Source organism: Actinomadura montaniterrae, assembly GCF_008923365.1.
Lineage (GTDB): Bacteria > Actinomycetota > Actinomycetes > Streptosporangiales > Streptosporangiaceae > Spirillospora > Spirillospora montaniterrae.
Genome location: NZ_WBMR01000006.1, coordinates 58,618 through 111,433, shown reverse-complemented (window position 1 = coordinate 111,433; position 52,816 = coordinate 58,618). Strand labels below are relative to the sequence as shown.

At 73.7% G+C, this 52,816-nt stretch carries 44 protein-coding genes (1 of these 44 cut by a window edge); 20 read left to right on the top strand and 24 right to left on the bottom strand.

All coding sequences use genetic code 11. From position 1 onward, the window contains the following. On the top strand, positions 1–1,127 hold a 1,127-nt coding region (locus F9B16_RS50680; RefSeq protein WP_192808617.1), incomplete at its 5' end, for a hypothetical protein. Positions 1,128–1,146: 19 nt separating this feature from the next. Here F9B16_RS50680 and F9B16_RS04355 read toward each other — a convergent pair. After that, positions 1,147–2,043 (bottom strand): LysR substrate-binding domain-containing protein, encoded by an 897-nt coding sequence (locus F9B16_RS04355; protein WP_151538505.1) that lies wholly within the window; start codon positions 2,041–2,043, stop codon positions 1,147–1,149. A 72-nt stretch (positions 2,044–2,115) separates the two neighbouring features. Between F9B16_RS04355 and F9B16_RS04350 the strand changes: the two genes are divergently transcribed. The 3 genes from F9B16_RS04350 to F9B16_RS04340 are packed head-to-tail and all read left to right on the top strand — an operon-like array spanning position 2,116 to position 4,653. Continuing rightward, a complete protein-coding gene (locus F9B16_RS04350; protein ID WP_151538504.1) occupies positions 2,116–3,312 on the top strand; it encodes a thiolase family protein in 1,197 nt (398 codons plus the stop codon). Then, positions 3,309–4,004, top strand: a complete 696-nt coding sequence (locus F9B16_RS04345) for a 3-oxoacid CoA-transferase subunit A (RefSeq protein WP_151538503.1) — start codon at positions 3,309–3,311, stop codon at positions 4,002–4,004. Before F9B16_RS04350 ends, F9B16_RS04345 begins: the two co-directional genes overlap by 4 nt. A gap of 1 nt (position 4,005) precedes the next feature. After that, positions 4,006–4,653 (top strand): 3-oxoacid CoA-transferase subunit B, encoded by a 648-nt coding sequence (locus F9B16_RS04340; protein WP_151538502.1) that lies wholly within the window; start codon positions 4,006–4,008, stop codon positions 4,651–4,653. A gap of 69 nt (positions 4,654–4,722) precedes the next feature. Here the strand turns inward: F9B16_RS04340 and F9B16_RS04335 are convergent, their stop codons facing one another. The 4 genes from F9B16_RS04335 to F9B16_RS04320 are packed head-to-tail and all read right to left on the bottom strand — an operon-like array spanning position 4,723 to position 8,672. Then, the gene (locus F9B16_RS04335; RefSeq protein ID WP_192808616.1) at positions 4,723–5,976 is read right to left on the bottom strand and encodes an FAD-dependent oxidoreductase; all 1,254 of its coding nucleotides are present in this window, start codon (positions 5,974–5,976) and stop codon (positions 4,723–4,725) included. A gap of 22 nt (positions 5,977–5,998) precedes the next feature. After that, positions 5,999–6,622 (bottom strand): maleylpyruvate isomerase N-terminal domain-containing protein, encoded by a 624-nt coding sequence (locus F9B16_RS04330; protein WP_151538501.1) that lies wholly within the window; start codon positions 6,620–6,622, stop codon positions 5,999–6,001. After that, positions 6,622–7,452, bottom strand: coding sequence for a fumarylacetoacetate hydrolase family protein (locus F9B16_RS04325; RefSeq protein WP_151538500.1), 831 nt, complete (start codon positions 7,450–7,452; stop codon positions 6,622–6,624). The genes F9B16_RS04330 and F9B16_RS04325 overlap by 1 nt, the downstream gene beginning before the upstream one ends. Next, on the bottom strand, positions 7,452–8,672 hold the full coding sequence (locus tag F9B16_RS04320) for a cupin domain-containing protein (RefSeq protein ID WP_151538499.1): 1,221 nt from the start codon (positions 8,670–8,672) through the stop codon (positions 7,452–7,454). Before F9B16_RS04320 ends, F9B16_RS04325 begins: the two co-directional genes overlap by 1 nt. Before the next feature lie 66 nt (positions 8,673–8,738). Here F9B16_RS04320 and F9B16_RS04315 point away from each other — a divergent pair, with 66 nt between their 5' ends. Next, the gene (locus F9B16_RS04315) at positions 8,739–9,509 is read left to right on the top strand and encodes an IclR family transcriptional regulator (RefSeq protein WP_151538498.1); all 771 of its coding nucleotides are present in this window, start codon (positions 8,739–8,741) and stop codon (positions 9,507–9,509) included. Positions 9,510–9,524: 15 nt separating this feature from the next. On the opposite strand, the gene F9B16_RS04310 is transcribed toward F9B16_RS04315, so the two are convergent. Then, a complete protein-coding gene (locus F9B16_RS04310) occupies positions 9,525–10,139 on the bottom strand; it encodes a TetR/AcrR family transcriptional regulator (protein WP_151538497.1) in 615 nt (204 codons plus the stop codon). A gap of 139 nt (positions 10,140–10,278) precedes the next feature. Between F9B16_RS04310 and F9B16_RS04305 the strand changes: the two genes are divergently transcribed. The 7 genes from F9B16_RS04305 (at position 10,279) to F9B16_RS04275 (ending at position 18,867) form a co-directional block, all read left to right on the top strand. Continuing rightward, positions 10,279–11,913, top strand: a complete 1,635-nt coding sequence (locus F9B16_RS04305; RefSeq protein ID WP_151538496.1) for an MFS transporter — start codon at positions 10,279–10,281, stop codon at positions 11,911–11,913. Positions 11,914–12,064: 151 nt separating this feature from the next. Beyond that, on the top strand, positions 12,065–13,084 hold the full coding sequence (locus F9B16_RS04300; RefSeq protein ID WP_151538495.1) for a phosphotriesterase family protein: 1,020 nt from the start codon (positions 12,065–12,067) through the stop codon (positions 13,082–13,084). 26 nt (positions 13,085–13,110) lie between these two features. After that, on the top strand, positions 13,111–14,067 hold the full coding sequence (locus F9B16_RS04295; RefSeq protein ID WP_151538494.1) for a phosphotriesterase family protein: 957 nt from the start codon (positions 13,111–13,113) through the stop codon (positions 14,065–14,067). A gap of 14 nt (positions 14,068–14,081) precedes the next feature. Then, entirely contained in the window at positions 14,082–15,215 is a 1,134-nt protein-coding gene (locus tag F9B16_RS04290) for an FAD-dependent monooxygenase (RefSeq protein WP_151538493.1), read from the top strand. A 4-nt stretch (positions 15,216–15,219) separates the two neighbouring features. Further along, positions 15,220–16,170: an alpha/beta hydrolase gene (locus F9B16_RS04285; RefSeq protein ID WP_151538492.1), complete on the top strand. Its 951-nt coding sequence runs from the start codon at positions 15,220–15,222 to the stop codon at positions 16,168–16,170. A 7-nt stretch (positions 16,171–16,177) separates the two neighbouring features. Next, positions 16,178–17,116 carry an MBL fold metallo-hydrolase gene (locus F9B16_RS04280; RefSeq protein WP_151538491.1) on the top strand — a complete coding sequence of 313 codons (939 nt, stop codon included), beginning with the start codon at positions 16,178–16,180 and terminating at the stop codon, positions 17,114–17,116. A gap of 20 nt (positions 17,117–17,136) precedes the next feature. Then, positions 17,137–18,867, top strand: a complete 1,731-nt coding sequence (locus F9B16_RS04275) for a CocE/NonD family hydrolase (RefSeq protein WP_151538490.1) — start codon at positions 17,137–17,139, stop codon at positions 18,865–18,867. A gap of 6 nt (positions 18,868–18,873) precedes the next feature. On the opposite strand, the gene F9B16_RS04270 is transcribed toward F9B16_RS04275, so the two are convergent. Genes F9B16_RS04270 through F9B16_RS04260 form a run of 3 tightly spaced genes read right to left on the bottom strand, consistent with a single transcriptional unit; the run spans position 18,874 to position 22,166 of the window. Beyond that, positions 18,874–19,497, bottom strand: coding sequence for a TetR/AcrR family transcriptional regulator (locus F9B16_RS04270; protein ID WP_151538489.1), 624 nt, complete (start codon positions 19,495–19,497; stop codon positions 18,874–18,876). 4 nt (positions 19,498–19,501) lie between these two features. Next, positions 19,502–20,632, bottom strand: a complete 1,131-nt coding sequence (locus F9B16_RS04265; RefSeq protein ID WP_151538488.1) for a hypothetical protein — start codon at positions 20,630–20,632, stop codon at positions 19,502–19,504. A 16-nt stretch (positions 20,633–20,648) separates the two neighbouring features. Beyond that, on the bottom strand, positions 20,649–22,166 hold the full coding sequence (locus F9B16_RS04260) for an FAD-dependent oxidoreductase (protein WP_225991341.1): 1,518 nt from the start codon (positions 22,164–22,166) through the stop codon (positions 20,649–20,651). A 118-nt stretch (positions 22,167–22,284) separates the two neighbouring features. Between F9B16_RS04260 and F9B16_RS04255 the strand changes: the two genes are divergently transcribed. Next, complete coding sequence (locus F9B16_RS04255) at positions 22,285–22,716, top strand: SMI1/KNR4 family protein (protein WP_151538486.1); 432 nt, start codon at positions 22,285–22,287, stop codon at positions 22,714–22,716. A 23-nt stretch (positions 22,717–22,739) separates the two neighbouring features. On the opposite strand, the gene F9B16_RS04250 is transcribed toward F9B16_RS04255, so the two are convergent. Then, entirely contained in the window at positions 22,740–23,981 is a 1,242-nt protein-coding gene (locus F9B16_RS04250) for a PP2C family protein-serine/threonine phosphatase (protein WP_225991340.1), read from the bottom strand. Between the two features lie 225 nt (positions 23,982–24,206). On the opposite strand from F9B16_RS04250, the gene F9B16_RS04245 reads away from it, so the two are divergent. Then, positions 24,207–24,560, top strand: a complete 354-nt coding sequence (locus F9B16_RS04245; RefSeq protein WP_151538485.1) for a hypothetical protein — start codon at positions 24,207–24,209, stop codon at positions 24,558–24,560. Positions 24,561–24,590: 30 nt separating this feature from the next. Here F9B16_RS04245 and F9B16_RS04240 read toward each other — a convergent pair whose 3' ends face one another. Beyond that, on the bottom strand, positions 24,591–25,949 hold the full coding sequence (locus F9B16_RS04240) for a sensor histidine kinase (RefSeq protein WP_151538484.1): 1,359 nt from the start codon (positions 25,947–25,949) through the stop codon (positions 24,591–24,593). Between the two features lie 226 nt (positions 25,950–26,175). Between F9B16_RS04240 and F9B16_RS04235 the strand changes: the two genes are divergently transcribed. Next, positions 26,176–26,829 (top strand): class I SAM-dependent methyltransferase, encoded by a 654-nt coding sequence (locus tag F9B16_RS04235; protein WP_151538483.1) that lies wholly within the window; start codon positions 26,176–26,178, stop codon positions 26,827–26,829. A gap of 34 nt (positions 26,830–26,863) precedes the next feature. Here the strand turns inward: F9B16_RS04235 and F9B16_RS04230 are convergent, their stop codons facing one another. Next, entirely contained in the window at positions 26,864–27,262 is a 399-nt protein-coding gene (locus F9B16_RS04230; RefSeq protein ID WP_151538482.1) for a hypothetical protein, read from the bottom strand. Between the two features lie 151 nt (positions 27,263–27,413). Then, the gene (locus F9B16_RS04225; protein WP_151538481.1) at positions 27,414–32,906 is read right to left on the bottom strand and encodes an ATP-binding protein; all 5,493 of its coding nucleotides are present in this window, start codon (positions 32,904–32,906) and stop codon (positions 27,414–27,416) included. 236 nt (positions 32,907–33,142) lie between these two features. Here F9B16_RS04225 and F9B16_RS04220 point away from each other — a divergent pair, with 236 nt between their 5' ends. Both F9B16_RS04220 and F9B16_RS04215 read left to right on the top strand, forming a co-directional pair. After that, the gene (locus F9B16_RS04220; protein WP_225991342.1) at positions 33,143–34,060 is read left to right on the top strand and encodes a leucine-rich repeat domain-containing protein; all 918 of its coding nucleotides are present in this window, start codon (positions 33,143–33,145) and stop codon (positions 34,058–34,060) included. After that, on the top strand, positions 34,057–35,946 hold the full coding sequence (locus tag F9B16_RS04215; RefSeq protein ID WP_151538479.1) for a hypothetical protein: 1,890 nt from the start codon (positions 34,057–34,059) through the stop codon (positions 35,944–35,946). Before F9B16_RS04220 ends, F9B16_RS04215 begins: the two co-directional genes overlap by 4 nt. 51 nt (positions 35,947–35,997) lie before the next feature. Here the strand turns inward: F9B16_RS04215 and F9B16_RS04210 are convergent, their stop codons facing one another. The 4 genes from F9B16_RS04210 to F9B16_RS04195 form a co-directional block, all read right to left on the bottom strand. After that, a complete protein-coding gene (locus tag F9B16_RS04210; RefSeq protein ID WP_151538478.1) occupies positions 35,998–37,884 on the bottom strand; it encodes an ATP-binding protein in 1,887 nt (628 codons plus the stop codon). Then, positions 37,881–39,350, bottom strand: coding sequence for a DUF2201 family putative metallopeptidase (locus F9B16_RS04205; RefSeq protein WP_151538477.1), 1,470 nt, complete (start codon positions 39,348–39,350; stop codon positions 37,881–37,883). The genes F9B16_RS04210 and F9B16_RS04205 overlap by 4 nt, the downstream gene beginning before the upstream one ends. 142 nt (positions 39,351–39,492) lie before the next feature. After that, positions 39,493–41,535, bottom strand: coding sequence for a SpoIIE family protein phosphatase (locus F9B16_RS04200; protein WP_151538476.1), 2,043 nt, complete (start codon positions 41,533–41,535; stop codon positions 39,493–39,495). 71 nt (positions 41,536–41,606) lie between these two features. Beyond that, positions 41,607–42,251, bottom strand: a complete 645-nt coding sequence (locus F9B16_RS04195; RefSeq protein WP_151538475.1) for a TetR/AcrR family transcriptional regulator — start codon at positions 42,249–42,251, stop codon at positions 41,607–41,609. Positions 42,252–42,497: 246 nt separating this feature from the next. On the opposite strand from F9B16_RS04195, the gene F9B16_RS04190 reads away from it, so the two are divergent. Then, a complete protein-coding gene (locus F9B16_RS04190; protein ID WP_151538474.1) occupies positions 42,498–44,096 on the top strand; it encodes a GMC oxidoreductase in 1,599 nt (532 codons plus the stop codon). Between the two features lie 92 nt (positions 44,097–44,188). Here F9B16_RS04190 and F9B16_RS04185 read toward each other — a convergent pair whose 3' ends face one another. The 5 genes from F9B16_RS04185 to F9B16_RS04165 all read right to left on the bottom strand — a co-directional run bounded on the left by F9B16_RS04185 (position 44,189) and on the right by F9B16_RS04165 (position 48,351). Further along, positions 44,189–44,845: a GntR family transcriptional regulator gene (locus tag F9B16_RS04185; RefSeq protein WP_151538473.1), complete on the bottom strand. Its 657-nt coding sequence runs from the start codon at positions 44,843–44,845 to the stop codon at positions 44,189–44,191. Between the two features lie 111 nt (positions 44,846–44,956). Continuing rightward, positions 44,957–45,787: an ABC transporter ATP-binding protein gene (locus F9B16_RS04180; RefSeq protein WP_151538472.1), complete on the bottom strand. Its 831-nt coding sequence runs from the start codon at positions 45,785–45,787 to the stop codon at positions 44,957–44,959. 1 nt (position 45,788) lies between these two features. Next, entirely contained in the window at positions 45,789–46,571 is a 783-nt protein-coding gene (locus tag F9B16_RS04175) for an ABC transporter permease (RefSeq protein ID WP_225991339.1), read from the bottom strand. Further along, positions 46,568–47,398, bottom strand: coding sequence for an ABC transporter permease (locus F9B16_RS04170; protein WP_225991338.1), 831 nt, complete (start codon positions 47,396–47,398; stop codon positions 46,568–46,570). The genes F9B16_RS04175 and F9B16_RS04170 overlap by 4 nt, the downstream gene beginning before the upstream one ends. After that, positions 47,395–48,351 (bottom strand): ABC transporter substrate-binding protein, encoded by a 957-nt coding sequence (locus tag F9B16_RS04165; RefSeq protein ID WP_151538471.1) that lies wholly within the window; start codon positions 48,349–48,351, stop codon positions 47,395–47,397. Before F9B16_RS04165 ends, F9B16_RS04170 begins: the two co-directional genes overlap by 4 nt. Positions 48,352–48,963: 612 nt before the next feature. Between F9B16_RS04165 and F9B16_RS04160 the strand changes: the two genes are divergently transcribed. Both F9B16_RS04160 and F9B16_RS04155 read left to right on the top strand, forming a co-directional pair. After that, positions 48,964–50,472, top strand: a complete 1,509-nt coding sequence (locus F9B16_RS04160; RefSeq protein ID WP_225991337.1) for a tannase/feruloyl esterase family alpha/beta hydrolase — start codon at positions 48,964–48,966, stop codon at positions 50,470–50,472. 311 nt (positions 50,473–50,783) lie between these two features. After that, entirely contained in the window at positions 50,784–51,578 is a 795-nt protein-coding gene (locus tag F9B16_RS04155; protein ID WP_225991336.1) for an SAM-dependent methyltransferase, read from the top strand. Positions 51,579–51,581: 3 nt separating this feature from the next. On the opposite strand, the gene speB is transcribed toward F9B16_RS04155, so the two are convergent. Then, on the bottom strand, positions 51,582–52,607 hold the full coding sequence (gene speB / locus F9B16_RS04150) for an agmatinase (protein WP_151538469.1): 1,026 nt from the start codon (positions 52,605–52,607) through the stop codon (positions 51,582–51,584). Positions 52,608–52,633: 26 nt separating this feature from the next. Beyond that, a protein-coding gene (locus tag F9B16_RS04145) for a purine-cytosine permease family protein (protein ID WP_151538468.1) crosses the window boundary here: on the bottom strand, positions 52,634–52,816 show its final stretch. 1,248 nt of this gene lie beyond the right edge of the window; 183 of the gene's 1,431 nt are visible here — the last part of the coding sequence; its start codon lies beyond the right edge, outside the window; it ends in the stop codon at positions 52,634–52,636.

The following is a 52,816-nucleotide window of genomic DNA, read 5'->3' as shown; positions in this document are numbered from 1 at the left end:
CCCGGCGGCCCTCGCTGACCACCCCGGCGCACCTGCTGCCCGCGCACGCCGCCGCGCGACGGCGGCGGCAGCTGGCCGCCCAGCCCTGGTCGGGCCTCGGCGGCGCGCTGCTCACCGCGGCGGTCTTCTTCGCGCTGGCACTCGGCACCGGCAGCGCGGCGACCTCGCTGCTGGTCCTCGGCCCGCTGGCCACGTTCGCGCTGCCCGCCGTCGCCATGATGGCGTTCTGGTGGCACGACTGGCCGGGCTCCCGGCTGTCCACCCCGTGGACGGGCCTGCTCGACACCGTCCTGCTCGCGGCGGCCGCCGTGGTGCTGACCATCGCGGGGCAGGCCGTCGTCGAGCGGTCCGACCTGCGGGGCGTGTTCCAGGCCGAGCCGGGGCCCGCCGCCGCGGCCACGTTCCCCGCGACGCTGCCGCTGGCCGCCGCGCTGTTCACCGCCATGCTCCAGCTGACGCTGGTCTGCGAGCGCTGGCCGCTGGCCGGGATGGGCCGGCTCTCCTCCGGCGCCGCCGCGCTCGCGGCCACCTGGGCGATCGGGACGGGCGCGTACCTCCTGCTCGTCAACCACAGGGCCGTCCCGGCGGCGGAGCGGGCCGCCGCCGGGCTCCGCGACCCCGGCGGCCCCGTCCCCGCCGCCGACTTCGGCGCGGCGCTCGCCGCGGTCGGGGTCTGGCAGGGGGTGTTCTTCATCGCCCTGCGCGGCTGGCCCGTCAACACCGTCGCGCGGCGGGCGCCGCGGCTGCTCGCCGGGAACGTCCTCGTCATCGCCGCCGGAGCCGTCACCTACCTGGTGCTCCGCGAGGCCGCGGGGTGGCGGCCGGCGGCGATCAGCGCCGTCTGCGGCTGCGTGATCGGCGCCGTCCTCGTCGTGGCCGTGCTGTTCGAGGGCTGGCCCGCCGCCCGCCTGCGAGCCGTGCCCTGCCGCGTCCTCACCCTCGCCCTCATCGCCCTGGTCGCGTTCGTCCTGCACCGCGCCCTCGGCGCCTACGCGGGCGGCCGGCACTGGACGAGGGCGACCGCGGACGACTGGGTCACCACCGCCGCGCTCAGCTTCCTCGGCACCGCCGTCGTCCTGCACGTGGGCGTCGGGCTCCGCTGGCCCTTCGCCCCGAAGGACCCGTGACCAGGCGGCTCTGGCGTGCTCACGCGGGCGCGTCCCGCACGATCCGCTGGACGACGGAGACGGCTCGGGCGAGGTGGGGTTCGGTGCGGTCGGTCCGGTGGGCGATGGCGAGGTCGACGGTGATGGCGGGACGGGCCAGCGGGCGGAAGACGACGCCGTCGAGGGCCAGGGCCGTCACCGGTTCCGGGACGACGGCCGCGCCGAGACCGCCCGCCACGAGCGTGACCAGGGTCGAGGTCTCGCCGACCTCATGGCGGATCCGGGGTTCGACGGCGGCGTCCCGGAAGAGGCCGAGCACCACGTCGTACATGACGGAGCGGCGGTCCGCGGAATGCACGATGAGGTCGGCGTCCGCCAGGTCGGCGACGTCCACCTGCCGCAGCGCGGCCAGGGCGTGGTCGGCGGGGACGGCGACGACGAGCCGGTCGCGGCGCAGCGGCAGGACGGTCAGGGACAGGTCGGCGATCGGCGGGCGCAGCAAGGCGAGGTCGATCTCGCCGGTGCGGAGCGCGGCGGCCTGGTCGGGGACGAGCATCTCGCCCCGGAAGGAGAAGTCGACGCCGGACAGTTCGAGGGACAGGCCGCGGGAGATGGCGGGCAGGAGGCTGTAGGTGGCGGAGCCGACGCAGCCGATCGTGAGGTGGCCGACGGCGCCGGCCGCGATCCGGCGGGCCTCGTGCGCCGCCTCGTCCACCTCGCCGAGAATCTTGCGGGCGCGCGCGAGGTAGCCGCGGCCCGCGTCGGTGAGGTCGACCCGGCGGGTGCTGCGGTGCAGGAGCTCGACGCCGAGGTCCGCCTCCAGGCGGCGGATCGCCTGCGACAGCGGCGGCTGGGCCATGGTGAGCCGGTCGGCGGCGCGGCCGAAGTGGAGCTCCTCGGCGACGGCGACGAAGTACCGCAGCTGGCGTAGATCCATATCGATGGCATATCAATGGGTGCGAATATTGATACTTCACTGTATCAAGGGAGGCCACCTAGCCTCGATGACATGAGCACCTATCTGTACTCGGCCGTCCGGACGCCGTTCGGCCGGTTCAACGGCGCCCTGGCGGGCGTCCGGCCCGACGACCTCGCGGCGGGCGTGATCACCGCGCTGCTGGAGCGGGCGCCCGGGCTGGACCCGGCCGCGGTCGGCGAGGTCGTCTGGGGCAACGCGAACGGCGCGGGCGAGGAGAACCGCAACGTCGGCCGGATGGCGGCGCTGCTCGCCGGGCTGCCGACGAGCGTCCCCGGCACGACCGTCAACCGGCTGTGCGGCTCCAGCCTCGACGCCGCGATGATCGGGTCCCGGACGATCGAGACCGGCGACGCCGACGTGGTGCTCGCCGGCGGGGTCGAGTCGATGACCCGGGCGCCGTGGGTGCTGCCGAAGCCGGCGAAGGGCTTCCCCGCAGGGAACGTCACCGCCGTGTCGACCACGCTCGGCTGGCGGCTGGTGAACAAGCGCATGCCGGAGGAATGGACCGTCTCCCTCGGCGAGGCCAACGAGCTGCTCCAGGAGAAGTACGGCGTCAGCCGGGAGCGGCAGGACGCGTTCGCGCTGCGCTCCCACCGGCTCGCGGCCGCCGCCTGGGACGAGGGCTTCTACGACGACCTGGTCGTCCCGGCCGAAGGGCTGAAGCGCGACGAGGGCATCCGCGCCGACACCTCGCTGGAGAAGCTGTCCGCGCTCAAGCCGAGCTTCCGGCCGGACGGCACCATCACCGCCGGGAACGCGTCGCCGCTGAGCGACGGCGCGTCCGCGCTGCTGCTCGGCTCCGCCGAGGCCGCCGGCCGGATCGGCCTGGAGCCCCTCGCGCGCATCGCCGGACGCGGCGCGTTCGCCCTCGACCCGCAGGACTTCGGGTACGCGCCCGTCGAGGCGGCGAACCGCGCCCTCGCGCGCGCCGGGATCGGCTGGGACCAGGTGGGCGCGGTCGAGCTGAACGAGGCGTTCGCCGTCCAGTCGCTGGTCTGCGTCGACGCCTGGGGCATCGACCCGGAGATCGTCAACACGCGGGGCGGCGCGATCGCGATCGGCCACCCGCTCGGCGCCAGCGGCGCCCGCGTCCTCGGCACGCTCGCGAAGGTGCTCCGCGAGCGCGGCGAGCGCTGGGGCGTCGCCGCCATCTGCATCGGCGTCGGCCAGGGGCTCGCCGTCGTCCTGGAGAACACGAGCCCGGAGAACGAGGGGGCGGGGGCGTGAGCCGCGCGGAGATCGTCGAGAGCGTGGACGAGGCCGTCCGCGGGATCGCGGACGGCAGCACCGTCCTGGTCGGCGGGTTCGGCTTCGCGGGCATGCCGTTCGACCTCATCGACGGGCTGATCCGGCAGGGCGCGAAGGACCTCACCATCGTGTCCAACAACGCCGGCAACGGGGACGTCGGGCTGGCCGCGCTGCTCAAGGCCGGCCGCGTCCGCAAGGTGATCTGCTCGTTCCCCCGGCAGAGCGACTCCTACGTCTTCGACGAGCTGTACCGGGCCGGGAAGATCGAGCTGGAGATCGTCCCGCAGGGCAACCTCGCGGAGCGGATGCGGGCGGCGGGCGCGGGCATCGGCGCCTTCTACTGCCCGACCGCCGCCGGCACCCCGCTGGCCGAGGGCAAGGAGACCCGGACCATCGACGGGCGCGTCCACCTCCTGGAGTACCCGATCAAGGGCGACGTCGCGCTGATCAGCGCGCACCGCGCCGACACGATGGGCAACCTCGTCTACCGCAAGACCGCCCGCAACTTCGGGCCCGTCATGGCGACGGCCGCGGCCACCACGATCGTGCAGGTCGGCGGCGTCGTCGCCGCCGGGGAGCTCGACCCGGAGGCGGTCGTCACGCCCGGCATCTACGTCGACCGCGTGGTGCGCGTCGAGGACCGCCACTACACCGTCCAAGGAGCGCGCTGACATGTCCCCCACCACGGGGCCCCTCACCCCGGACGAGCTCGCCGCGGTCGTCGCCCGCGACATCCCGGCGGGCTCCTACGTCAACCTCGGCATCGGCCGCCCGACGAAGGTCGCCGACCACCTCCCGGACGGCTCGGGCGTCGTGCTGCACACCGAGAACGGCATGCTCAACATGGGCCCGGCCGCGACCGGCGACGGGATCGACCCGGACCTCACCAACGCCGGCAAGGTCCCGGTGACGGAGCTGCCCGGCGCGTCGTACTTCCACCACGCGGACTCGTTCGCGATGATGCGCGGCGGCCACCTCGACGTGTGCGTGCTGGGCGCGTTCCAGGTGTCGGCCACCGGCGACCTCGCGAACTGGAGCACCGGCGCCCCCGACGCCATCCCGGCCGTCGGCGGCGCGATGGACCTGGCGATCGGCGCCAAGCAGGTCTTCGTGATGATGACGCTGTTCGACAAGGAGGGCCGGTCGAAGCTGGTGCCCGCGTGCACCTACCCGCTGACGGGCGTCGGCTGCGTCAGCCGGGTCTACACCGACGTCGCCGTCATCGACGTCGGCCCGGACGGCGCGTCGGTCCGCGAGACCTTCGGCATCACGGTCGACGAGCTCCGCGACCGGGTGCCGGTCCCCCTCAAGGCCGCCTGACGCCGGGCCGCTCTCGTTCTCCAGGTGGTGCGGTGCCGGGGCGGCTCGCCCGCCGGCCCGGCACCGGGCTCAGCCGCCGGTCCCGGTGAGCGCGTCCGGCTTCGCGGACGACAGCGGGATCGGGGTGAACATCGGGGGCTCGTCGGCGGGGTCGAGCGCGGTCGGGCCGTAGAGCCAGTCCACGAACGCGTAGTCGTAGGTGTCGCGCTCCCGCAGCAGGACGTTCCGCTGCCGCCGGGCGAGCCCGTCGAGATGCCACAGCTCGCCCCAGGCGCGCGACGTGGTGACGACGCGGCGGCAGTGCTCGGGCCGGACGGCCTGGTAGGCGGCGAGGACGGCCGGCCAGCCCCCGTCGCCGAGGTGGCGGGCGACCTGCTCGCCGAGCACCCAGCCGTCCTCGATCGCCATGATCGCGCCCTGGGCGATGTACTGCAGCGGGGGGTGCGCGGCGTCGCCGAGCAGCGCGATGCTCCCGTCCACCCAGGTCATGATGGGGTCGCGGTCGTACATCCGCCACCACCGGTCGCGCCACATGTCGGGCAGGCCGCCGCGGACGAAGTCGCAGGTCCCCGCGAACGCCGCGTCCAGCTCGTCGGGCGTGCCCCAGTCCTCCTCGCCGGCGCGCGCCTTGGGCGACTCGAACACGGCGACCTGGTTGAGCAGCTCGCCGCCGCGCAGCCCGTAGTGGACGAAGTGGCAGCGCGGGCCGACGTACACCACGACCTCGGACAGGTCGACCTCCGCGGCGCGGCCGCTCGCGGTCGGCGTGGTGCCGCGGTACGCGACGTACGCCGACGACACCGGCTCGTCGTCCACGAGCAGCTTGCGCGCCACCGAGTGCAGCCCGTCGGCCGCGATGACGACCCGCGCCTCCTCGACGCGGCCGCCGGCGAGCGTCACGCTCGCGCCGCCGGCGGTGTTCGCGCAGGCGGTCACCTGCTGGGACGTCCGCAGGTCGACGCCGGCGCGCTCGCAGGCGCGCAGCAGCATGGCGTGCAGGTCGCTGCGGTGGATGACCAGGTACGGGAAGCCGTAGCGGCGCTCCAGGTCGCGCAGGTCGAGGCGGGTCAGCTCGGTGCCGTCGACGGCGTCGCGCATGATCATCGCGTCGGGCAGGACGCCGAGGCTCTTGGCCTCGTCCAGCAGGCCGTAGTCGTCGAGGATGCGCGTGCAGTTCGGGGCGAGCTGGATGCCGGCGCCGACCTCGCCGAAGGCGGCGGCGCGTTCGAGCACGCGGACGGCGAGGCCGCGGCGGGTCAGCGCGTAGGCGGCGCCCAGCCCGCCGATGCCGCCGCCGACGACGATCACATCAGGGTTGGTCATGGTCTCTTCCTTCTCGGGCGCCTCAGAGCCAGGGGCCCAGGTCCGGTGCGCCGGCGAGGGCGTGCGGCCGTCCGGCCAGCCAGGCGGCGACCTCGGGGAGCGGCCCGTCCGGGAGCGCGTCCAGCCCCCGCTTGGCGGCGATGTCGGTGACGAGGGCGTCCAGGAAGCCGCCCGGCAGGTCGGCGAAGGAGACGCCGCGGTCGAGGTCGACGGCGTGGACGAAGGTCTCGCGCGACCGCATCCAGGGCACCTCGGTCGCGGGGACGGTGCGGCCCTGCGCCGTGACGACCTCGGCCCGCCACTGGCGCTCGGTGAGCGCGTCCATCGCCGTCCGCAGCTCGGTGCAGGACCGGGCCAGCCAGCCGGTCAGCTCCGCGCCGCTCATCCGGGGGCCGCGCTCGATCCCGGCGGCCCGCTCCTCGGCCGACGCGTACATCGGGGTCTCCTCGCCGGTGGCGGCCCAGTGCACCAGGTTGCCGAGCGCGTCGGCGTTCGCCGCGACGTGCGCGACGAGGTGCTTGCGGGACCAGCCGGGCAGCAGGCATGGGGCGTCGTACTCCGCCTCGGTCAGGCCGCCGGCGGCGTCGAGGAACAACCGCGTGCCCTCCCGCGCCCAGCGGACGGCGTCGGCGAACGTGCGGGCCATCAGGCGTCCTTGACGACGCGGTTGGTGCAGGCGCCGATGCCGTCGACCTCGGTCACGACCGTCTCGCCGCCGGTGAGGTACACCTTCGGGTCGCGGGCGTGGCCCACGCCGGCAGGGGTGCCGGTGGCGATGAGGTCGCCAGGACGCAGCGTGATGATCGTGGAGATGTACTTGACCAGGAAGACCGGGTCGAACAGCAGCGTGCCGGTGTCGTCGGACTGCATCTCCGCGCCGTCGACCACCGTCCGCACGCGCAGCGCCGGGCGCACGCCGCCGACCTCGTCGGGCGTGACCAGGTACGGGCCGACGGGGGTGGAGGAGTCCCAGATCTTGCCCTGCGTCCACTCGATGGTGCGGAACTGCCAGTCGCGCACGGACACGTCGTTCATGACGGTGAACCCGGCGATCGCCGCCTCGGCCTGCGCGTCGTCGGCGCGGCGGACCTCCGCGCCGATGACGACGGCGAGCTCCACCTCCCAGTCAAGGGCGTCGGTCTCGGCGGGCTTGACGATGTCGTCGTGCGCGCCGATCAGCGAGTCGGCGAACTTGGGGAACAGCGTCGGGTACGCCGGAAGCTCCCGCCCCATCTCCTTGATGTGGTTGGAGTAGTTGTGGCCGACGCAGATCACCTTCGACGGGTTCGGTACGACCGGCGCGAAGTCGGCGCCGTCGAGGTCGTGGACCGCGCCGGAGCCGCCGACCGCCTTGTCCCGCCAGTCCGGCTCGGCGAGGAGGGCGCCCAGGTCGGGATAGCCGAGGTCGACGAGCCGGTCGCCGTCGAGGCGGACGGCGCGGGTCCCGGCGGCGGTGCGGATGGTGGAGAGCTTCATCAGACGTCGTCCTCGGCGGTTCGGTGGGTGGCGGTTCGGTGGAGCTTGAGGGCCTCGAAGACGGGCGCGTCGCCGAAGCGGAACAGGTCGAGGGCCCCGGAGTCGGAGTCGGACGGCCCGGCCTCGGACCGCACCGAGAACGGTTCCCACGACGGCACGACGAAAAGGTCCCCGCGCGTCACCGACCAGGTCCGGTCGCCGACCGAGACCGTGCCGGACCCGTCGAAGACCTGGTAGACGCTGGAGCCGGTCTCGCGGACCGGGGCCGTCTCGGCGCCCCGCGCCACCCGGTGGAACTCGGCGCGCAGGGTCGGGAGCACGTCGGTGCCGTCGGCGGGGTTGCTGTAGCGGACGGCGGCGTGGCCGGGCTCGACCGTGGCGGCGTGCCCGTCCTTCTCCAGCGCGAGCTGGTCGGCGAGCGCGCGGTCGGTGTGCTCCCACTTGTACGACAGCAGCGGCGACCCGGGCGTGGTGTGCGCGACGCCGACGGGGCGGAGCCCGGGGTGGCCCCAGAGCCGCTCGGAGCGGGACCGCTCGGGCGTGATGCGCTCGGCGTCGGAGATCTCGTCGCGCCCGAACTCGAAGAACTGCGCCTCGGTCAGGTACTGGAACGGGATGTCGAGGCCGTCGATCCAGGCCATCGGCCGGTCGGTGGCGTTGTGGTGGGCGTGCCAGTTCCAGCCGGCCTGCGGCAGGAAGTCGCCGCGGTTCATCGGCACGGGGTCGCCGCCGACGACCGTCCACACTCCGGAGCCCTCGACGACGAAGCGGAAGGCGTGCTGGGTGTGGCGGTGCTCGGGCGCGTCCTCGCCGGGCATGAGGTACTGGATCGCCGCCCACAGGGTCGGGGACGCGAACGGGCGGCCGCCGAGCCCCGGGTTGGCGAGCGCGATCGCGCGGCGCTCGCCGCCGCGGCCGACCGGCACGATCCGCCCCGCCCGGTCGGCGAGGCGGACGAGCCGGTCCCACTTCCACACGTGCGGGACGGCGCTGGAGCGCGGATGCGGCGGCATCAGGCCGCCGATCTCCGTCCACAGCGGGACGAGCAGTTCGGCCTCGAAGCCGCGGTAGAGGTCCTCGAGCTCCGGGGTGACCTCGGGCTGCCCGGGAGCGTCGACGGCCCGCAGCCGCACCGGCGAGTCCGCGGGCGCCGGCGCGGGCGAGGCCGCCGGGGAGGCCGCCGGGGAGGCCGCGAGGGGGTCGGCAGGAGTGCTGGTCATACCCGCCATCGTGGTGCCGGTACGCTGTGAAGAATAGGAAATTCTGTTCTCCAGAATCGAGCCCGCGTGGACAAGCCCTTCAAGGCGCCGCCGCCGTACGCGATCGCGAGCGTCGACAACGCGCTGCGCATCGCGACGATGCTCCAGCTCGAAGGCCCGCTGACGGTCAGCGAGGTCGCGCGGCGGCTCGGCGTCGCGAACTCGACCGCGCACCGGCTGCTCGCCATGCTCGTCTACCGCGACTTCGCGGTGCGCGAGGCCGACCGCACCTACCGCGTCGGGCCCGTCCTGGAGCTCGCCGCGCACTCGCAGTCGGCGGCGGCGCGGCTGCGGGCCGCCGCGCTGCCGCACCTGCACCGGCTGGCCGAGATGCTCGACGAGTCCGCCAACCTGACCGTCCGCACCGGCGACACGGTGCGCTTCGTCGCCAGCGTCGAGTCGCGGCAGGCGCTGCGGGTCGGCTCGCGCGAGGGCATGGTGTTCCCCGCCCACCGCACCACCGCGGGGCTGCTGCTCCTCGCCGAGCTGCCGCCGGACCGGCTGGAGGCGCTGTACGCGGCTGACCGCTACGACGAGCGTCCCGGCGACCGGCCCGACCTGGACGCCCTGCGCGCGGACCTGGCGCGGGTGCGCCGCAACGGGTTCGCGCTCAACCAGGGCCGGTCGGAGCGGGGCGTCGTCGCGGTCGGCGTCCCCGTGCGCGCCCCGGACGGCGAGGTCGTCGCCGGGCTCTCGGTGTCGATGCCGAGCGCGCGGTACGAGAAGGAGCGGCTGCCCGCGCTCGCCGGCACGCTGCGCACCGTGGCCGACGCGCTGGAGCGCGACCTGACCCGCTGACCCGCCCGCGGAACGTCAGCGGGCGCCGAGCAGGCCGAACCAGCTGTCGGTCAGCTCCTCGAGCATCTGCTCGCGGTCCAGCTTCCAGTCGGCGCCGGCCCAGTTCTGGGCCACGTAGTCGAGCTGGGCCATCGCGAGGACGCCGCGGAAGTGCCGCTGGTACGGCTCGAAGCGACCGGCGGCGGTGAGGCCGTCCTCGACGTCGCTGATCGCCTCCTCCAGCCAGCGCTCCACGAGGTTGCGCAGCTCCGGCTCCGCGGCGGCGGCGTCGCGGCCGATCCGGATGATGGGGTGGATGACCGGCCACCGCTCGGAGGTCTGAGCGAGCCACGCCGCGAGCGCCTCGCGGCTGCCGTCCTTCACGGCCTCGACCAGGGCCAGGGCCGTCGACCCGTGCTCGGGCGACCGGCTGCGGAGCAGCACCTCGTTGAGGCGCTCGGCGATGAGCGCCTTCATCAGCTCGCTCTTCGACGGGAAGTGCGCGTAGAAGGTGACCCGGGTGGTGCCGACCGCGCCGGCGATGTCCTCGACGGTCGTGGCGAGGTAGCCCTTGGCCGAGAACAGCTCGAGCCCGGCGTCCAGGATCATCCGCCGGGTCATTTCCTTCTGTGCTTCGCGCAGGCTCGCCACCCGGCAACCCTAGCGCACGCGTCAGCACTCCTGACATCGAGCCATCTCTGCTTACGTGCAGGTCATTGACTTGACGCGATGTAAATCAATATGACACTGTGCAGGCATCGACGAGTGATCCAACTCACAAGGAGTCCCCATGACACGGAGGCCGTCGTCCGGCGCGCGCACGCCGGGCCCCATCCCGACGGTGGTCGCCGGCTGCTTCGCGGTCCTGCTGGCGCAGGTGGCGTACTCGCTGCCCGGCGCCCTCAACGGCACCTTCCAGCAGGAGTTCGCGACCACCGGGTCGCAGCTCACCTGGATCACCGCCGCGTTCGCCATCCCGATGGTGGTCCTGGAGCTGACCACCGGCGTGATCGGCGACCTGTTCGGCCGCAGGCGGCTGCTCCAGCTCGGCGCCGTCCTGACCGTGATCGGCTCGCTGGTCTGCTGCCTGGCCGGCACGGTCCAGGTCATGTGGACCGGGCAGGTCGTCGCCGGCCTCGGCGCCGCGATCCTCTACCCGATCTCGCTCGCGATGATCGCGGCCGTCGCGCCGAACCAGGAGGAGCGCACCAAGGCGATCGCGCTGTGGGCCGGCTTCCTGTCCATCGGCGCCGCGATCTCCCCGCTGCTCGGCGGCGCCTTCGCCGAGCACGGCGGCTGGCGCGGCGCGTACGCCGTCGTCATCGGCGCCGCCGTGCTGTCCTTCCTGATCACCTTCGCGGCGGCCGACTCGTCCGCGCCCGAGGGCCGCAGGCTCGACCTGCCCGGGCAGGTCACGCTGGCGCTCGGCCTCATCGCCCTGCTGTTCGCCGCCACGCAGGGGTCGGAGAGCGGCTTCACCCGGCCGGAGATCCTCGGCGCGTTCGCCGCCGGCGTCGTCCTGCTGGCCGCGTTCGTCGCGATCGAGCTGCGGGCCGCGGTGCCGCTGCTGAACCTGCGGCTGTTCGCCAACCGCGCCTACGCGATCGTCGCGATCGCCACGGTCGTCGGGATGTTCGCGTTCCTCGCCACCTGCTACTCGATGAGCATCTGGCTCGGCGCCGTCCAGCACCAGAGCGCCCTCAAGATCGGTGTGCTGTTCCTGTTCATCCAGGGCCCCGCCTTCCTGTTCGTGCCGGTCGTCTCGCGCCTCATCCGCAGGGTCTCGCCGCGCTGGGTGCTGTCCGGCGGCTTCGCGCTCATGGCCGCGGCGGGCATCTGGTGCTCGACGTTCGACGTCGCCGACATGGGCTGGACGCGGTTCATCGCCCCGCTGACGCTGCTCGGCTGCGGCTTCGCGCTGACGGTCGGGTCCATCACCGCCGTCGCGATCAACACGGTCCCGGTCCGGCTCGCCGGGATGGCCAGCGCGACGACCAACCTGCTGCGCGACTTCGGGTTCGCGCTCGGCCCGGTGCTCATCGCCGCGCTCGCGATCAACAAGGCCAACGACGCGCTGCTGTCCGGCCTCGGCCGGGCGGTCGGGGCGTCCGGCCTGCAGGCGCCGTACTCCGGGGTCGCGGGCGGCATCGCGCACGACGGCGGCGCCATGGCGATCAACTCGATGCCGGTTGTGCCGGGCGCCGGCCCGGGCGCGCGGCCGGTGCCGATGCCGCGGCAGCTGCACCAGCTCGCCTTCGAGTCGCTCGGCAGCGCCTACAACACCGCCTTCCTCGTCGCGGGCCTCTGCGCGGCGGCGGCAGGCGTGCTGACGCTCGTCGGCCTGTTCGGCCACCGCGAGGCCACCGCCGGAACGGACGGCGCCGAGGCGGACGGCACCGAGTCGCCGGGCCTGGTCGCGGCCTGATTACCTGCCGGTACGATCGAGATACTTACAGAGCGATAGCTCATTTGACATCACGTAAAGTGAAGTGACACCCTTCACAGCGATCGCGTGACGGCCGTCATATCCGCGCGCCACGCCGCGCCGAACCCGACGCCGACGAAAGGAAGTGGCCATGACCGGCGCACAGACCGCCGAGAGAAGCCCCGCGCAGAACGGCACCGCCGGGAGCGGCACCGTCAACACCGTCCTCGGCCCCGTTCCGGCGGACGACCTGGGGATCGTCGCCGTCCACGAGGCGCTGCTGTCCGTGGTCCCGGGCGCCGAGCACGCCTTCGACGTGACCATCGACCGCGCCGAGGTCATCGAGGTCCTCGCGGCGAAGCTGGCGGACTTCCGCGCGCACGGCGGCGGGACGATCGTCGACGCCACGGGCATGTTCCACGGCCGCGACGTGCGGCTGTACGAGGCGCTGTCGCGGTCGACCGGGGTACACATCGTCGCGTCCACCGGCATGGGCCCCGAGGAGATGCTCGGCGGCTACTTCCTCACGCCGCAGACGAACCCGCCCACGCCGTGGCCCGCGGAGAAGTTCGCCGACCTGTTCACCAAGGAGATCACCGAGGGCATGGTGGTCCCGCGCGTGGAGCGGCGGGGCGCCGCCGGGCTCGTGGCGACCGCCGCGACCCGCGCGGGCATGACCGCGACCGACGAGAGCCTGTTCCGCGGCGCGGCCCGCACCGCCCTCGCCACCGGCGTCCCGCTCTCCGTCCGGTACGGGAACGACGCCGTGCACGACCTCGACGTCGTCCTGGACGAGGGCCTCCCGGCCGGCCGGGTCGTCGTCGGGGGCCTCGACCGCAGGGACGCGGTCGAGGCCGGCGCCCCCCTCGCGATCGCGCGCCGGGGCGCCTACGTCGCGATCGACCACGTCGGCCTGAACGACGACGCCGCCCACGTCACCGACCGCGAACGCGCCGCCCTGGTGCTCGACCTCGTCGAGGCCGGCCACGGCGACCGGATCCTGCTGTCGGGCAGCGCGATCGGCGTCGCGAAGGGCCAGCACGCCTACGACCTGCCGTACAGCCACGCCGCCGCGGTGTTCGTCCCGCTGGCGGCGTCGCTGGGGCTCGGCGGCGAGGACGCGCACCGCATCCTCGCCGGCAACCCGCGCGACCTGCTGACCGTGCGCTGATCTTCCTGAGGTTTGGAGCGAGACGAATGTCGAGGGTGAACACCGTCCTGGGGCCGATTCCCGCCGAGGAGCTGGGAGTCGTCGCCGTCCACGAGCACATCGGGTACGGCATGCCCGGCTCGGAGCTGGACACCACGTGGTGGAAGTCGCCGGAGGAGCGGTACGCCGAGACCGTCCCCAAGCTGCGGAGGTTCCACGAGTACGGCGGCGGGACGTTCGTCGACGTCACCGGCATCTGCAACGGCCGCGACGTCGACTACTACCGGTCGCTGTCGGCGAAGACCGGCGTCCACATCGTCGCCTGCACGGGCTTCGTCGGCGGCGACACCGCCCTGCCGTTCTTCGCGAGGGCGAGCGTCGACTACCTGGCGCGGCACTTCGTGCACGAGATCACCGTGGGGATCGGCGGCACCGGCGCCCGCGCCGGCGTCATCAAGGTCGGGGTGAGCCGCGGCGGCCGCATGACGGAGCTGGACAAGCGCATCTACCGCGCCGCCGCCCGCGCCTCCCTCGCCACCGGCGCCGGCATCCTGACGCACCTGGCCATCGACGCCGAGAACGCCATCGCGATCTTCGGCGAGGAGGGGCTCCCCCTCGACCGCGTGCTCTTCGGGCACGTCGACGACGGCGTCAACGCGGACAAGACCCGCGACACCTGGATCGCCGACCAGGGCGGCCGGATCGGGTTCGACACCTTCGGCTACGAGACCGAGCTTCCCGACCCGCCGTTCTGGGCCCGCCCGCGCCGGGAGCGCCTCGACCACTTCCTCCGGTTCATCGCCGGCGAGGGGCGCCTGCAGCAGGTGCTCGCCTCGGCCGACGCCAACTGCAGCCCGCTCGGCTGGCCGGGCGTCAAGGGCCACACCGTGAACTACATCTTCGAGGACCTCGTCCCGGACCTGCGCGCCGCCGGGCTCGACGACGCCGCCATCAAGACGATCTTCGTCGACAACCCCGCCGACTTCCTCTCCCTCAAGCACTGACAAGGACCCCACCCATGCAGTCCTCGGACCTGAAGAAACTGAACGTCGCCGTCGTCGGCGCGGGATACGGCGGCGCGGCCGCGGCCAAGGCGCTGAGCCTCCTCGGCGCCACCGTCACCGTCTACGAGCAGGCGAGCCGGATCCGCGAGGTCGGGGCCGGCATCGGGCTGCGCCCGTCCACCATGGACCGGTTCCGCCGGTGGGGCGTCATCGAGGCGATCCAGCGGGTCAGCTCCCCGAGCGACTACTTCGAGATCCTCACCGGCACCGGCGAGCCGATCATGCGGGAGGCCTGGCCGGAGATCGACGCCTTCGGCCTGACCACCCACCTGATCCACCGCGGCGACTTCATCGAGGCGCTGCTCTCGGTGCTGCCCGAGGGCATGGTCCGCCTCGGCCACCGGCTGGAGCGGATCGACGACAAGGGCGACGGGGGCGTCCTGACGTTCGCCAACGGCGCCACCGTCGAGGCGGACCTCGTCGTCGGGGCCGACGGCATCAAGTCGGTGGTCCGCGAGCAGCTGTTCTCCGCCGCGGAGCCGGTGTTCTCCGGCGAGCACGCCTACCGCGCCGTCATCGGCGCCGAGGACGCCTACGGCCTGGTCGTCGACGACAACCTGCGGATGTACATCGGCCGGGGCACGAAGGTCTACCTGCTGCCGCTGCGCCACCGCGGCCAGGTGTCCTTCGACATCACCGCGCTGTGCCCGGACGGCACCTGGGCACCGGACGTCACCAAGGACGACCTGCTCAGGACCGTCGAGGGCTTCGACGAGCGGATCGTGAACATCGTCCGCGACCTCGACATGGCGGCGGTCAACTGCCGCGCGGTCTACGACATCGACCCGATCGACCGCTGGCACTCGGACTCGGTCGTCCTGCTCGGCGACGCGGCGCACTCGATGCTGCACCACCACGGCCAGGGCGCGAACTCCGCGATCCTGGACGCGGGCGTCCTCGCCGACTCCCTCCGCGACGCCGGCTCGGTGAGCGAGGCGCTCGCGCTCTACCAGGCGGCCCGCAAGCCGGTGACCGACGAGCTGCAGCGCGTCTCGCGGCAGGGCTGGACCGAGGACGAGGTCGACGAGGTCTTCCCGAGCCAGAAGCCCGCGTCCCAGCGACCCGCCTCGCGGGGAGCGGGGGTCTGACGCCATGCCGCTGCACCCCGAGATCGCCAAGGCCCTCGCCGCCATGCCCGCGCCGCCGCCCGGTCCGCTGAACCCGGAGGCGATGCGCGCCGGCGAGGAGGCGGAGGTCCCGGCCGTCGCCGACCGCCTGCCGCTGCACGCCGTCGAGGACGTCACCGCGCGGACCGACGCCGGCGAGGTCCCGGTCCGGGTCTACACGCCGGACGACGCCGACGCGCACGGCCTGCTGGTCTACTTCCACGGCGGCGCGTTCTTCCTCGGCAGCCTGGAGACGCACGACCACGTCGCGCGGAACCTGGCCAAGGAGACCGGGCTCAAGGTCGTGTCCGTCGGCTACCGGCGGGCGCCCGAGCACGCCTTCCCGGCGGGGCTCGACGACTGCTACGCCGCCGTCCGGTGGGCCGCCGGGAACGGTGAGGCGCTGGGCTGGGACGGCACCACGCTGGCCCTCGCGGGCGACAGCTCCGGCGGCACCTTCGCCGCCGCGGTCGCCGCCATGGCGCACGACGACGGCTTCGACCGGATCACCCACCAGGTGCTGTTCTACCCGTCGCTCGACCTGGACTTCGACGTCGACCGGTACGCGTCGCTGCGCGAGAACGCCGTCGGCTACGGGCTCGAAACGGCCGGGCTCAAGCCGTTCAACGCCTTCTACATCGGCAGCGGCGCCGACCCGGCGGACCCCCGCGTCTCGCCGATCAAGCGGGCGGACCTCTCCGGGCTGCCGCCCGCGCTGATCATCACCGGCGAGCTCGACCCGCTGCGTGACGAGGGCGAGCTGTACGGCCGGAGGCTGGACGACGCCGGCGTGGACGCGACCGTCAGCCGGTACGCCGGCGCGGGGCACGGCTTCGTACAGCACTTCTCGTGGATCCCGGAGTACCACCGGGCCTACGCGGAGACCCGCGACTTCCTCGCCCGCCCGCCCCGCCGACCCCGCCCAGCAAGCCGGTAGGAGAGCCATGCCCGACGTGAGAATCCACCCCCTCGTCTCGCCGTGGGGCCGGTTCGGTCTCTACAGCTTCTTCATCGACGCGCCGGAGCCGGCGATCGTCGACACCGGCATCGCCTCCTCCCCCGCCGAGGGCATGGCCCCGGCGCTGGAGGCCATCGGCCGCCGGATCGAGGACGTCCGCTGGGTCCTGCTGACCCACGGCCACATCGACCACGTCGGCGGCGCCCGCGCCCTGTGGGAGCTCACCGGACGGCGCGCGCGGGTCGTCATCCACGAGGCGGACGCGCCGCTGCTGCGCTCGCGCCGTGCGCACGTGGACGAGTACCTCGCCGGACGCGGGCGGTACCTGGACGACCCCGATGGCGAGGCGAAGGTGACCGGCGCGGCCGACGCCGTCATCTCCGGCGAGATGGAGCCGGACGTGCTCGTCAAGGGCGGCGAGACGCTCTCCCTCGGCGGCGGTGTCACGGTCTCCGTCCACGCGATCCCCGGGCACACGCCCGGGTCGGTCGCCTACGTCGTCGACGGCCAGGGCGCCGTCTTCGTCGGCGACGCCGTCCAGGTACACGGGGCCGCCAACGGCTTCCCGGGGTTCGAGGACCCGGCCGCGTACCGCGCCAGCCTGGAGTACCTGCGCGACGAGGTCCGCCCGCGCCACCTCTACCTGGGCCACCCCTACCGCCGCGCCGACGGCACGCCGTACGGCGTCGAGCTCGACGCGGCGCAGGCCGAGGAGGCCCTGCGCGAGAGCCTCGACATCGAGGGACGGGTCGGCAAGGCCGCGCACGCCTGCCTGTGCGCGGGCCTCCAGGAGACCGCCTCGCCGTACTCCCCGTTCGCGCCCGTCGCGCAGGAGGTCGGCTACACCGCCGACCCCACGCTGGAGCCGTCGCCGTTCTTCACCTCGATGCACGGCTACCGCACGCACTTCACCCAGAACTCGTGACAGAGGAGGGCTTCGCGCCCATGGCCGACTTCCGGATCATCCAGGCGGGCCTGGAGAAGATCACCGTCCGCAAGGACCTCCGCGTGCCGATGCGCGACGGCGTCACCCTGGCGGCCGACGCCTACCAGGGCGCCGGCGACGAGCCGCGCCCCGCGCTCGTCGCGCTCAGCCCGTACGGCAAGGAGCTGCAGGCGCTCGCGCTCACGACGCCGCCGCAGCGGCGCCCCAGCCCGATGTGGGACGGCTGCATCGAGGCGGGCGACATCGCGCGTGTCGTCCAGGAGGGCTACGTCCACGTCATCGGCGACCTGCGCGGATCGGGCGCGTCCGAGGGCGAGCACATCGGCAACTACAACGCCGGCGGCGTCCCGCTCGGCCAGGACGCGTACGACTTCATCGAGTGGGTCGCCGCGCAGCCGTGGTGCGACGGCAGCGTCGGCATGATCGGCATCTCCTACTTCGGCTCGATGCAGGTCCTCGCGGCGGCCGAGCGCCCGCCGAGCCTGAAGGCGATCTTCGTCAGCGGCGGCCACTACGACTTCTACGAGACGACCTACCACGGCGGCGTCATGTGGTTCATGCCGCGCGCCGCCCGCGAGGGCCGCGGCGGCGACTCCGGCTGGGCGTTCACCGACCGGGTCAGGTCCCGGATGCTGGAGACCTGCTCCCCGGAGGAGATCCGGGAGCGCGTCGCCGCGCGGCTCCAGGACCCGGACGTCGCCGCCTGGCCCAACCTCGTCCACGTGCTGCACTACCCGAAGAACCACGAGGCCTGGTTCGACATCGTGATGAACGAGGTCGACGGCGAGTGGTACGAGGAGCGCAACCCCGTCACCCTCGCGCCGAACATCGACGTCCCGGTCTGGCTCCAGATCGACCAGGGCCGCGGCTGGACGATGGACGGCACCATCGAGGTCTTCAACGCCCTGAAGGGCCCGAAGAAGCTCGACATCGGCCCGTACCCGCCGATGCAGTCGCGCCCCTTCATCGAGGAGCACGACAAGATGTTCCGCTGGTACGAGTACTGGATCAAGGGCGTCGACAACGGGATCATGGACGAGCCCACCGTGACCGTCCACGTCGAGGGCTCCCGCGAGACCGTCACCGGCGCGCAGTGGCCGCCGAAGGACGTCGAGTACAGGGCGCTCTACCTGCGTCCGCGCCGCAGGCTCTCGTTCGAGCCCGAGCTGATGGGCGCCGAGCACGCCGCGCCCGACGGCTTCTACCAGGCGCCGCTGACGGTGACCGACAAGGTGGAGATCCTCAGCTGGAGCACCGCCCCGTTCGACGCGCCGGCGGAGATGATCGGCCAGGGCGCCGCGCACCTGTTCGCGGAGATCGACCAGCCCGACACGAACTTCATCCTCCGCATGTGGGACGAGGCCCCGGACGGCAAGCGGCAGCTCATCACGACCGCCTACCTCAAGGCCTCGCACCGCGAGCTCGACGAGGAGCGCACCACCGAGGGGAACCCCTACCACCCGCACACCCGCGCGGTGCCGGTCGAACCGGGGAGGATCGAGGAGTACGTGCTGCGCGTCTACCCGTTCGCGGCGACGTTCCTGCCCGGCCACAGGCTGGTCGTGGAGCTGTCCAACGACGAGCCGCTCGCCGACGAGCACAACGCGCTGCTGCCGCCGGACGCGTTCCACCTGCCGGTGGGCCGCCCCGTCACGCACAAGATCTACCGCGACGCCGCCCATCCGTCCCGGCTGGTGCTGCCGTTCACGACGCGCGCGGCGGCGGAGTAGCCGGGGTCAGGGGACGCGGTGCAGGGTCGGCTGCCGCAGCGCGGGGGCCAGCCAGCGCTCCAGCAGGGAGCGGAGCCGTTCGTCGTCGCGGGGCGGCTCGCTCGGGTTCTGCAGCAGCGACGTCAGCAGCCGCATGATGATCTCGGCGAGGCCGGTGAGGTCGTCCTCGCCGACCCCGGCGGCGTCCCAGTCGACGGGGAAGCGGCGCAGCATCAGGGCGCCGTAGGCGATGGCGTCCGCGGTGGTGGCGCCGCGGCCGAAGGCGCTGGAGTCCTTCAGCTGCAGCAGCAGGCTCAGCCGCGGCTCGGTCGGGATCGTCCGGACGCAGAACATCATGCCCTCGACGACGGCCTCGGCCGGCTCGCGGACGCCGCTGCCCCGCAGGTGGGCGACCATCCGGTCCACGAACGACGCGGCGCCCTGCGCGGCGACCTCGCCGACGATGTCGCTGATCCGGGCGAAGTGGCGGTAGACGGTCTGGCGCGTGACGCCGAGCTCGGTCGCGACGTCGGAGAGGGTCGTCTTCGCGACGCCGTGCCGGTCGATGCAGCGGGCGGTCGCGTCGACGATGCGCTGCCGGGCCTCGGCATCCGATGCGGGGGGCCGGCCTCCCCAGCCGTGGTGCGCCATGGCCCTAGGATCGCACAGGCTCCACGGCCGGTTCCGGCGCCTTGACCCGCAGTACGGCCACGATGAAGCCCGCTGCGGCGGCGGCGCACAGCGTGGAGTACCAGAGGCTCCCGATCGGTGTGCCCTGCTCGGTGACGCCGCCCGTCGCACCGAAGTACGCGGGCAGCGCGACCAGCCACAGCACGACGAGGACGGCCAGGTACACCGCCGGGTAGACCCGCGCGAACACCGGCGACGCGACCCGCGGGGCGCCGCCCGCGCGGGCCGCCCGGTAGGCGTCCGCGAGCAGGTAGAGCCCGGCGATCCAGACCACGGCCAGCTCGACCGAGAGGATGGTCCGCTGGACGCCGACCTGGTCGTCGCCGCGGAACGCGCCGCTGGGCGCGCTCACGACGATCATCGCGAGCGGCGTCACGGCGCCGGCGACGACGGTGCGCCACGCGACGTTCCCGCCGCCGAGCGCGCCGCGGCCCGGCCGGGCGCCGACCAGGCGGACGACGAGGTAGGTCATCGCACCGAACGAGACCGAGGCGAACAGCAGCATGCTGTTCATCGGCACCGACGCGAGCGCCGGCCGGTTGATCATCGTGTTCGCCGGGTTCCACGCCCACCACTTCAGCTGCGGGCCGAGCTGGTCGAAGATCTCGTAGAAGACCTGGCAGGCGAACGCGACCGCGACCGCGCCGGCCAGCGGGCCGCGCCGGGCGAACACGCCCAGCGACCGGACCAGTTCGTAGGCGAGCTGCGAGATCGCGGGGTAGAACGCGACGATGTAGAGCGGCAGCCGGTCGTACATGAACTGCACCGTGAACACGTTGTGCGAGAAGATGAACCCGACCTGCTTCTCCAGGCCGAACCAGCCCGGGAAGTACAGCGGCGGCTCGATCACCGCCAGGTAGAGGACCGACGCGAACCACAGCGAGATGTTGACCGGGTCGCCGTCGCGCCGCCACCGCCGCCACGCGTGGACGAGCGCGAACACCGCCCCGCCGACGACGAGCAGTTCCAGCACGGGCATGGTGCCGTTCGCCAGGTCGAACGGGTTGCGGAACGTCACCAGGGGATCGGTGTGGTGGCAGGAGAAGCCGAGCTTCTTCGCGACGCGCTCGGCCACCGGGTCGCAGGTGTAGCCCATCTCGCTCCTCCGCTCGTCAGGCGCCGACGAGGTCGTCGCCGCGGCGGGCCGCCCCGGACGGCGCGGCGCCGGTGTACCCGGTGAAGTCGGTTCCGGGCGGGTCCTGCCGGTCGTCGAACCCGCCGGGCACGACCGTCCGGCCGAGCCACTGCCGCAGCTTGTACCGCGCGATGCCGAACCAGAACCGCGGGTCCCGGGCCATGTCGCGGAGCGACCGGTCGAGGTTGAACACCTCGGCGAACGTCCGCTCGACGTAGCCGTCCTCGCGGCTCGCGGCGTTGATCGCGTTGAAGACCGGCCAGCTGAAGCGCGCGGCCAGCCGGCGCCGCCAGCGCGGGGCGACCTCCGTCCCGGTCGCGAAGTCGTACGCCTGGTCGCGGGCCATCGCGAGCATCCACGGCACGTCGAGGGACTCCTTCTGCCGGGCGAGGAACGCGCGGAAGAAGGCGAGGTCCAGGGCGTCGCGGGCGCGCAGCATCTCGCCGAGGATGAGCGCGGACCGGGCCGCCGAGCTCATCCCCTGCGCGTAGAACGGGTTGAACGCGCAGATCGAGTCGCCGACGCACACCAGCCCCGCGGGCGGCACGTCCAGCAGGTCGAAGCGCCGCCACTTGTTGCCGGTGGAGCGGGTCAGGTGGACCTCGGAGGTCGGGGTGCACGCGCGGGTCGCGCGGCCGAAGAGCGTGGCCCGCACCCGGTCCGCGGCGGCCTCGAACGCCTCGGCCTTGCGGGGCATCTCGATCCCCCACGACCCCATGCACACGATGGCGCGGTCGCCCTCGATCGGGAAGAAGTTGCTGAGGAACTCGTGCTCGGCGGGGTGGTCGCCGGTGTCCTGCGTCGGGGTGACGACGAGGTGCTTCCACCACCACGTCTCCGGGCGCCGGTCGGCGGGCGGCAGGTCGTACCACCGCGAGGTGTAGGTGACCTTGGCGTCGAGGGTCCGCTCCGGCGGCGCGGACCAGCCGGCCGCGCTCAGCCAGTCGGCGACGGACGAGCCGCGGCCCAGCGCGTCGACGACCAGGTCCGCGGCCAGGTGGACGTCGTCGCCGCCGGCGGTGCGGTACTCCACGCCCTCGACGCGCCCGCGCGCGGTGCCGCCCCCGGTGGACCGGAGCCCGGTGACGGTCGCGCCCTCACGGAACTCGATCGCGGGCAGCTCGCGGACCTTGTCGCGCAGCACCCGCTCGATGAGCACCCGGGAGCTGTACACCATCGTCATCGACCCGGTCTTGCGCGGCGCCCAGCCGTCGTTCTCGCAGTACGCCGCGTCCATGGACGGCATCAGGTGCATCCCGCCCGCGGCGATCAGCGCCTCCTCGAAGCCGGGGAAGATCGCGCCGATCGCGCGGCGGCCGGAGTTGAGGAGGAAGTGCGGGTGCTTGCTCTGCGGCACGCCCCGCCGGTGCTCCGCGTCCGGCGGCAGCTCGTCCCGCTCCAGCACGATCACCTCGTCGAAGTGGCGGGCGAGCACGCCCGCGGCGCACAGCCCCGCCACGCTCCCGCCGAGCACCACGGCCGTTCCGCGTCCCATCCGCATCGCCCTCCATTCATACAGATGATGAGTGAATGTATGATTGCCGGGACGGCGCGTCAAGGGCCCCGGGCCCGTCGGCTGGACGGCGCGGGTTCCCTTTCGTCATGATTCGCGAATGTGGCGTGAGCTGATCGACGAACACACCCGCGAGGCCCGCTTCGCCCCGCCCGCCACGGAGCGGGAGCTGCAGCGCGTCGAGGAGAGCCTGGGGCACCTGCTCCCCGACGACCTGGCCGGGCTGCTCGGCGAGACCGACGGCGTGGTCGACGCCAACGGCTACAACCTGGTCTTCTCCGCCGACCAGGTACTGCAGGGCAACCTGGAGATGCGCACCTACCCCGCCCTGAAGCGGCTCTACATGGCCTTCGACCAGCTGCTGTTCTTCTCCGACGCGCCGGGCGACGGCAACCTGTTCGCCTACGCCCTCGTCCCCGAGGGCCGGCCCGACATCTTCGTCTGGGACCACCGGACCGACAACCGGCGCTGCGTCGCACCGTCCCTGGAGCACTTCGTCAAGGCCTGGCTCACCGGCCGCGTCCAGCTCTGATCCCGCCGCCTCCGGCGCGAGGGTCAGAGCCGGGCGATGACGAGGGCGATGTCGTCGGGGCCGCCGCCCTCGACGCCGAGCCGGGCCAGCACGACGTCGGCCAGCTCCGCGGCCTCGTACCGGGCGGCGTCGGCGAGCGCGCCCGTGAGCCGGTCGAGACCCGCGTCGATGTCCTCGTCGTGGCGTTCGATGAGCCCGTCGGTGTACAGGACCAGCGTGTCGCCGGGCTCGTAGGAGGCGTTGGCCTGCGGGCGCGGCACCGGCTGCACGCCGAGCGGCGGATCCGTCGCCAGGTCGAGCAGGTCGTGGCGGCCGTCGGCGTGCGCGAGCACCGGCGGCGGATGCCCCGCGCTGCTGTAGGTCACCATCCGGTTCCGGGTGTCGACGACCACCTCGACGACCGTGGTGTTCAGCGCCGCCTCCAGCGACCCCGCGTACAGGCCGAGGACCTCCAGCGCCGGCGCGGGACGCTCGACCGCGCGCATCGCCGCGCTCAGCGCGCTGCGGAGCATCCCCATCGCCGCGGCCGCCTCCAGCCCGTGCCCGACCACGTCGCCGACCGCCAGCGCGAACCGGTCGGGCGGCAGGTCCACGACGTCGTACCAGTCGCCGCCGACGCTCAGCCCCCGGGTGGCGGGCAGGTACCGGACCGCCACCTCGCCGCGCACGTCCAGGTCGGGCGTCGTCAGCATGGCCCTCTGCAGCGTCAGCGCGACCTGCCGCTCGCGCGCGTGCGCCCGGCGCAGCTCCGCGTTCAGCCGCTGCAGCTCGCGCGCCCGCGCGTACAGCTTGGCCTCCAGCGTCTGCGCCGTCTCCAGATGCGCGCCCCTCCAGACGCCGGGACGCTCGCCGCGCGCGGCCTCCCGGCCGGACGTCACGTACGGGGTGACGTCCTCGACCTGGTGGACGATCCACGCGATCCGCCCGTCCGCGCCGGGCACCGGGACGTTCACCAGCGCCCACCAGCGCTCCTCGGCGCCCCCTGGTCCCTGGATGCGGTGCCTCTGCAGCGGCATCGTGTCGGGCTCGCCCGTGGCCAGCGCCCGGTTCAGCGAGGCCTCCAGGTTCCGCGTCCCCTCGGCGTCCGCCGCGTCGGGGAACGCCTCGAACACGTGGAGTCCGACGAGGTCCTCGCGGGTCCGGCCGGTGGCGTCCTCGAAGGCCCGGTTGACGTCCGCGATCACCAGGTCGGGGCCCGTCACCAGCGACGGGCTGGGCATCGCGGCGAACAGCGCCGCGTGGTCGACCCCCGCCGCCACGCTCACCGGCTCTCCCTCCCCCACCTGCGCCGACATTCCCCGCACCGCGAGCCCCAACCCGCCGGACCGCCGTCCGATAAGGGCGTTTCACATAGTTCTTAAGTTCCCGCCGAAAAGGGTGAGAGCCGCCGGAAGCGGGGTAGGGCGCCCGGCTGACGGCATGAACGAGAAGTCTCAAGGTCAGGCCGGCGCGGCCCGGACCCGCCGGCCCCGGCAGTAAGGACGTCTTCCATGCTCTCCTGCCTGCGCATCCTCACGGCCGCCTCGCTGGCCGCCGTGGCGGCCGGGCCGGTCACCGCCGCGACCGCCGCGTCCGCCGCCGAGCGGCCGGGCCGGCCCGCCGCCGACTTCAGCTGCTCGAAGCTGGTCCTGTCCACCAGCGGGCTCGCGCGCGGGGTGCGCGGCTGCCGGCCCGAGAAGGCCGGCGCCCGCGCCTCCGGCGACATCCACGGCACCTTCACCATCCACGGCTTCGTCCCGGAGAAGGCGAAGCCCGTGACGGTCACCTGCAGGCCGGACCCCGACCTGCCCAACGACCCGTCCGGCGCGTACGTCCGCGAGCTCTTCGGCTTCCACTGCCGATGACGCCCGCCGGGCGCCGCCCGCCCGCCGCGGTCAGCCGTGCGGCGCCGCCAGCGGGAGGCGCAGGACGAACCGCGCCCCGCGCGGGGAGTCCTCGACGTACAGGGTGCCGTTGTGGGTCTCGGCGACGGCGCGGCAGATCGCGAGGCCGAGGCCGCTGCCGCCGGGCTCGCGGCGGCGGCCCTCGGTCAGCCGGGTGAAGGGCTCGAAGATCCGTTCCCGGTCGCCCGGCGCGATCCCGTCGCCGTCGTCCTGGACGGCGACCGTCGCGTCGCCGTCCGCGCGCCGCACCGTGACCCGCACGCCGGTGCGGGTGTGGCGCTGGGCGTTGACCAGCAGGTTGGCCAGCACCCCGGCGAGCTGCACCCGGTTGCCGGTGACGGTGAGCTCCTCGTCCGCGCTGACCTGCACGGGCGGCCCGCCGCCGCGCCTGGCGGCCTCCTCGCGCGCGAGGGCGGCCAGCCCGACCGGCTCCACCGCCCGGGGCCCGGTGCTGATCCGGGCGAGCATCAGCATCTCCTCGATGATCGCCTGGAGCCGCTCGGCGGTGGCGAGCGCGTCCCGGACGCCGCGGCGCGCGTCGGCCTCGGGGAACAGCAGCACCTCCTCCAGCTGCGTCCGCAGGCCCGTGAGCGGGCGGCGCAGCTCGTGGGAGACCATCGAGCCGAACCGGCGCTGGCGCTCCATCGCGTCCTGGAGCCGGGCGAGGGTCTGGTTGGCGGTGCGCGCCAGCCGGGCGATCTCGTCGTCGCCGGACGGCTGCGGCACGCGCAGGCTGAGGTCGCTGATGGCGATCTCGGCGATCTGCGCCCGCATCGCCTCGACGGGACGCAGCGTGCGGCCGACCAGCGACCAGGTGACCCAGGCCGTGAGCAGGGCGGCCACCAGCACGCAGACGGCGACGAGGGCTTCCAGCCGGTGGGTGGCGAGCAGCACGGGCCGCGGCATCGCCGCGTACACGATGTGGGTCTGCCCGCCCCACAGCTGGGCCGCCTCCTGCGGGGAGACCCGGCTGGCGGTGAGCATCAGGCACCGCCCGTTCGCGCACTGGACGACGCTCTGGATCCGGTCGTCGTCGGGCGGCCGCAGCGTGCTCAGCGCGGGCAGCCCGCTCGCCGCCCGGCTGGCCGACACCACGCTGCCGTTGGCGTCGACGAGCTGCAGGTAGGGGACGCGCGCGCTGGTGATCGGCTGCGGCGGGGTCGGCGAGCGCATCGAGCCGATCCACTCGGTGGCGGCCCGCTGGGTGTCCCGGAAGGCGTCCCGCTCGATGCGGGTGTGGACGGCGGTGTCCACGCCGACGCCGATGACCGCGAAGACCAGCAGCGAGACGCCCGTCATGGCCAGGGTGAAGCGCGCCCGGATCGAGGACGGCGCGAGACGCGGACGCACCCTGCCGTCACCCCCCGGTCGCCGCCTGCCCTTCCCCTTCCCCTATTAGGCGGCACCGTCGCGCGGCCCTTGGTCGGCACGCCGCAAAGGCGGCGTAACGCCTCCGGCAGGAACCGGGAAACCCGGCCGGTTCCGGGGCGGGCCCTCCCCGTTCGCGGCGGATCCGCGGGGTGCGCGTGCGACGATGCGGGGAAGGCGTGCCGGCATCGGTGCAGGGAGGCGCGGAATGTCCGAGCGGACGGGCGACGGGTACGGCGGGCGCCGGGCGACCAGCCACGAGCGGATGACCGGGCTGCAATGGGACGAGTCCTACCAGGGCGAGGAGCCGGCGCCGTGGGACGCGGGCCGGCCGCAACCCGCGGTGGAGCGCCTCGCCGACGAGGGCGCCTTCACCGGCCCGGTCCTCGACGCGGGCTGCGGCACCGGCGAGAACGCGCTCCGGATCGCCGCGGCGGGAGCGCGGGTCCTCGGGGTCGACGTCGCCGGGACGGCGCTGGCAATGGCCCGCGAGAAGGCGCGGGACCGCGGCCTCGACGCGGAGTTCGCGCTCGCCGACGCGTTCCAGCTCGCCCGCCTCGGCCGCACGTTCGAGACGGTCCTCGACTGCGGCCTGTTCCACACCTTCGACGACGGCGAGCGCGGCGAGTACGTCGAGAGCCTCGCCGCCGTGACCGCGTCCGGCGGCCGCCTCTTCCTGCTCTGCTTCAGCGACGCCGAGCCCGGCGACTGGGGTCCGCGGCGCGTCACCCGGGACGAGCTCCGGCGGTCCTTCGACCGGACGCACGGCTGGGAGGTCGAGTCGATCACCCCGGAGCGGCTGGTGACGAACTTCGGCGGGGAGGGCGTCGCCGCCTGGCTCGCCGCGATCCGGCGGGCCTGAGCGGCGGGCCCGAACAGCGGGCCTGAGCGGGGTGCTAGGCCTTCACAGCCTCGCCGGCGGTGCCGGACGCGCCGGTCCCGATCCGGCGGACGCGCCGCTCGACGTCCTTGCGGGCCCCGTCGGTGCCGGGCGCCGCGCCCGTCCGGAGCGTCCCGGCGTCCGCGGTCGAGCCCGTCCCGACCTGCTTGACGCGGCGCCGCACGTCCGCCTGGGCGTCCTTGATGCGCGGGCCCGTGTCCGGCGCCACGTCGCCGGCGTCCTCGCGCCCGCCGGTCCCCATGTGCTTGACGCGCCGCTCGACGTCCTTGCGGGCGCCGCCGGTCCGCGTGCCGTTGCCGAGCGTTCCGCGCTCGTCGCTCGCGCCGGTGCCGACGCGCTTGACGCGGCGCGCCACGTCCGCCTCGGCGTCCTTCCTGCCGGAACCCTTGCCCATTGCGCGCTCCCCCGTAGCCGGCGTCCGTCCAGGCCGTGCCCGCGCGCGCACCGCGGGCTTCCGCCCTCCGGCACGCGCGCCGGGCACATTCCAGCTGGTACCCCGCTGACCAGGGAGCAAGCCTCGGCGGGGCGTCCCCGCCGGGCCCGCCTCAGCCGCGGGCGAGCCCGGACTCGATCGCCTCGATGATCCGGGGCCGCAGCTCCGCGGCGCCGATGACGGCGTCGACGGAGCCGACCTCGACAGCGCGCCGGATGTCGTGCACGCGGTCGAACTCCGCCGCGACCTCGCCGAGCTTCTCGGCGCGGACCGACGACCGCAGCTCGTCGAGCTCCGCGGTCACCGTGGCGCGGCCGGGGCCGGTGGCGGCCGCGACGCGGGCCTCCAGCTCCCGGACGCGCGGGTCGGCGGCCGTGCGGGCGTCGACGTCGCGGGCGAACACCACCGCGGCGGCGGGGGCGCCGCCGAGCACCGAGGCGAACGAGCCCTCCAGCGCGAACACCGTCATGTTCGGGTTGAGCGCCTTGGAGAACACCACGAACGCGCCGCCGTGGTACCGCGAGATCACGCAGAACACGATCGGGCCGCGGAAGTTGACGATCGCCCGGCCGATCTCCGCGCCGTACTCCAGCTGGAGCTTGCGCATCGACTCCGGCGAGCCGTCGAAGCCCGACAGGTTCGCCAGCACCACCAGCGGCCGGTTGCCGCTCGCGGCGTTGATCGCCCGCGCGGCCTTCTTCGACGACCGCGGGAACAGCGTGCCCGCGGTGTAGGAGTCCGGGCCGTCGGTGGGCGGGAAGCCGCGCCGCGGCACCGCCCGCGACTCGATGCCGAGCAGGCACACCGGGATGCCGCCGAGGTGCACGTCCTGGACGACCGCGGTGTCCGCGTCGGCCATGCCCGCCCAGCGCTCCAGCACCGGGTGGTCCTGGTCGGACAGCGCCCGCATCACGGTGCGGATGTCGAACGGCTTCTTGCGGTCCGGGTTGGCGGCGGCGGAGAAGATCTCGCCGACGGTGGCGAAGTCGCTGCCCTCCACGACGTGCGGGAAGCCGGAGACGTCGCGGTCCACCGGGTCGGCCGTCGGGACGCGGCGCGGCGCCCGCTCCCCGGGCGCGACGTAGGTGTGGTCGTAGTGCGCCATGAGGACGTCCCGCGCGGCGGTCAGGTTCGGCGCCCAGTACTGCGCCTGCCCGTTCGGGCCCATCACCCGGTCGTAGCCGCCGATGCCGAAGTTGTCCTCGGCGGACACGCCGCCGGAGAAGTCGAGCGACTGCTTGCCGGTCAGCACCATCGCCGAGTCCGGGGTCATCACGAGGACGCCCTTGGTGTGCATCAGCATCGTCGCCTCGGCGTTCCAGTACGGCTGGGCGCCGACGTTGATGCCCGCGACCACGATGTTGATCTCGCCGCCGTCCTGGGTGAACTCGACGATCCGCTTGAGCGCGGCGGCCACCCAGTCCATGTTCTCGGTGCCGGACTCCATCGAGATCCGGGCGCCGGCGGACAGCGCGTACCACTCCAGCGGCACCCGCATCCGCTCGGCCAGGTCCAGGGCGGCGATCACGCGGCGGCACTCCGGCTCCGACAGCGCGCCGAGCGCCTTCGTCGGGTCGCCGAGCAGGACGACGCGGGTGACGCCCTCGGGGTGCCGGGCGGTCGGCGTGGTGACGACGCCCGCGACCATCGCGGCGGTGTTGCGTCCCTTCGGCCGGTCGACCGGCACGAGGGCGTTCGCGTCGTCGAGGTCGTGCTCGGTGAAGTCGCCGAGCATCGCGGTCAGCTCGTACGGGTAGACGGTGTTGCGGGCGCTCGCGCGCAGCACCTTCTGCCGGTAGCCGTCGACGGGCTCGATCGGGTCGTCGGACGGCTCGCCGACGGTCAGCTCGACGCCGCCCGCGGCGTCGAACGCCAGCCGCACCGCGATCTTGGTCAGCTCGCCGGTGCTCCGGTCCCGCTGCCGGCCGATGAGCAGGATCTCCTCCAGCCCGGCGCCCGCGGTCGTCGGCAGCACCCGGCCGACGATCATCTCCAGCTCCGCGCGGGTGAGGTCGATCGGCGGCCAGACGTACAGCACGATCCGGTTGGTGTCGAACCGGTTCTTCGACGGCCGCCGCGACCGGGCGCGGCGGATCGAGTCGACGCAGGTCGCGATGGAGTACTCCGCCATCGGCAGCGTCGCGAGCCGACCCTCGTTGTCGCGCAGCTCGGTGAGGTCGCGGACCTGCGCGAACGCGACGAGCCGGTCGTCGGACGGGTTCTCCCGCGCGACGCACTGGAACAGGTAGACCTCCTCGTCCGCCGACGGCAGCCGGGTGAGGTCGAACCTGTTCAGCCGCTCCAGCTGCATCCGCTGCGCGATGTAGGGGTGCAGGCCGCGGATCAGCCGCTCCTCCGCCATCCCGGTGGCGGACGGGCGGAACGTGAAGTGGTGGTGCATGACCGCGCCGGCGCTGCCCGCGACGGTGGCGGTGAGCCGGCGGACCCGCGGCGGCAGCGGGTGCGCGGCGATGACCTCCTGCAGCGCGGCCGCCATGGCGTCGAAGTCCTCGGGCTGGTTCTCCCAGGCCAGGTAGATGTCGGCGTCGATGGCGTCGGCGCCGTCGCCCAGCTCGGCGAGCCCGCGCAGCGCGCCGCCGAGCTCCTCGAACCGGACCGCGGCGGACGCCACGCACGACCCGGCGCGCTCGGCGACCACGAACGCGCAGGCCGCGCCGCCGTCGTGGCCCGGAGTATGCACGGTGCGGACGCCGGTGAGGCCCTTGTTGCCGTAGTAGCGGCGGGTCAGCACCTCCAGCATGACCGAGTTGTCGCGGTCGTGGCGGACGAGCCGCTGCCCGAGCAGCCGCACCAGCGGCTCGGTGCTGCGCACCATCTCGGCGATGCGCTCGGCGCGGTCCGGGGCGTCGGGGTTCGCGTCCAGGTGGCGCAGGTGCCGGCGGACGGCGGCGTAGACGCGGGCGCGGTTGCGGCGCAGCAGCGGCTGCGCGAACCAGGCGAACACCACGCCGCACGCGAGGTCGTAGACGACCGGGAAGCGCATCTGCGTCGCGGCGACGAGGCGCTCCAGCGCGAGGCCGACGGGCTCGCGCAGCACCTCGTCCGGCGGCGGCTCCTGCAGCCACGCGCGCAGCAGCGCGGTGACGACCGCGGCGTCGGTGGCGGCGCGCTGCTGGGCCAGGAAGATCCGGAACACCGCGGCCTCGAGCTCCGGTGAGCGCTCCAGGTCGGTGACGCCGTAGTGGGCGAGCGCCTTGGCGAGCCTGGCCCGGTACTCCTCCGGCAGTCCGGCCCGCTCGACGTCGAGGCTCTGCAGGTAGGTGTGGAAGTACTCGCGGGCGCTGTGGACGTGGCCGGTGCCGCTCCCGTCGCCGTCGGCGCCGGGCGCCGGGGTGTCGCGGGTCAGCTCGGCGAGGTCGGCGAACACGTCGACGAGCGCGAGCTCCTCCTCGACGGTCCGGTGGCCGTCCGCGGCGGCGGCCCCGCGCGCGGCGAGGTAGCCGTCGAGCGCCCGGCGGTCGTCGTGCGGGTCGGCGTCGAAGCCCAGCAGCAGGCTGCGCAGCTCCTCCAGGCCGCGGGCGGCGCGCTCGCGGGCCGGGACCTCGGCGGGCTCGGCGGGCAGGTCGAGCTCGACGGTGGCGGAGGCCGCGGCGTCCTCGTCCTCGGTGCCGTCGGAGAGCGGCTCCAGCCGCAGCAGCGGCGCGCCGGTCTCCACCTGGCCGCCGACGGAGACGACGCACTCCTTCAGCCGCGCCCGGAACGGCGCGCGCAGCACCGTCTCCATCTTCATGCTCTCCAGCACCAGCACCGGCGCGCCCGCCTCGACCTCGGCGCCGACCTCCAGCGGCGTCGCGACCACCAGCGCGGGCGCGGGCGAGCGGACGACGCCGCCCTCGTCCCGGCTGACCCGGTGCGTGACGCCGTCCACCTCGACCAGGTGGATCGGCCCGTGCGTGCCGGTGACGAGGCGGTACCGGGCGCCGTTGACGACGATCTGGCCGGTGTGCCGGTCGAAGCGGTCGAGCTCGACGGTGGCGGTGCGGACGCCGTCGCCGGCCTCGACGCCGACGCGGAACCGCTGCGCGCCGATCCGCGCGACGCGCACCCGGTAGCCGGCGCCGCGCAGCTTGAGGTCGAGGGGCCGGCCGCTCTCGTGCCGGACCTGCGGGCGCCCGCCGGACGCCGTGGACAGCAGCCGGTGCCGCTCGGCGGCCTCCTCCGCCTCGTAGGCCTCGATGGCGGCGGCCGCCAGCGCGACGGCGGAGTGCCGGTGCGAGACGAGGTCGCCCTCGGCGCGGACGCGGTCGATCCAGCCGGTGTCGGCGCTGCCGGAGACCACCTCGGGCCGGTCGAGCAGGTCGAGCACGAAGCTCTTGTTGGTCGCGCCGCCCTCGATGATCACGGTGGTCTGCGCCATCGCCCGGCGCAGCCGGCCGAGCGCCTCCTCGCGGTCCCGGCCGTAGGCGATGATCTTGGCGATCATCGAGTCGAAGTCGGCGGGGATGGTGTCGCCCTCGGCGACGCCGGTGTCCACCCGGACGCCGGGCCCGGCGGGCAGGTCCAGCCGGGCGATGCGGCCCGGGGACGGCGCGAAGTCGCGGTCGGGGTCCTCGGCGTTCAGCCGCGCCTCGACGGCGTGCCCGCGCTCCACCGGCGGCGCGCCCTCCAGCCGCCCGCCGGACGCCACGTGCAGCTGCGCCTTGACCAGGTCGAACCCGGTGGTGGACTCGGTGATCGGGTGCTCGACCTGGAGGCGGGTGTTGACCTCCAGGAACGCGAGCAGGTCCTCGCCGGGGTGGTAGAGGAACTCGACGGTCGCGGCGCCGCGGTAGCCGACCGCGACCGCGAGCCGCTCGGCGGACGCCTTCAGCTCGGCGGCCCGCGCGGGCGGCAGCACCGGCGACGCCGACTCCTCGATGATCTTCTGGTTGCGGCGCTGCACCGAGCAGTCGCGCACGCCGAGCGCCCACGCGGTCTCGCCGTCGGCGATCACCTGGACCTCGACGTGCCGGGCGCCGGTGACGAGGCGCTCCAGGAAGACGACGCCGCTGCCGAACGCGCGCGCGGCCTCCTGGCTGGTGCGCTCGTAGGCGTCGTCGAGCTCGGCCTCGCTGGTGATCACGCGGATGCCGCGCCCGCCGCCGCCGGCGGTCGCCTTCAGCATCAGCGGGTAGCCGATCTCGGCCGCCGCGGCGCGGGCGGCGTCGAGGGTCTCGACGGCGCCGCGGCTCCACGGCGCGACCGGGACCCCGACCTCCTCGGCGATCAGCTTCGCGCCGATCTTGTCGCCGAGCCGGCGCATCGCGTCCGGGCTCGGCCCGACGAACGTGACGCCGGCCCTCTCGCACACCTCGGCGAACGCCGGGTCCTCGGCGACGAAGCCCCAGCCGACCCAGGCGGCGTCGGCGCCGGTCTCGACCAGCGCGCATTCGAGCGCCTTCAGGTCGAGGTAGGGGCGGGCGGACGCGGGGCCGAGGTCGTAGGACAGGTCCGCCTCGCGCACGAAGGTGGCGGTCCGGTCGACGTCGGTGTACAGGGCGACGGTCTCGATCCGTGTCCCGGTCTCCGCGGCGATGTCCCGTACGGCGTGGATGAGCCGCATGGCGGCCTCACCACGATTGACGATGGCGACACGACTGAACACCCGACCGAGCCCTCCTGTAGACCACGATGTCCGCCGGGAACGACGGCTCTCGGCTGTGCCCACCCTTCCGGTTACCCGCCGGTAGCTCCATGTCGCTGACATCGCAGGCTGCGCGGCCCGAGTTGTGGGAAACCTGCAAAAACCCGGACCGCCGCCGAGTGTCGGCGGGCTCCCCTAGGGTGGGGCGGCATGATCACTTCAGCGGCCGGCCGGCCGCGGCGCGGCGGCCCGACGTGATGAAGACGGCGGACCTCGAGCAGCGGCTCCGCGAGGAACCCGGCGACCTCGCCCTGTGGGCCGCCTACAGCGACCGGCTCCAGGAGCAGGGCGACGCCCGCGGCCGGATCATCCGCCTGGAGATGCGCCGCCCGCACCTGCGGGCCGCCGACCGCGACGCCGTGCAGCGCACGATCGTCAACCTCACGCGGCGGCACCGGCGGAGCTGGGACGCCTCCCTTCCGGAGGGCGTGACCGTCCTCGCGCGCCGGTACGGGTTCCCGGCGAAGGTCGCCGTCCAGTGGTCCGACGGCGCGCCCGCGCTGATCGGGCGGGCCCTGCGGGAACCGTTCGTCACCGGGCTGCGGATCCGGCCGGCGAGCGGCCAGGACGACGACTACCGGGAGGAGGAGACCGACGACCCGTCCGACTCCATCGACACCGGCGCGCTCGCGACCCTCGACCTCGCCCGGCTCACCGAACTCGACCTGGCGTACCTGCGCATCGGCGCGCTCGGGGCCAGGGCCGTCGCCGTCTCGGCGTACCTGCACGCCGGCGCCGCCGACGTCCGGACCGCCGGGGCCGGCGGCCGGCTGGAGTCGCTCGACCTGCGGTACTGCCGCATCGGGGACGACGGCCTGGCGGCGCTCGCGGACTCCCCCGCCTTCCGGTGCGTGCGCCGCGTCCGCCTCCAGAAGAACCTGATCAGCGAGAAGGGCGTGCGCGCCCTGCACCGGTTCGAGAACCTGACCGAGCTCGACCTGCGCTACAACGACATCGACGCGGAGGGGGCGCGGGCCCTGCTCGCGGCGCCCTTCATCGGCTCCCTCACCCGGCTGTCCCTGCACCGCGACGACGTCGGCGACGACGGCGCGGCCGCACTCGCACGCGCCCCCCAGCTCCCGCCCGCCCTGCGCGTCCTCTGGAGGAACGCATGAGCCTCGAACTCCGCGACCGGTTCTTCGCCCTGTCGGCCGGCCGCGCCCCCGCCGAGGAGATCGACGCCTACCGCGCGGAGGTCGACGCGACCGGCGCCGATCCCGCCGCGACCGTCGACGGGCTCGCGGTCTGCTGGCACCCGACGGCCCGGTTCAAGCAGGTCCGCTTCGTCGACGCCGAACGCCTCGACGCCGGGGTGCGCGACCTGTTCGCCCGGCCCGTCGCGGCCATGCCCGACCTCGCCGCCGTCTTCGCCGACCCCCGCGAGCTGTCGTACCGGACGTTCGAGAACATCCTCCCGCTCGACCGCCTCTTCGCGGACGTCCCGCTCGACCTGGAGCTCACCGGCCGCGAGGAGTTCGCCGAAGGCGCCCACGCGTTCTCGCTCCGGCTCCCCGCCGCCGCCCGGTCCGCCCTCGAAGGCCTCGACGCGCTGGACCTCTACGTCCCCCCGCTCAACGCCTCGTCGCGCGGCGGCGACCGCTTCGTCTTCCACTCGGCCCTGCTCGCCGGCGCGCTGGGCGCCGCCGTCCGCGACGCGCTGCCGGACGCGGCGCTCGACGGCTTCGCGCACGTGAACCCCGTCTTCCGCGGCAACCGCTTCGAGCCCGGCGACGCGAACTTCCACTCCCATCTCGACACGCCGTACTACGACGCCGCGCGGAACCACGTCTCCCGCTACACCGTCCTGCTGTACCTCACCGGCGGCGAGGGCGACCCGGCCCTCGACCTCGCGGGCAGCGGCGCGCTCACCGCGATCGAGCCGTTCACCTGCGTGATCTTCGACCAGCGGTACGAGCACGAGGGCCGGCCCTACCGCGACGGCCGGAAGGTCTTCCTGCGCACCGAGCTGATCTTCAGCGGCGCGGGCCTCGACCACGACCCGGAGATCGGCGCGCTGTTCGGCAAGGCCACCTACTGGACGGGCGAGAGCGTCTTCGCCCCCGAGCTCGCCCGGCACGCCGACGACTACTACAACCGGGTCGCCGCCGCGCACTGGAACGGCCTGTCCCCCTCAGCGTCCGGGCCCGAGCCGTTCGTCCGCAAGCGGTTCCGCGGCGTCGAGTACGTCGCGAACGGCTACGACTACTGGTTCCCCAAGGACGGGCTCTCCCCGGCCGAGTGCGCCGCGATCACGCTCCTGGACTACTTCAACTGCAAGGTCGGCGACTCCGCGTACCGCACCCTGTGCGAGACGGAGGTCATCGAGGCCGACGGCACGGACTGGATCCCGGGCCTCCTCGCCCGCGGGCGCGGGGAGCGCGGCGAGTCGCCGGTCGTGCCGTTCGACAAGTCCGCGCTGTTCCCCGAGCCGGAGGAGCCCGAGACCGACGACCTGCCCGACTGCGCCTGCCCGCTCTGCGCCGGCGACCTCGGCGCCACCTTCGACACCTCGCGCAACGCCGAGATCATCGAGCACTACGCGCGGGCGCAGGAGAGCGCGAGGGCCGACATCGGGCCCGCGCCGATCCTGCTGCTCGGCGAGGACGTCCTCCTCGACCCGGACCTGTTCGTCGTCGAGGGCGACCGGATCCACGTGCTCGGGAAGGAGGCGCTGACGCCGGTGGCCTTCGCCTCCTGTTTCGGCGGCCCTCCCATGCCCTCGGCCGACAGCTACGTCGCCACCGCCGCCACCCTGGAGGCCGTGCACGTCCTCGTCCCGCCGATCCTGTTCGCGGAGGACGGCGACTGCTACCACCTCAAGTTCGACTTCTTCCGCAACACCTGGACCGTCGGCCACGAGCAGTCGACCGTGTCCGTCCCGATGATCCGCCCGTTCGACGAGGAGGACCTCCCCGAGGACTGGGAGGACGACTACGACGACGAGGAAGACGAGGACTGGGACGACGAGGAGGAAGAGGAGGAGGAGGCCGTGCCCGCCTAGGCGCGCGCCGTCCGGCGCCCCGCCCGGGCGGCCGCCCGGATGGCCGCCCGGTCAGCCGGCCGTGGACAGCTCGGCCATCCGGGCGAGGGCGCTCATCCAGAACCCCTGCCGCTCCGGGGTCTGCCCCACCAGGTAGGTGGCGCGGAGCTTCGGCGGCAGGTGCGGCAGCAGCCGCGCCACCACGTCGAGATGCCGCTCCAGCTGGGACACCTCCGCGTTGGAGAACACCTGGTGGACCAGGTCGGTGTCGTTGGTGCCCTCCTCGGACTCCTCCGCCGCGGCCGCCAGCCGCGCCTCCCACCCGGCGAGGTTCGCGGCGATCTCGGCGAGCCCGATGAGCGGCCGGTCGGCGAGCCGCGCCTCCAGCGCCGACAGCGGCACCGGCGCGTACTCGCCGTCGCCCAGGTACATCAGGGCCGGCCGCAGCGGCATCCCGACCTCGTGCAGCTTGATCAGCCGCTCCAGGGTGCGCTTGGTGACCCAGTCCCGGCCCTCGTCGTCGATGTCGTTCTTCCACCACTCCAGGACGGTCTCGGCCGTCGCGCCGTACGTCGAGATCAGCCACTCGTTGGCCGGGATGTCCTCGGGGCGCACCTCGTAGCTGATCGTGAAACGGCTGGCCTGCGCCACGTTGTTCGCGGCGACCAGCATCTTGCGGCCGAGGTGGTAGGGCGGGTTCTGCAGCGCCACCTGCGCCCGCAGGTTCGGGATCGGCCGCCCGGCGAGCGTCCACTCCTGGGTGATCTCCATCAGCCGGGCGAACGCCGCCTTGTCCTTCGGCCGGTTGTACTCGTCCCACACCAGCACCTTCGGCTCCGGGCCGAGCAGCGAGCGGGCGAGCATCGCCTCCAGCGCCCCGTCCGGCGTCGGCACCGGCACGCACAGGTCCTCGACGCTGGTCACCGGCAGGGAGAAGTAGACGGGGTCGCGGCCCGTCTCCTCCCGGGCGATCTGCTTGGTGATCTCCGTCTTGCCGCAGCCGGGCGGGCCCTGCAGCAGGACGGCCCAGCGGTGCGCCATCGCGGCGCGCAGGATCCGGCGGACGGGGTCGGCGACGGTCGCCGGGTTCGCGGCGCCGACGTCCGCCGCGATGCCGGCGAGGATCTCCTCGGTGCGGTCGCGTCCCGGCGCGCCGTCCTTGCCCTCCTCCGCCAGCGCCAGCCGCCGGCCGTTCTGCAGCGGCAGCCCCCAGGCCAGCGGGAACCCGGCGCGGGCGCAGTCGAGGACGTGCTGCAGCGTGCGCGGCGAGAGCAGCCGCCGCAGGTGCGGGCCGAGCGCGGCCCACCGCCGGAAGACGCCGCGCAGGTCCCAGTCGGGGAACCGCTCGGCGAGCGCCCGCCGCCACGCGGTGTCGTTCGCGGTCAGCCGGATCGTCACCATCCGGTCGAGGATCGCCGGGTCGGACCGGCGGACGCTCGTCTCGGCGAGCGACTCGTTGTCGGTGAGGAACACCCCGACGCAGCCGAGCGCGCGCAGGTCGTGCTCGCCGAGCGTCCAGTTGCAGGCGATCTGCATGAGCTGCGACTGGACCGTGCTCCCCGCCTGCAGCGAGTCGTCGATGAGCAGGACGAACCGCCCGCCCGGGACGAGCTGCCGCATGATGAGCTGGCGCAGGACCAGCTCACCGGCCCGCTCGTCCCGCACCGGCGCGTTCACCAGCAGGTCGTCCGGGGCGAGGTTGGCGGCGGGCAGGACCACCAGTGCGGTGCCGGGGAACCGCTCCGGGACGTACGACACGAACGTCGAGGTCTTGCCGATGCCGTGCTCGCCGAAGATCTGCCCGGTCTGGCCCGTCTCGATCATCGCGTCGATGAACGTCTCCAGCCCCGCGGCGGGGCCGTCGCCGGGCGGGTCGGGGTAGGTCGCGGTGGGCTTCCATCTCCGGTGCGCTCCGGGGGTCTGCGCGACGGGCACGGTCGGTTCCCTCTCCTCGGTCATCGTCCGGGCGCGACGCGGTGGCACGCCATCGGGGGGTGGTGCCGGTCCGGCCAGTCGTCGCCGCCGTCGGTGATCAGCCAGATCCACCGGCCGGGGTCGGCGGGCGTGACGGGCGGCGCGTACCCGTCGGTCACCATGATGATCGCGTCGGGTTCCGCATCGAGCGCCTTCCCGTCGATCTCGAGGCGCCCCTCGGCGTAGTCGACGACGTTCTGGAAGTCGGTGCCGCCGCCCCCGCGGACCCGTTCGCCGGGCACGAACGGGGTCACGACGCCGTCGAACGCGAGCCAGTGGCTCTCGACGCCGTCGGTCCGCCCGACCAGCGTCGTCAGCCACTCCACCACCGAGTCGGGCATCGACCCGGACGTGTCGAACGCGATGAGCACGACCTTCTTCCGCTCGGGTCCGCGCCGCGCCAGCATCGGGTCGTGGCCGAGCGCCAGCAGCACCGCCCCGTGCTTCTTCGGGTAGACCAGCCGCTCGCTCTCGTCGAGCTTCGAGGCGAGCACGTCGGTGAGCCACCGCTGCCACCAGTCGACCCGGCGGGTCCTCGGCGTGGCGCCGCGCAGCTTGTCCAGGCCGAGCAGGCCCCACATCCGCTCCAGCCGCTCCCCGCCGTCGAGCGTGCGGCCGGCCAGGTCGAGCAGCTCCGACCGGGCCCGCGGCGCGCCCCGCAGCGCGGCCCGCATCACCTCGCCGAGCACCTCGCCGCCCAGCCGCTCCACGGTCTCCGGATCGAGCGGGACGCCGCCGGAGCCGTCGCCCGCCGGCCCCGCGCGCAGGTGCACGCAGTACGCGGTGACGGGCTTGTCGAGCAGGGACTTCATGCGGCGCAGCTCGCCGTAGACCGTGAGGTCGGTGCGGATGAACTCGTCGTACGGCAGCGGGGCCAGGCCCTGCCGCTCCAGGTCGTCGCGGTACCGCCGGTAGACCTGGTCCGGGTCGATGCCGACCGGTTCCCGGAGCCCCTTGACGGGCTCGCCGCCGTCCGGCGGCCGTACCGGGACCGTGGGGAGGGACGTCCGGTTCAGCCGGCGCAGGGCGACGTGGTTGATGGCCACCTCGGCGGCCAGCGCGAACACCGGATCGGTGCGCAGCTCCTCCTCCACGTGGAGGTGCCGGTGCATGAGGTGCCGCGCCTCGTGGAAGAGCACGAACTTGACGCCGTCCGGGTCCAGGTCGAGGAAGAAGGACGGGTTGTAGAGCAGGGCGCAGGCGCCGTCGCCGGTCGCCATGACGGCGGCCGTGGCGATCGCGGTGGTCGGGACGTGGTGGTGGCACTTGGCGTACAGCCACGACGCCACCGCGCTCTCGCCGACCCCGAAGTCCAGCAGCGCGGACTCCTTGCGCCGCCGGGCCTCCTCGACCGCCTCCGGATCGGCGTGCTCCTCGGCGAGCAGGCGGCGCGGGTCCGCGAGGCCGGGCCCGCCGGGCGGGCGGCTCCCCCATGATCGTTCCCCTGTCATCGCGAGGCACGATAGCGACCCGGTACGACAGAGCGGTATCGATCCGGCACGCACGGCGATCCGGGCGCCCGCCCCGAGCGCGGTCAGGCCGGCGGAGCGCGGTCAGGTCGGTGGAACGCGGTCAGGCTGCGGCGGAGCGCGGTCAGGCGGGCGGGACGCGCAGGGCGATCATGGCGAGGTCGTCGATGCCGGCGGTCGGGAGGTGCGTGAGCAGCCCGTCGCAGAACGCCGCGAGGGGCCGGCGGGCGAACCGCCCGGCCTGCTCGCACAGCCGCTCCAGCCCCTTGTCCAGGTGCTCGCCGGGCTGCTCGACCAGGCCGTCGGTGTAGAGCAGGAGCGTGCAGCCGGGCGGCAGGGCGGCCTGCGCGCTGTGGTACGGCTCGTCGAACAGCAGCCCCAGGCCGAGGAGCGGGTTGGCGGCGTCCTCCAGCAGGCGGGCGGTGCCGTCCGCGCCGACCAGCACCGGCGGCGGATGCCCCGCCACCGCGTAGTCGAGCCGCGGCCCGCCCGTACCGTCCTCGGCGACGCGGGCCAGGGCGCAGGTGGCCGAGCCGTCCGGGATCAGCGTCTCCATCGCGATGTTCAGCCGGCGCAGGATGTGCCCGGGGCTCTCCTGCCGGTCGACGATCAGGCTCCGCAGGATGTTCCGCAGCTGGCTCATCGCCACCGTGGCGGCGAGGTCGTGCCCGGTGGCGTCGCCGATGGCCAGCACGGCGGCGCCGTCCGGCAGCACGAACGAGTCGTACCAGTCGCCGCCCACCTCGGCGGTCGCGGGGCTGGCCCGGTACCGCGCGACGATCTCCAGGCCGGGCACCCCGGGCGGCTCGGCGAGCAGGCTGTGCTGCAGCGCCAGCGCCACCCGCTGGGTGCGGTGGTACTCGATCGCGCTGCTCAGCGCGTCGTGCGCGTGGTCGAACATCTGCCGCATCAGGTCGACGTCGTCGCGGCCCAGCGGCTCGCGCTCCCCGCAGACGGCGGCGGTCACCACGGCCGCCACGGTCCCGTCCACGGTCACCGGCATCACCACGACGCTGTTGGCGACCGACGCGGCCAGCCACTGGGTCGTGCCCTCGGGCAGCATGTCGGCGGGCGGCTCGCCCGGCGGGAAGGTGTGGTGCAGCGGGCGGCCGCGCTGCACGGTCCGGGTGAACCCGCTGTCGGCCGGGTACCACTCGCGGCCGAACGGCGGCTGGCGGGGCAGGCCGGGCCGCGCGGCCGTGGCGACGCGCTCGGTGAGCAGCGGCGCGCCGTCCGGCCGGTCGACGAAGTCGGGCAGCAGGTGGACGCCGCAGCCGTCGGCGAGCGCCGGGACGAGCACGTCCGCGAGCGCGCCGAGCATCTCCCGCAGGCCGGTGCGCTCGGCGGTCGCGGCGGCGGCGCGGTCCAGCAGCCGCCTGCGGCGCTCGCGCCGCCACTGCTGCTCGATGTCGGTGCAGGTGCCCACCCACTCCACCACCACGCCGTTCTCGTAGACCGGCGCGGCGTTCACCCGGAAGTGCCGGTAGCCTCCGGCGGCCATCTGGAGCCGGTAGACGTACCGCCAGGGGCGGGCCAGCGCGAGCGCCCGCTCCCAGGACCGCGCGGCGTCCTCGCGGTCCTCGGGGTGCAGCGCCTGCTGCCAGCCCTTGCCGCGGAAGCCCTCCCAGTCCTGGCCGGTCACCCGCTCCCAGCCGGGGCTCGGCTCGACGGGCTCGCCCGCCGGGTTCGTCACCCAGACGATCTCGGCGCTCACCCGGATGAGGCTCTGGAACCTGCGCAGGAGGCGGCGCTGCTCCTCGTCGGGGCCGCCGTCGCGGCGGGCCGCCTCGACCAGCCCGGTGACGTCCACGCCGACCGACAGCACCGCGGGCTCGTTCCCGGGCACGCGGGTCAGGCTGAAGGAGAAGAAGCGCTGCTCGTAGCCGGTGTCGGGGAAGAACAGGCTGACCGGCGCCTCGGTGAGGGTGACCGGCTCCCCGCCGGCGAGGACGCGGTCGAGGAGGTCGAAGTAGCCGCGCTGCACGAGGTCGCGGAACGCGTGCCGGACGGGCTCGCCGAGCGGGCGCTCGCCGAAGGTCGCGCGGAAGGCGTGGTTGGTGTACGCAAGGCGCTGCTCCGGCCCGCGGATGACGGCGATGGTGACGGGCGCGGCGTCGAACGCCTCGGGCGCGAGCCCGCCGTCCCCGTCCTGCCGGTCATCGACCATGGCGTCTCCCCCAGTCGCCGCCCAGGTCGCTATCGGCTCCTCTTCACCTCAACATACATCGGGCCCCGTCCTCACCAGCGGTGCGGGCCCGCCGGGGGCGGTCCGTCGGGGTCCCCTGGGGCGCGCAGGCCGAGGGCGGGCGCGATCACGTGGTCGATGTAGCCGTGCAGGAAGGCGATGTCGACGTCCTCGTCGAGGACGGCCTCGCCGCCGAGGGTGCCCAGCAGCATGTACTTGACGTACGGGAGGGCCTTGCAGCCGGCGGGGACCTCGCCGCGGGCGACGCCGCGGGACAGGACGGTGTCGAGCGCGGCGAGCCCGGGTTCGACGATGGCCTGCCGGACGGCGTCCATCAGCCGGGGGTCGCGGTGGATGGCGTGGGCGACCGCCCGGTTCATGCCTCGGTCGAGGGCGGCCATCTGGTGGTACTGCTCGATGTACGCCTTCAGGTCGTCGCGCAGGTTTCCGGTGTCGACGGCGTCGACCTCCGGCGGGCCGAGGGAGCGCAGGGCCGCGATGACGAGTTCGGGCTTGCCGCCCCACTGCCGGTAGATGGTGGCCTTGCTCATGCGGGCGCGCGCGGCGACGTCCTCCACGCTCAGGGCGTCGTAGCCGACCTCGCGGAGCCGGTCGAGGACGAGCGCGTACAGCTCGGCGGCGCGGTCGGGCGAGATGCGGCTGCGCCTGCGGGCCGCGGGTCTTGTCTCCGAACCCACATTTCCTCCCGGGAATCGCTCAGTTCGGTGAGTGACCGCGGCGCCGCCGTGTCCCTACAGTGGGCCCACCTTAAAGAAACGCCGCCGTTTCGCTAAGGATGGCGTGACCGCTCCCCCTCCCGGCGCCGTGACGAGGCGTGCGTCGCGCCGCCCGGCGCCCTGGCCGCGAGTGAGCGTACGTCACGGCGGCCCGCGGGCGAAGCCGCCCGCGCCGGGGCGCGCGCAGCCCACCCCCATGGAGGAGCCATGTCCGAGATCAGCCGCCGATCCCTGCTCGCCGGCGCCGCGGCCGCCGCGGGGCTGGCCGTCGCCGGCACCGCGCCGCGGGCCCGGGCCGCCACGCCCGCGCGCGTGCCCGCCCGCGTGCCGGTCACGCGTTCGGAGGAGCGCGCCGTCATCATCGGGTCCGGCTTCGGCGGGGGCGTCGCGGCCCTGCGGTTCGCCCAGGCGGGCGTGGAGTGCCTCGTCCTGGAGCGCGGCGTCTGGTGGCCTACCGGCCCGAACGCCGAAACTTTCCCGCACGCCGCGTCCCCCGACAAGCGGATGTTCTGGCTGGGCTCCACACCGACGATCTTCGGCATATCGGCGGACCCGTTCGACCACTACACCGGGCTCCTGGAGCAGGTGCCCGGCGACGGCATGGACATGATCGTCGCCGCGGGCGTCGGCGGCGGGTCGCTGGTCTACCAGGGCATGACGCTCCAGCCCAGCGAGAGCGTGTTCAACGCGAACCTGCCCGAGCGGCTCGACTACGCGCGGATGGCCTCGGTGTACTACCCGCGCGTCGCGCGGACGCTGCGGATCGAGACCGCGCCGGACGAGCTGATCAACAGTTCGACGTACAAGCCCGCGCGGGTCTTCGCCGCGAACGTCGAGAAGGCCGGGTACGACGTCACGAAGATCCCGATGCCGATCGACTGGACGTACGCGCTGCGGGAGCTGAAGGGCGAGATGAAGCCGTCCTACACCAACGGCGACTGCGCGCTCGGGGTGAACAACGGCGGCAAGCACTCCGTCGACGTCACCTACATCGCGTCGGCCCAGGCCACCGGGCGGGTGACCGTCGCGACGCAGCACAACGTCACCGACGTCGCGCTCGCCGCGGACGGCCGCTGGCAGGTCTCGGTGGACCGCATCGCCACCGACGGCACCGTGCTGGAGAAGAAGATCATCACCACGAGGGCGCTCGTCATGGCGGCCGGCACCGCGGGCACCACGAAGCTGCTGATGCGCGCGGCGGCGAAGGACCAGATCCCGGACATGCCCGACGGCCTCGGCGCCGGCTGGGGCTCCAACGGCGACCGCATCTACCTCTGGACGGACCTCGCCGACGACTTCGGCGCGCCGCAGGGCGGGCCGGTCGTCTACGGCAGCTTCGAGTGGGACGACCCGGCCCTGGCCAACACGATCATCCAGGCGTCGCTGCCGCCGATCGGCGGCGACATCCGGTCCACGATGATGGTCGGCTACGGGGTGAGCAAGGGCCGGGGCCGGTTCGTCTACGACTCCGCGAAGGACGACGCCGTCCTGCAGTGGCCCAAGGGCGCCGACGACACCCTCTACAAGCGCATCAACGAGCGCGCCACCAAGATCGCCGGCCAGGGGTCGGTGCTCACCGACACGACCGCCGTCTACCCGTCCACCTGGCATCCGCTGGGCGGCGCCTCGATGGGGACGGTCTGCGACCTCGCCGGGCGGGTCCGGGGCCACCGCGGCCTGTACGTGCTGGACGGCGCGCTGCTGCCCGGCACCGCCGCCGCGTGCAACCCGTCGATGACGATCGCGGCGGTGGCGGAGCGGGCCGCCGACCAGCTCGTCGCCGAGGACGTGGGCACGGTGTTCTGACGCCGGCGGAGGCCGGGCGGCCCGGGGCGGGCGGTCCGGGTCCGGCGGTCCGGGTCCGGCGGTCCGGGTCCGGCGGTCCGGGTCCGGCGGTGTCAGATCGCCTTGAGGGCGTCGATGACGCTGCGGAGGTGGCGGCGGGCGGCCCGCTCCGCGGCGTCGGGGGCGCGGGCGCAGATCTCGTCGATGATCGCCAGGTGCTCGGCGACGGACACGTTCGGCCGGCCCGGGACGAGCGCCAGCTGGAACTGGTGCCGGACGTTCTGCGCCCGCAGCCGCCGCAGCACCCCGGCGGCGGTGCGCTGGCCGCTGATCTCGACGATCCGCGAGTGCAGCGCCTTGTTCAGCTCGGAGTACTCCAGCACGTGCCCCCGCGCGACGGCGGCGCGCATGGCGTCGCCGAGCGCGCGCAGCTCGGCGATCTCGGCGTCGGTGACGCGCTCGGCGGCCTTGGCGGCGCACAGCCCCTCGACCACCATGCGGATCTCGGAGATCTCGATCGCCTCGGCCACGGTCACGGCGCGGACGCGGGCGCCGCGGTTCTGCACGCGCTCGACGAGGCCCTCGGTGGTGAGCTCCAGCAGCGCGGCGCGAACGCTGCTGCGCCCGACGCCGAACATGTCCGACAGGTCCGACTCGACCAGGCGCTGGTTGGGCGCGAAGTCGCCCCGGACGATCGCCTCGCGGATCGCGGCGGCGGCGTCCGGGCGGCCCGCCCCGGGGGCGTCCGTGGTCTGCTCGTGCGCTGGCATGCTTCCTCACTCGCGGGCCTTCACCGGGCACGCGACCATCGCGGCGCCGCGTGGATCGCCGAGGGATCCGCTGATCGATTCTAGGGCGCCCGGCGCCTCGTCCCTCCGGCCTCACCCGGCGGGCCGGTGGCCGTCCTTCGCCCGCTGGACGAGCTTGTAGATGCGGGTCCGCAGCTCGGCGAAGCGGGGCTCGGCGCGGGTGGTGAGCTGGTCGCGCTCGTCCGGCAGGTCGATCGGGACCTCCTCCAGGACGACCGTCGGCGAGTTCGACAGCACGATGACGCGCTGCCCGAGGTACACCGACTCGTCGATGTCGTGGGTGACGAACAGGACGGTGACGCCGAGCCGCTTCCACAGGGAGCGGACGAGGTCCTCCAGGTCGGCGCGGGTCTGCGCGTCCACGGCCGCGAACGGCTCGTCCATCAGCAGGATGTGCGGCTCGTAGGCGACCGCGCGGGCGATCGCGACCCGCTGCTGCATGCCGCCGGACAGCTGCCACGGGTGCGCGTCGTGGACCTTCGCCAGGCCGACGGCCTCCAGCGCCTCGTCGACGAGCCGCCGCCGCTCCGCCTTCGGGACCCGCTTCTCCTTCAGCGGCCGCTCGACGTTCTGCCGCACGGTCATCCACGGGAACAGGCTGCGGCCGTACTCCTGGAAGACCACGGCCATGCCGCGGGGCGGGCCCGTCACCCGCTCCCCTTCGAGCACCACCTCCCCGGACGTGCAGCCCAGCAGGCCCGCGACGCAGCGCAGCAGGGTCGTCTTGCCCGCGCCCGACGGCCCGACGATGCAGACGAGCTCGCCCGCCTCGACGGCGAAGGTCAGGTCCCGGACGGCTTCGACGGAGCGGCCCCGGCCCTGGTAGACCTTCCTCAGCCCGCGGACGTCCAGCAGCGCGGTCGACGTCCCGGCGGTTCCGGCGCCGGTCGGTGCAGTGGTCATCTCAGCCCTCTCGCTGTGCCCGGCGCAGGCCGGTGTACCAGCGCAGCACCCGGGTCTCCACGACGTGGAAGGCGGCCGACAGGGCGATGCCGATCAGGCCGAGCAGGATGATCCCGCTCCACATCTGCGGGATCGAGAAGCCGCGCTGGAACTGGATGATGGTGAAGCCGACCCCGTTGCTCGCGGCGAACATCTCGCTGATCACCATCAGGATGATCCCGATGGACAGCGCCTGCCGCGCCCCGGCGGTGATCTGCGGGCTCGCGCCGCGCAGCACCAGGTGGACGAGCCGCGAGTGCGGGCGCATCCGGTAGCAGCGCGCGGTGTCTTGCAGCACCTCGTCGAGCGCGCGCACGCCCTCGACCGTGTTCAGCAGGACGGGCCACACGCACCCGGAGACGATGACGAGGATCTTCATCCCGTTGCCGATGCCGGCGAACAGCATCAGGATCGGCACGAGCACCGGCGACGGGATCGCCCGGAAGAACTCCAGGACGGGTTCCAGCAGGGCGCGCAGCACCCGGACCGAGCCGATCGCGACGCCGAGGCCGACGCCGAGCGCGAGCGCGAGCAGGTAGCCCGCGGCCAGCCGGCCGAGGCTCGGCAGGACGTCGCTGGTGATCCGGCCGTGGAACCACGTGTCGTCGAACGTGCCGAGGATCGTGCGGAGCGGCGGCCAGAAGAAGTCGGTGCTGCCCGCCGTCGCGGTCCACCAGGCCGCGACGAGCACGACCGGCATCCCGAGCAGCAGCAGTGCCCGCCGCAGCGCGGCCGGGACCGTCACGAGACCACCTCCCGCCGGACGGACGGATGCCAGCGCAGCACGCGCCGCTCGACCGCCCGCACGATCACGTTGACGACGACCCCGATCAGGCCGACGACGATCACCAGGGCGTACATGGACGCGACGGCGCCGGAGCTCTGCGCCACCGCGATCTGCTTGCCGAGGCCCGGCGACCCGATGACCAGCTCGCCGGTGATCTCCAGGATCAGCGCGACCGCCGCGGCCAGCCGGAACCCGGTCATCACGTACGGCAGCGCCGTCGGCCACAGGACCGTCCGCACCTGCGTCAGCGTGCGGAAGCGGTAGGAGCGGGCGGTCTCGCGGGCGACCGGGTCCACGTCCCGCACCCCGTACAGGACCTGCACCAGCACCTGCCAGAAGGAGGCGTAGACGACCAGCAGCAGCGTGGCGCGCATCGTCGTCCCGTACAGCAGGACGGCCAGCGGGATCAGCGCCACCGACGGGATCGGCCGCAGGAACTCGATGGTCGAGGCCATCGCCGCCCGCACCGGCGGCAGGCCGCCGATCACGACGCCGAGCACGACGCCGGCGGCGGTCGCGACGGCGAGGCCGATCGCCCAGCCGCGCAGCGTCTCCAGCAGGGCCCGCCAGAACGCGCCCGTCCCGGCCTCGTCGGCCAGCGCGGACACCATGTCGCTGAACGGCGGCAGGAACCGCTCCTTCACCAGGCCCGCGCGGGGCACGGCCTCGGCCAGCGCCATCAGCCCGGCGAGGCCCGCCAGGCCGAGGAGCCAGCCGGGCGCGGTGCGGTGACGGCGTCCGCCCCGGCCGTCCCCCACGGCGTCCGCCGTCACCGCGGCCGTCACGGCAGGAGCTCCTTGGCGTCCGGGGCCTTCTTGATCAGCCCGTCCTGGACGGCGAGGTTCTCCAGCGTCTGCAGGCCCGCGCCGTTGACCTGGGTCGGGAACTTCGGCAGCGTCAGCGCGGCCGCGACCGACGGGTCGATCTTGGTGTAGGTGCCGAGGACCTTGCGGACCGCGTCGGGGTGCTGGTCGGCGTACTGCAGCGACTTCTGCATCGCGGCGGCGAACCGCTTGACCAGGTCGGGCTTGGACGCGGCGGTCTTCTGCGAGGTGAAGTACGCGGCGATGGTGAGGTCCGGGGCGGTGTCGACGTAGTTGGACGCGACGAGCCGCCCGCCGTTCTTCAGCGCGGTCGTGAGGAACGGCTCGACGACCTGGACGGCGTCGACGTTGCCCTTGTCGAGGGCGGCGAGCATGTCGGGGAAGGCCAGCTCGGTGAACTTGACGTTCTTCGCGTCGCCGCCGGCCTTGCGGATCGAGGCCCGCACGGTCGTGTCGTTGATGTTGTTCAGGGTGTTGACCGCGACGCGCTTGCCGGCGAGGTCCTTGGCCGTCTTGATCGGGCTGCCGGCCTTGACGACGACGCCGCCGAAGTCCTTCTTGTCGACGCCGGTCGAGGCGTTGCCGGGCGCGACGACCTTGAGCGGCAGGCCCTTGGAGCGGGCGAGCACCAGCGAGGTGTAGTTGCTGAACCCGAAGTCGACCTGGCCGCTGACGACGGCGGGCACGATCGCCGCGCCGCCCTGGGCGGTCTCGAACTGGAGCTTCAGCTTCTGCTCGGCGAAGAAGCCCTGCTGGTCGCCGAGGTAGACGGGCGCCACGTCGACGATCGGGATCACGCTCACCTTCACCGTGGCGGGGCCCTTGTCGGAGGCGTTGGAGGAACCGCCGCCCCCGCCGCACGCTGCGAGGAGGAGTACGGAGGTGGCGGCCAGAGCCGCCCGGATTCGTTTCACGGTGCTTCTCCTGGGCGTCGGTCGGGTGGGGTCCCTCTGGCGTGACGGCGATGCTAAGGATCCATGGACAAGATTGTCAACGATTTAGAAACCAAAGTTGGACAGTCCGAGCTCGGGCAACCGGCCGGAACTTGCACCCTCAGCGGGTGGACTACTCGGAGGATGCGCCCCATGCAGCGGGATGTCCAGATCCTGTGCGCCAGATTGCTTGTTGGATTGTCGCCATTTTTGTAGCATCCGCATGCGGTTCACCCGGCCGCGGTCGGCGGCCCGGCGGCAGCGGGCCCGCCCAGCCGAGGAGGCGGTACTCCATGCATGGGTTCTTCACTCGGGGCACGGTGGTCGGAGCGGGCGTCCTGAGACGCGCGCGCGGCCGGATCGGGGCGGTCGCCGGCGCGCTCGTCGCGGCGCTGCTCGTCGCGGCTCTGGTATCGGCGGCGGGGACCGGCGACGCGTCGGCGCAGCCCCGGACCCCGCGGATCACGGCGGACGGGCTCGCGGACCTCCCCGCGCTCGAGCCGGTGATGGACTGCGCCGACCTGGCGGGCCTCCGCCTCGACGGCGCGACCGACGCACCGGTCACCATCACGTCCGCGACCGTCGCGACGGCCGGTGCGCCCGCGCCGTACTGCGACGTGCGGGGCACCATCGCCCCGGCCGACACCATCGTCATGCGGCTGCCCGTCAAGGGCTGGACGCAGCGGTACCTGCAGACCGGCTGCGGCGGCGAGTGCGGCAGCTCCACCATCAACTACACGCAGGCGTCGACGTGCGCGGGACGGCACCATCGCCAGCGCGACGACCGACATGGGCCACCAGGGCTCGCCGGACGGGTCGTGGGCGGCGGACGACCCGCAGGCGCAGATCGACTTCGCCTACCGGGGCGTCCACGTGACGTCGCAGGCGGCCAAGGCGCTCATCAAGCGGTTCTACGGCCGCTCCCCCGCCTACTCCTACTTCGACGGCTGCTCGGACGGCGGCCGCGAGGGCCTGATGGAGGCCCAGCGGTACCCGGGCGACTTCGACGGCATCGCCGCCGGCGCGCCCGCGAACGACATGGTCGTGCAGAACACCTTCCACCACGCCTGGAACGTCCTGACCAACCTGGACGCCGACGGCCGCTACATCCTGCTGGCCGGCAAGCTGCCGCTGATCCACCAGGCGGTGCTGAAGGCCTGCGACGGGCTCGACGGGCTGAAGGACGGCCTGATCGACGACCCGCGGCGCTGCGGCTTCGACCCGGCGACGATCGTGTGCGCGTCCGGCCAGGACCCGTCGACGTGCCTGACCAGGGCGGAGGCCGGCGTGGTGCGGCGGCTGCACGACGGCGCGGTGGACGAGCACGGCCGGCGGCTGGAGCCGGCGATCTCCCACGAGTGGGGCTCCGAGCTCGAATGGACGCTGTTCGTCCCGGCCGAGCAGGGGCAGACGGTCGGCAGCCAGAACTTCGTGGAGTCGTTCGCCCGCTACCTCGGCTACACCAACCAGGTGAGACCCGATTGGAAGCTGTCGGATCTGAAGTTCACGGTCGAGTCGTTCTGGAAGACGGTGCAGTCGTCGTCGTACCTGTCCGCGATGGATCCCGACCTCCGCCGCTTCCAGCGTGGCGGCGGCAAGCTGCTGCTCTGGCACGGCTGGAGCGACCAGCACATCTCGCCGCAGAGCACGCTCGCCTACTACGACGCCATGCAGAAGAGCATGGGCCGCAAGGCGGTCGACGATTTCGCGAGGCTCTACCTGTTCCCGGGCGTCGCGCACTGCGGCGGCGGCGAGGGCCCCGACGCCTTCGACGTCCTCACCCCGGTGATGGCGTGGACGGAGAGCGGCCGGCGGCCCGGCACGATCGTCGCGTCGAAGATCGCGGACGGGACGGTCGCGCGCACCCGGCCCGTCTACCCGTACCCGCGGGTCGCCCGCTACGACGGCACGGGGAGCATCGACGACGCGTCGAACTTCACCGCGAGCACGCCCCGCCGCGACCCGGGCCCCGGCTACCACTGGCTGGGCGAGCGCCTCTATTCCGGCGATTATCAGACCTGGTGCAGCGCCGACGGCACGCGCCTGGTCTGCCGCCCGTCGCAGACCTGGCTGACCCGCGAGCCGGGCGCCATTTCGTCATGAGCGAAGCCGAATACGGCGAGTTCCCCTTCCCGGGACGGTCCGCGTTCAAGCGGTCATCCGAAACCGGGACCCGAGGTTCGCCCTTTATGGGGCCGATCGGGGCCGCGGAACTGTCCGGCCGGCGTCCCTAATTCGCACCGCCCGCGCGCCTGTTCTGCGGGGACAATTCCCAGGCCCAATGCGGCAGGGGCGCGGGCGGGCCTGCGGGCGGGCCCGCCCGGCGGCGCGTGACAACTGCGCGCCCGTGCGGCCGAAGATCGGGCTGCTACTTTGTCCCCTGAAGGGGCGAACCGCGAATTGGGGAGTATGCCGTGACCGAGGAGCCGGGCAGCATCATCGACACGTCCGTACCGCATTCCGCGCGTATCTGGAACTACTGGCTCGGAGGCAAGGACAACTATCCCGTCGACCGCGCCGCCGGCGACCAGTATCTGCAGGTGTACCCGGGAATCGTGGACATCGCCCGGGCGGGCCGCAACTTCCTCGCCCGCGCCGTCCGCTACCTGGCGGGCGAGCAGGGGATCCGGCAGTTCCTCGACGTCGGCACGGGGCTGCCGACCGTCGACAACACCCACGAGGTGGCGCAGCGGGTCGCGCCGGAGTCGCACATCGTCTACGTCGACAACGACCCGCTGGTCCTCTCGCACGCGCACGCCCTGCTCACCAGCCGTCCGGAGGGCGAGACGAGCTACATCCAGGCCGACATGCTCCAGCCGGAGCAGGTGCTGCGCGCGGCGCGCGAGAAGCTCGACTTCGACCGGCCCATCGCGGTGATGCTCATGGGCGTGCTCGGCCACGTCGACTCCTACGACGACGTCCTGACCATCATCCGCACGCTGACCGGCGGCCTCTGCCCCGGCAGCTACCTCGCCCTCTACGACGACACCGACACCGACGAGGCGCACAACGAGGCGCAGCAGCAGTACGACGACACCGGCGCCGTCCCCTACCGGCTCCGCCCGCCCGGGCAGATCATCGGCTACTTCGACGGCCTGGAGGTCGTCGAGCCGGGCGTGGTGGCGTGCGAGGACTGGCGTCCCGAGCCCAACCCGTTCAACGACGCGCCGAAGACGTCCACCCTCTGCGGCGTCGCCCGCAAGCCGTAGTCCCTAGCGGCCGTCGAGGAGCGGTTGGCGCGGGTCCCACGTGGTGCCGTCGCGCTCGTCGCGGCGGCGCCGCGCGATGCCCGACAGGACCTCCAGGACGACGCGGTTCGCCAGCGCCGAGGTGATCTCGGCGTGGTCGTAGGGCGGTGACACCTCGACCACGTCGACGCCGGCGACCGGCAGCTCGTAGGCGATCCGGCGCACCGCGTCGAGCAGCTGGCGGGCGGTGAGGCCGCCGGGCTCGGGGGTGCCGGTGCCGGGGGCGTGCCCGGGGTCGCACACGTCGATGTCGACGGACAGGAACACCCCGTCGCACGCGTCGGTGGCGATCGCGAACGCCTCGGTCAGGCACTCCTCCAGCCCGCGCGCGACGATCTCGGTCATCTCGTAGGAGCGCATGCCCTGCTCGGCCATCCACGCGAGCGTCTCGGGGCCCGGCCAGTAGCCGCGCAGGCCGAGCTGCAGGAACCGGTCGCCGCGGACGGCCCCGGACTCCAGCAGCCGGCGCATCGGCGTGCCGTGCCCGACCAGCGAGCCGAACTCGATGTCGCCGGTGTCGGCGTGCGCGTCGAAGTGGATCATCGAGACGCGGCCCTGGCCGAGGTGCTGCGCCACCCCGGCCGCGTCGGGCCACGCGATGGTGTGGTCGCCGCCGAGGACCAGCGGGATCGCGCCGTTGCTCGCGATCGCGTGCACCGCTTCCTGGAGGTCGCGGACGGAGCGCTCGGCGTCGCCGGAGTACATCTCGACGTCCCCGGCGTCGTGTACGGTCAGGTCGCCCTGGAGCCCGTCCACGCGCAGCGCCAGCGACGGCCGCGACCCGTCCTGCGGCAGGTAGCAGGTCTGCCGGATGTACTGCGGGCCGAACCGGGTGCCGGGCCGGTGGGACGTCCCGCCGTCGAACGGGGCGCCGAGGATGACCACGTCGGCGTCGGCGTAGGTCGCGGGGTCCGACCAGGTGCAGCGCGGCACTCCGAGGAAGGTGATGTCGGGGCCGTACTGCGGTCCGTACCGCTGCGACGTGGTCATTCGGCGTCCTCCGGTTTCGTGGGGTGTCAGGCGGCGGCGCGGCGGCCGCGCATCAGCGCGGCGTAGACGGCCGCCGAGATCAGGATGCCCGAGGGCAGGGAGAGATCGACACCGTCGGCCGCCTTGGCGAGCTCGCCGGTGTAGAGGGTCGTGTTCAGGCACTGGGAGGCGACGGCGGCGCCGGCGAGCAGCGCGACCGCCCCGGCCCG

What these genes read in the sequence shown, in the direction of transcription:
- F9B16_RS04355 (WP_151538505.1), bottom strand. Translation starts at nt 2,043, where the DNA reads ATGGATCTACGCCAGCTGCGGTACTTCGTCGCCGTCGCCGAGGAGCTC.
- F9B16_RS04350 (WP_151538504.1), top strand. Translation starts at nt 2,116, where the DNA reads ATGAGCACCTATCTGTACTCGGCCGTCCGGACGCCGTTCGGCCGGTTC.
- F9B16_RS04340 (WP_151538502.1), top strand. Translation starts at nt 4,006, where the DNA reads ATGTCCCCCACCACGGGGCCCCTCACCCCGGACGAGCTCGCCGCGGTC.
- F9B16_RS04335 (WP_192808616.1), bottom strand. Translation starts at nt 5,976, where the DNA reads ATGACCAACCCTGATGTGATCGTCGTCGGCGGCGGCATCGGCGGGCTG.
- F9B16_RS04330 (WP_151538501.1), bottom strand. Translation starts at nt 6,622, where the DNA reads ATGGCCCGCACGTTCGCCGACGCCGTCCGCTGGGCGCGGGAGGGCACG.
- F9B16_RS04325 (WP_151538500.1), bottom strand. Translation starts at nt 7,452, where the DNA reads ATGAAGCTCTCCACCATCCGCACCGCCGCCGGGACCCGCGCCGTCCGC.
- F9B16_RS04320 (WP_151538499.1), bottom strand. Translation starts at nt 8,672, where the DNA reads ATGACCAGCACTCCTGCCGACCCCCTCGCGGCCTCCCCGGCGGCCTCC.
- F9B16_RS04305 (WP_151538496.1), top strand. Translation starts at nt 10,279, where the DNA reads ATGACACGGAGGCCGTCGTCCGGCGCGCGCACGCCGGGCCCCATCCCG.
- F9B16_RS04300 (WP_151538495.1), top strand. Translation starts at nt 12,065, where the DNA reads ATGACCGGCGCACAGACCGCCGAGAGAAGCCCCGCGCAGAACGGCACC.
- F9B16_RS04295 (WP_151538494.1), top strand. Translation starts at nt 13,111, where the DNA reads ATGTCGAGGGTGAACACCGTCCTGGGGCCGATTCCCGCCGAGGAGCTG.
- F9B16_RS04290 (WP_151538493.1), top strand. Translation starts at nt 14,082, where the DNA reads ATGCAGTCCTCGGACCTGAAGAAACTGAACGTCGCCGTCGTCGGCGCG.
- F9B16_RS04285 (WP_151538492.1), top strand. Translation starts at nt 15,220, where the DNA reads ATGCCGCTGCACCCCGAGATCGCCAAGGCCCTCGCCGCCATGCCCGCG.
- F9B16_RS04280 (WP_151538491.1), top strand. Translation starts at nt 16,178, where the DNA reads ATGCCCGACGTGAGAATCCACCCCCTCGTCTCGCCGTGGGGCCGGTTC.
- F9B16_RS04275 (WP_151538490.1), top strand. Translation starts at nt 17,137, where the DNA reads ATGGCCGACTTCCGGATCATCCAGGCGGGCCTGGAGAAGATCACCGTC.
- F9B16_RS04270 (WP_151538489.1), bottom strand. Translation starts at nt 19,497, where the DNA reads ATGGCGCACCACGGCTGGGGAGGCCGGCCCCCCGCATCGGATGCCGAG.
- F9B16_RS04265 (WP_151538488.1), bottom strand. Translation starts at nt 20,632, where the DNA reads ATGGGCTACACCTGCGACCCGGTGGCCGAGCGCGTCGCGAAGAAGCTC.
- F9B16_RS04260 (WP_225991341.1), bottom strand. Translation starts at nt 22,166, where the DNA reads ATGGGACGCGGAACGGCCGTGGTGCTCGGCGGGAGCGTGGCGGGGCTG.
- F9B16_RS04255 (WP_151538486.1), top strand. Translation starts at nt 22,285, where the DNA reads ATGTGGCGTGAGCTGATCGACGAACACACCCGCGAGGCCCGCTTCGCC.
- F9B16_RS04245 (WP_151538485.1), top strand. Translation starts at nt 24,207, where the DNA reads ATGCTCTCCTGCCTGCGCATCCTCACGGCCGCCTCGCTGGCCGCCGTG.
- F9B16_RS04235 (WP_151538483.1), top strand. Translation starts at nt 26,176, where the DNA reads ATGTCCGAGCGGACGGGCGACGGGTACGGCGGGCGCCGGGCGACCAGC.
- F9B16_RS04230 (WP_151538482.1), bottom strand. Translation starts at nt 27,262, where the DNA reads ATGGGCAAGGGTTCCGGCAGGAAGGACGCCGAGGCGGACGTGGCGCGC.
- F9B16_RS04220 (WP_225991342.1), top strand. Translation starts at nt 33,143, where the DNA reads ATGAAGACGGCGGACCTCGAGCAGCGGCTCCGCGAGGAACCCGGCGAC.
- F9B16_RS04215 (WP_151538479.1), top strand. Translation starts at nt 34,057, where the DNA reads ATGAGCCTCGAACTCCGCGACCGGTTCTTCGCCCTGTCGGCCGGCCGC.
- F9B16_RS04210 (WP_151538478.1), bottom strand. Translation starts at nt 37,884, where the DNA reads ATGACCGAGGAGAGGGAACCGACCGTGCCCGTCGCGCAGACCCCCGGA.
- F9B16_RS04205 (WP_151538477.1), bottom strand. Translation starts at nt 39,350, where the DNA reads ATGACAGGGGAACGATCATGGGGGAGCCGCCCGCCCGGCGGGCCCGGC.
- F9B16_RS04200 (WP_151538476.1), bottom strand. Translation starts at nt 41,535, where the DNA reads ATGGTCGATGACCGGCAGGACGGGGACGGCGGGCTCGCGCCCGAGGCG.
- F9B16_RS04190 (WP_151538474.1), top strand. Translation starts at nt 42,498, where the DNA reads ATGTCCGAGATCAGCCGCCGATCCCTGCTCGCCGGCGCCGCGGCCGCC.
- F9B16_RS04185 (WP_151538473.1), bottom strand. Translation starts at nt 44,845, where the DNA reads ATGCCAGCGCACGAGCAGACCACGGACGCCCCCGGGGCGGGCCGCCCG.
- F9B16_RS04180 (WP_151538472.1), bottom strand. Translation starts at nt 45,787, where the DNA reads ATGACCACTGCACCGACCGGCGCCGGAACCGCCGGGACGTCGACCGCG.
- speB (WP_151538469.1), bottom strand. Translation starts at nt 52,607, where the DNA reads ATGACCACGTCGCAGCGGTACGGACCGCAGTACGGCCCCGACATCACC.